At 41.4% G+C, this 57,671-nt stretch carries 50 protein-coding genes (2 of these 50 cut by a window edge); 28 read left to right on the plus strand and 22 right to left on the minus strand.

The window, feature by feature from the left end:
- The 3 genes from KNQ08_RS12465 to KNQ08_RS12475 form a co-directional block, all read right to left on the minus strand.
- Positions 1-326: the 5' portion of a sunset domain-containing protein gene (locus tag KNQ08_RS12465; RefSeq protein WP_214805966.1), read on the minus strand. Its footprint begins 136 nt before the window's first position; only the first 326 of its 462 coding nucleotides appear in the window; the start codon lies at positions 324-326; the stop codon falls past the left edge of the window.
- Positions 327-439: 113 nt separating this feature from the next.
- Entirely contained in the window at positions 440-2,074 is a 1,635-nt protein-coding gene (locus KNQ08_RS12470; protein WP_214805970.1) for a methyl-accepting chemotaxis protein, read from the minus strand.
- An 89-nt stretch (positions 2,075-2,163) separates the two neighbouring features.
- A complete protein-coding gene (locus tag KNQ08_RS12475; protein ID WP_023466867.1) occupies positions 2,164-2,340 on the minus strand; it encodes a hypothetical protein in 177 nt (58 codons plus the stop codon).
- A 145-nt stretch (positions 2,341-2,485) separates the two neighbouring features.
- On the opposite strand from KNQ08_RS12475, the gene KNQ08_RS12480 reads away from it, so the two are divergent.
- Complete coding sequence (locus KNQ08_RS12480; protein ID WP_064300548.1) at positions 2,486-3,577, plus strand: GGDEF domain-containing protein; 1,092 nt, start codon at positions 2,486-2,488, stop codon at positions 3,575-3,577.
- Positions 3,578-3,625: 48 nt separating this feature from the next.
- Here KNQ08_RS12480 and KNQ08_RS12485 read toward each other — a convergent pair whose 3' ends face one another.
- Genes KNQ08_RS12485 through KNQ08_RS12500 form a run of 4 tightly spaced genes read right to left on the minus strand, consistent with a single transcriptional unit; the run spans position 3,626 to position 6,401 of the window.
- Positions 3,626-4,033: an NUDIX hydrolase gene (locus tag KNQ08_RS12485; RefSeq protein WP_064300549.1), complete on the minus strand. Its 408-nt coding sequence runs from the start codon at positions 4,031-4,033 to the stop codon at positions 3,626-3,628.
- Positions 4,030-4,680, minus strand: a complete 651-nt coding sequence (locus KNQ08_RS12490; RefSeq protein ID WP_064300550.1) for a Type 1 glutamine amidotransferase-like domain-containing protein — start codon at positions 4,678-4,680, stop codon at positions 4,030-4,032. The genes KNQ08_RS12485 and KNQ08_RS12490 overlap by 4 nt, the downstream gene beginning before the upstream one ends.
- Before the next feature lie 49 nt (positions 4,681-4,729).
- Positions 4,730-5,728: an ABC transporter permease gene (locus tag KNQ08_RS12495; RefSeq protein ID WP_214805973.1), complete on the minus strand. Its 999-nt coding sequence runs from the start codon at positions 5,726-5,728 to the stop codon at positions 4,730-4,732.
- A complete protein-coding gene (locus KNQ08_RS12500) occupies positions 5,721-6,401 on the minus strand; it encodes an ABC transporter ATP-binding protein (protein ID WP_082874244.1) in 681 nt (226 codons plus the stop codon). The genes KNQ08_RS12495 and KNQ08_RS12500 overlap by 8 nt, the downstream gene beginning before the upstream one ends.
- A 146-nt stretch (positions 6,402-6,547) precedes the next feature.
- Between KNQ08_RS12500 and KNQ08_RS12505 the strand changes: the two genes are divergently transcribed.
- The 3 genes from KNQ08_RS12505 to KNQ08_RS12515 are packed head-to-tail and all read left to right on the plus strand — an operon-like array spanning position 6,548 to position 7,604.
- Positions 6,548-6,991 carry a hypothetical protein gene (locus KNQ08_RS12505; RefSeq protein ID WP_214805976.1) on the plus strand — a complete coding sequence of 148 codons (444 nt, stop codon included), beginning with the start codon at positions 6,548-6,550 and terminating at the stop codon, positions 6,989-6,991.
- On the plus strand, positions 6,988-7,344 hold the full coding sequence (locus KNQ08_RS12510) for a hypothetical protein (RefSeq protein ID WP_214805978.1): 357 nt from the start codon (positions 6,988-6,990) through the stop codon (positions 7,342-7,344). The genes KNQ08_RS12505 and KNQ08_RS12510 overlap by 4 nt, the downstream gene beginning before the upstream one ends.
- Positions 7,341-7,604 carry a hypothetical protein gene (locus tag KNQ08_RS12515; protein WP_214729886.1) on the plus strand — a complete coding sequence of 88 codons (264 nt, stop codon included), beginning with the start codon at positions 7,341-7,343 and terminating at the stop codon, positions 7,602-7,604. Before KNQ08_RS12510 ends, KNQ08_RS12515 begins: the two co-directional genes overlap by 4 nt.
- A 33-nt stretch (positions 7,605-7,637) precedes the next feature.
- On the opposite strand, the gene KNQ08_RS12520 is transcribed toward KNQ08_RS12515, so the two are convergent.
- A complete protein-coding gene (locus KNQ08_RS12520; protein ID WP_069940214.1) occupies positions 7,638-8,027 on the minus strand; it encodes a RidA family protein in 390 nt (129 codons plus the stop codon).
- Between the two features lie 89 nt (positions 8,028-8,116).
- Between KNQ08_RS12520 and KNQ08_RS12525 the strand changes: the two genes are divergently transcribed.
- From KNQ08_RS12525 to KNQ08_RS12535, 3 genes are read left to right on the plus strand one after another with little or no spacing between them, the layout of a single operon-like run.
- A complete protein-coding gene (locus KNQ08_RS12525) occupies positions 8,117-8,440 on the plus strand; it encodes a nucleoside triphosphate pyrophosphohydrolase (protein WP_035399123.1) in 324 nt (107 codons plus the stop codon).
- On the plus strand, positions 8,437-10,770 hold the full coding sequence (locus tag KNQ08_RS12530) for a DEAD/DEAH box helicase family protein (RefSeq protein ID WP_214805981.1): 2,334 nt from the start codon (positions 8,437-8,439) through the stop codon (positions 10,768-10,770). Before KNQ08_RS12525 ends, KNQ08_RS12530 begins: the two co-directional genes overlap by 4 nt.
- A gap of 54 nt (positions 10,771-10,824) precedes the next feature.
- Positions 10,825-11,208 (plus strand): Rieske (2Fe-2S) protein, encoded by a 384-nt coding sequence (locus tag KNQ08_RS12535; protein ID WP_158513329.1) that lies wholly within the window; start codon positions 10,825-10,827, stop codon positions 11,206-11,208.
- A gap of 108 nt (positions 11,209-11,316) precedes the next feature.
- Here the strand turns inward: KNQ08_RS12535 and KNQ08_RS12540 are convergent, their stop codons facing one another.
- The 8 genes from KNQ08_RS12540 to drmA all read right to left on the minus strand — a co-directional run bounded on the left by KNQ08_RS12540 (position 11,317) and on the right by drmA (position 29,310).
- Positions 11,317-14,481 (minus strand): DEAD/DEAH box helicase, encoded by a 3,165-nt coding sequence (locus tag KNQ08_RS12540; protein WP_214805984.1) that lies wholly within the window; start codon positions 14,479-14,481, stop codon positions 11,317-11,319.
- A 57-nt stretch (positions 14,482-14,538) separates the two neighbouring features.
- Positions 14,539-15,216 carry a hypothetical protein gene (locus tag KNQ08_RS12545; protein WP_214805986.1) on the minus strand — a complete coding sequence of 226 codons (678 nt, stop codon included), beginning with the start codon at positions 15,214-15,216 and terminating at the stop codon, positions 14,539-14,541.
- Positions 15,217-15,239: 23 nt separating this feature from the next.
- Complete coding sequence (gene pglZ, locus KNQ08_RS12550) at positions 15,240-17,078, minus strand: BREX-3 system phosphatase PglZ (RefSeq protein ID WP_214805989.1); 1,839 nt, start codon at positions 17,076-17,078, stop codon at positions 15,240-15,242.
- Between the two features lie 27 nt (positions 17,079-17,105).
- The gene (locus KNQ08_RS12555; RefSeq protein WP_214805992.1) at positions 17,106-19,835 is read right to left on the minus strand and encodes a DNA methyltransferase; all 2,730 of its coding nucleotides are present in this window, start codon (positions 19,833-19,835) and stop codon (positions 17,106-17,108) included.
- Positions 19,836-19,848: 13 nt separating this feature from the next.
- Positions 19,849-23,553, minus strand: coding sequence for a DUF6079 family protein (locus tag KNQ08_RS12560; RefSeq protein WP_214805994.1), 3,705 nt, complete (start codon positions 23,551-23,553; stop codon positions 19,849-19,851).
- 23 nt (positions 23,554-23,576) lie between these two features.
- Positions 23,577-24,026, minus strand: coding sequence for a BREX-3 system P-loop-containing protein BrxF (gene brxF, locus KNQ08_RS12565; protein WP_047391739.1), 450 nt, complete (start codon positions 24,024-24,026; stop codon positions 23,577-23,579).
- Between the two features lie 105 nt (positions 24,027-24,131).
- On the minus strand, positions 24,132-25,895 hold the full coding sequence (drmB, locus tag KNQ08_RS12570) for a DUF1998 domain-containing protein (RefSeq protein WP_214805996.1): 1,764 nt from the start codon (positions 25,893-25,895) through the stop codon (positions 24,132-24,134).
- Positions 25,882-29,310, minus strand: coding sequence for a DISARM system helicase DrmA (drmA, locus tag KNQ08_RS12575; RefSeq protein ID WP_214805998.1), 3,429 nt, complete (start codon positions 29,308-29,310; stop codon positions 25,882-25,884). The genes drmB and drmA overlap by 14 nt, the downstream gene beginning before the upstream one ends.
- A 64-nt stretch (positions 29,311-29,374) precedes the next feature.
- Between drmA and KNQ08_RS12580 the strand changes: the two genes are divergently transcribed.
- On the plus strand, positions 29,375-31,708 hold the full coding sequence (locus tag KNQ08_RS12580; RefSeq protein ID WP_214806000.1) for a hypothetical protein: 2,334 nt from the start codon (positions 29,375-29,377) through the stop codon (positions 31,706-31,708).
- A 43-nt stretch (positions 31,709-31,751) separates the two neighbouring features.
- Here the strand turns inward: KNQ08_RS12580 and KNQ08_RS12585 are convergent, their stop codons facing one another.
- Together KNQ08_RS12585 and KNQ08_RS12590 are read right to left on the minus strand one after the other, a co-directional pair.
- The gene (locus tag KNQ08_RS12585) at positions 31,752-32,051 is read right to left on the minus strand and encodes a nucleotide pyrophosphohydrolase (RefSeq protein WP_214806001.1); all 300 of its coding nucleotides are present in this window, start codon (positions 32,049-32,051) and stop codon (positions 31,752-31,754) included.
- The gene (locus KNQ08_RS12590; protein ID WP_214806003.1) at positions 32,048-33,682 is read right to left on the minus strand and encodes a DUF2075 domain-containing protein; all 1,635 of its coding nucleotides are present in this window, start codon (positions 33,680-33,682) and stop codon (positions 32,048-32,050) included. Before KNQ08_RS12590 ends, KNQ08_RS12585 begins: the two co-directional genes overlap by 4 nt.
- A gap of 145 nt (positions 33,683-33,827) precedes the next feature.
- On the opposite strand from KNQ08_RS12590, the gene KNQ08_RS12595 reads away from it, so the two are divergent.
- A complete protein-coding gene (locus tag KNQ08_RS12595; RefSeq protein ID WP_214806004.1) occupies positions 33,828-34,679 on the plus strand; it encodes a P-loop NTPase family protein in 852 nt (283 codons plus the stop codon).
- A gap of 36 nt (positions 34,680-34,715) precedes the next feature.
- On the opposite strand, the gene KNQ08_RS12600 is transcribed toward KNQ08_RS12595, so the two are convergent.
- Positions 34,716-35,186 carry a hypothetical protein gene (locus tag KNQ08_RS12600; protein WP_214806007.1) on the minus strand — a complete coding sequence of 157 codons (471 nt, stop codon included), beginning with the start codon at positions 35,184-35,186 and terminating at the stop codon, positions 34,716-34,718.
- 145 nt (positions 35,187-35,331) lie between these two features.
- On the minus strand, positions 35,332-35,763 hold the full coding sequence (locus KNQ08_RS12605) for a VOC family protein (protein ID WP_214806011.1): 432 nt from the start codon (positions 35,761-35,763) through the stop codon (positions 35,332-35,334).
- Positions 35,764-35,984: 221 nt separating this feature from the next.
- Between KNQ08_RS12605 and KNQ08_RS12610 the strand changes: the two genes are divergently transcribed.
- The 12 genes from KNQ08_RS12610 (at position 35,985) to KNQ08_RS12665 (ending at position 47,222) form a co-directional block, all read left to right on the plus strand.
- On the plus strand, positions 35,985-36,998 hold the full coding sequence (locus tag KNQ08_RS12610) for a LacI family DNA-binding transcriptional regulator (RefSeq protein WP_214806013.1): 1,014 nt from the start codon (positions 35,985-35,987) through the stop codon (positions 36,996-36,998).
- A gap of 204 nt (positions 36,999-37,202) precedes the next feature.
- A complete protein-coding gene (locus KNQ08_RS12615) occupies positions 37,203-38,510 on the plus strand; it encodes an ABC transporter substrate-binding protein (RefSeq protein WP_058703541.1) in 1,308 nt (435 codons plus the stop codon).
- A gap of 60 nt (positions 38,511-38,570) precedes the next feature.
- A complete protein-coding gene (locus tag KNQ08_RS12620; protein WP_023466912.1) occupies positions 38,571-39,467 on the plus strand; it encodes a carbohydrate ABC transporter permease in 897 nt (298 codons plus the stop codon).
- A gap of 3 nt (positions 39,468-39,470) precedes the next feature.
- Positions 39,471-40,394 (plus strand): carbohydrate ABC transporter permease, encoded by a 924-nt coding sequence (locus tag KNQ08_RS12625; RefSeq protein WP_081637442.1) that lies wholly within the window; start codon positions 39,471-39,473, stop codon positions 40,392-40,394.
- A 23-nt stretch (positions 40,395-40,417) separates the two neighbouring features.
- Positions 40,418-41,764, plus strand: a complete 1,347-nt coding sequence (locus KNQ08_RS12630) for a GH1 family beta-glucosidase (RefSeq protein WP_214806016.1) — start codon at positions 40,418-40,420, stop codon at positions 41,762-41,764.
- A 61-nt stretch (positions 41,765-41,825) separates the two neighbouring features.
- Positions 41,826-44,183 carry a carbohydrate binding domain-containing protein gene (locus KNQ08_RS12635; RefSeq protein ID WP_214806018.1) on the plus strand — a complete coding sequence of 786 codons (2,358 nt, stop codon included), beginning with the start codon at positions 41,826-41,828 and terminating at the stop codon, positions 44,181-44,183.
- A gap of 159 nt (positions 44,184-44,342) precedes the next feature.
- A complete protein-coding gene (locus KNQ08_RS12640) occupies positions 44,343-44,816 on the plus strand; it encodes a hypothetical protein (protein ID WP_214806021.1) in 474 nt (157 codons plus the stop codon).
- Between the two features lie 30 nt (positions 44,817-44,846).
- The gene (locus KNQ08_RS12645) at positions 44,847-44,996 is read left to right on the plus strand and encodes a hypothetical protein (RefSeq protein ID WP_156772485.1); all 150 of its coding nucleotides are present in this window, start codon (positions 44,847-44,849) and stop codon (positions 44,994-44,996) included.
- A 124-nt stretch (positions 44,997-45,120) separates the two neighbouring features.
- Positions 45,121-45,624 (plus strand): RNA polymerase sigma factor SigV, encoded by a 504-nt coding sequence (locus KNQ08_RS12650; protein ID WP_047392144.1) that lies wholly within the window; start codon positions 45,121-45,123, stop codon positions 45,622-45,624.
- Complete coding sequence (rsiV, locus tag KNQ08_RS12655) at positions 45,608-46,462, plus strand: anti-sigma-V factor RsiV (protein ID WP_214806023.1); 855 nt, start codon at positions 45,608-45,610, stop codon at positions 46,460-46,462. Before KNQ08_RS12650 ends, rsiV begins: the two co-directional genes overlap by 17 nt.
- Positions 46,463-46,576: 114 nt before the next feature.
- Positions 46,577-46,873, plus strand: a complete 297-nt coding sequence (locus KNQ08_RS12660; RefSeq protein ID WP_133208307.1) for an excalibur calcium-binding domain-containing protein — start codon at positions 46,577-46,579, stop codon at positions 46,871-46,873.
- Positions 46,874-47,042: 169 nt separating this feature from the next.
- Positions 47,043-47,222, plus strand: a complete 180-nt coding sequence (locus KNQ08_RS12665; RefSeq protein WP_133208308.1) for a hypothetical protein — start codon at positions 47,043-47,045, stop codon at positions 47,220-47,222.
- A gap of 77 nt (positions 47,223-47,299) precedes the next feature.
- Here KNQ08_RS12665 and KNQ08_RS12670 read toward each other — a convergent pair whose 3' ends face one another.
- On the minus strand, positions 47,300-47,623 hold the full coding sequence (locus KNQ08_RS12670; RefSeq protein WP_023466923.1) for a thioredoxin family protein: 324 nt from the start codon (positions 47,621-47,623) through the stop codon (positions 47,300-47,302).
- A gap of 299 nt (positions 47,624-47,922) precedes the next feature.
- On the opposite strand from KNQ08_RS12670, the gene KNQ08_RS12675 reads away from it, so the two are divergent.
- A complete protein-coding gene (locus KNQ08_RS12675) occupies positions 47,923-48,792 on the plus strand; it encodes a cation diffusion facilitator family transporter (protein WP_023466924.1) in 870 nt (289 codons plus the stop codon).
- Between the two features lie 45 nt (positions 48,793-48,837).
- Here the strand turns inward: KNQ08_RS12675 and KNQ08_RS12680 are convergent, their stop codons facing one another.
- On the minus strand, positions 48,838-49,179 hold the full coding sequence (locus KNQ08_RS12680) for an ASCH domain-containing protein (RefSeq protein ID WP_214806027.1): 342 nt from the start codon (positions 49,177-49,179) through the stop codon (positions 48,838-48,840).
- Between the two features lie 157 nt (positions 49,180-49,336).
- Here KNQ08_RS12680 and KNQ08_RS12685 point away from each other — a divergent pair, with 157 nt between their 5' ends.
- The 6 genes from KNQ08_RS12685 to KNQ08_RS12710 form a co-directional block, all read left to right on the plus strand.
- The gene (locus KNQ08_RS12685) at positions 49,337-49,822 is read left to right on the plus strand and encodes a MarR family winged helix-turn-helix transcriptional regulator (protein WP_029343299.1); all 486 of its coding nucleotides are present in this window, start codon (positions 49,337-49,339) and stop codon (positions 49,820-49,822) included.
- Positions 49,815-51,539: an ABC transporter ATP-binding protein gene (locus KNQ08_RS12690; RefSeq protein WP_214806030.1), complete on the plus strand. Its 1,725-nt coding sequence runs from the start codon at positions 49,815-49,817 to the stop codon at positions 51,537-51,539. The genes KNQ08_RS12685 and KNQ08_RS12690 overlap by 8 nt, the downstream gene beginning before the upstream one ends.
- Positions 51,536-53,392, plus strand: a complete 1,857-nt coding sequence (locus KNQ08_RS12695; protein ID WP_285800985.1) for an ABC transporter ATP-binding protein — start codon at positions 51,536-51,538, stop codon at positions 53,390-53,392. Before KNQ08_RS12690 ends, KNQ08_RS12695 begins: the two co-directional genes overlap by 4 nt.
- A gap of 215 nt (positions 53,393-53,607) precedes the next feature.
- Positions 53,608-55,404 carry a mechanosensitive ion channel gene (locus tag KNQ08_RS12700; RefSeq protein ID WP_214806032.1) on the plus strand — a complete coding sequence of 599 codons (1,797 nt, stop codon included), beginning with the start codon at positions 53,608-53,610 and terminating at the stop codon, positions 55,402-55,404.
- Between the two features lie 216 nt (positions 55,405-55,620).
- Positions 55,621-57,009 (plus strand): branched-chain amino acid transporter BcaP, encoded by a 1,389-nt coding sequence (bcaP, locus tag KNQ08_RS12705; protein WP_023466930.1) that lies wholly within the window; start codon positions 55,621-55,623, stop codon positions 57,007-57,009.
- A 93-nt stretch (positions 57,010-57,102) separates the two neighbouring features.
- Positions 57,103-57,671 carry the 5' portion of a GNAT family N-acetyltransferase gene (locus KNQ08_RS12710; RefSeq protein ID WP_214806035.1) on the plus strand. 211 nt of this gene lie beyond the right edge of the window, so only the first 569 of its 780 coding nucleotides appear in the window; its start codon is at positions 57,103-57,105; the stop codon falls past the right edge of the window.

A 57,671-nucleotide genomic window follows, 5' to 3' on the forward strand; every position in this document is an offset into this window, starting at 1 on the left:
CGAATATTTAAGCAAGTCTTAGCTTTAGTGTCAGCTTCTGCCTTAGCTTTAGCGTCAGCTTCTGCCTTAGCTTTAGCGTCAGCTTCTGCCTTGGCTTTAGTGTCAGCTTCTGCCTTAGCTTTAGCATCATTTTTTTCTTCAGTGTTATTTTTATGATCATCAGAGTCCAAGTCTTTAGTAGATTGATGACTCTTTGTATTATTGTCTTTATCGTCAGAGTCATCTTCTCCAAAAATAGCGCCACAAGCGCCTAAGAAAATTAAAATAATGAAGATGAGACAACCACAGCCACAACAGCCGCCTTTTTTCTTTTTCTTTTCTTCCATTGATTCATTAACCCCTTAAATATAAAATTACCTACCAAAAAACATTTTATTTCATATTAAATGATAAGTAAATATTGTAATTTAAAGATTAATACTAGGAAAAATGTAAAAAATTAATTTTTTATAGTTTGTTGCAACGAACTGATCCGCGACTCGAGTACAGCACTATGTGTCTTCAATTCTGTTTGCTGAATGACGTGGTGCTGCATCTGTTCCCCGAGCACCTGGCTGTAGGATGAGAGCTCTGACATCAACTGTTGAACCGACTGTAGATGTTCCTGCATGTTCGACTGAACATCTGCGACGATCTGTCGTTGGTGTTCCACGGTACCCAGTGTCGTCTCAATCGTCGTCGCTTCGGTTAGCATCTGTTTTAGATGCTCTGTTGCCGTCTCGAGTTGTTGCGACGTCGAAAGAAAACGTTCCGTCATTTGCGAGAGTGCTTGTTCGACTTGATCGAGCCCCGCCGTCCACATCTGATTGACCTGCCGGATATGGTCCGTACTCGTTCGGATATCGATCGCTAGTTTTTCGACTTCCTTGGCGACGACTGTGAAGCCGCGACCGGCTTCTCCGGCACGGGTTGCCTCAATCAGCGCGTTCAGTGACAAACGGCGTGTCTCTTCAGCAACGCGCTGGATATGCGAAATCGAGGTTTCCATCTGCTGCTGTAGGTGTGAGGTCTGTTGCAAAATCTGCTCTGTCGTCGCGGATTGTTCCTTCAGTAACTGGCTTTCCTCTTGTAAGGTCTCAAGTGTCGTGTGATTCGTCTGAACAGTCTGTTGAAAACGGGTTACGGCATGTTGACTGTTCAGAAGTGTCGTTTGCATTTCGCTTAACGCATCGTGTCCTTGGGCAGTCAAACGTGTTGAAGCGACGATCGTCTGATCCATTTGCGTCGATTGCGCAAGTAAAGAACCGGCGACTTCATCGACGGCTTGGACCGATTGATCCATTGCGGATAAGCGCGAAGAGAAGTGGGGCTGGACGGATTCAAGTTCCTGACTGGCTTGTTGCATCTCCGTCGTTAAGTCATTAATCTGTTGCATCAACTGATTATATTGAAACGTCAGCTGTTGTAACTCAAAGGTCGTCGTCTTGAGCGTTAATGGACGATACGATCGCTTCGCATGCGCTTCTTCAATTTGTAAGGCGAGTTTCGATAACGGTGCCAGTTGGCGTTGAATCCGCCAGCGGATCAAGAGGCTGATGCTGACAAGTGTGATCACACTGACCCAGACGAGTGTCCAAGCTAAATCTCGAGCAGGGGCGATTAATTTATCACGATCGGTTGTCAGCAAGATGACGTCATCGAGTTCTGGAATCGTCATCGCTACTAGAAACTGATCTTGATGCGAAAAGGCATATGTACGCGCATTTTTTAAGTGCTGCAGTAGTTGTTTTCGTTTGGTTGGTTCGAGTGTCAACGGTCGGAACGCCTCACTCGTGTTCAGGCTTTGGAAGCGAACCGTGTAGTCGTCACGTGATAAGTCGGTTCGCTGTTGCTGTTGCAATCGTTTAATGGCACGTGAGCGGTCTGCTGCGTCATCCGGGTACGCCAGAAACGTTGCCCGGACATTCGCATCGAACATCGTTAATTCACGCATCAGCCGTTCCTCGGTTGCTGCGACGGATTGTTGATAGGAAGCGTAGACGCTTAGACCGCTGATCACGATCAGTCCGATGGCGACGATCGGAATCAACCATCCATTTAATTGTTGTGCCAGTAATCGTTTTTTCATAAGCATAAAAAACATCTCCTCCCGTGTACCTATCGGAAGGAGATGAAGCAACATGTATGAAGGTGTTGTACGGCTTGTGTAAAGGTCTTGTGAATCTAATTCACGTAAATTGGTAGGACAGTCGCAAGATGTGTCATAAGTGCTTGTGTCTCTTCTTTTGGTTCAGATGTGACGTAAATGATCAACGCAGCAGCAACGATGACGAAGATGGCGATGACGAGAATGATGAAGAACGGCATCTTACTTTTTCGTTTTTCAGCTTGACGATCCATGAAAGATTCCCCCTTAATGATGTAGACGATAGACATATTTGTTTGATTCCCTCTCTTCTTGTTTGAAAACCTTGGAAAAAGAGGGGAATGTGTAATCTGACGGGAATAGAGTAAACATCTGAAATGGAATGAGGAGGATGTCGTCGTGCTTACGTTGCTCAATTCATTGTTGTTGAACTTTTCCCTATTGATTGCGACATTGCTGTTCGCCTTTTTACCGCTACGACGAATCGAGCGGATCTCACCCAACTCCTCCTTACAAGTCCGACTCGCAATCGGTTGTATCGCGGGTTTGATTGGTGCGCTGTTGATTTTCAACAGTATCTCCTATGACGTCGCAAAGATTGATTTGCGTCTCGTTGCACTTGTTACGGCGTACTTTTACGGAGGGTTAGTCAGCGGTAGCATCACGATGCTGTTCATCATCGGTGCCCGATTTGCGGTGACACCGGCTGGCGAATACGAGGGGCTGATCCTGACGACCTTGATCTGTGTCGCGTTACTCGTGACAGCGACGATTTATCGCCGATTTGCTGCTCAGCGAATGAAGGATTATCTCGTGTTGCTTGGAACAGGTATCGCATACAGCTTACCGGCGCTCTATTTATTGACGAACACGTTCGAGCGGTTTTTAGAGATTGCGCTCGTCTATATCATCGTCATCATGATTGGTGGTTACGTGACCTATCGTTTCTTACAAGAACTCCGGAAACACTTTTTATTCGTGCATACGCAACAAGAACTGGCTTTAACGGATGGGCTGACGCAACTTGGAAATCGCCGGAAGCTAGATGAGACGTTAGCCGAGTACGCTCAGAACGGAACGGTCTTTTCCGTCCTCATTCTTGATCTCGATCATTTTAAATCAATCAATGATACATACGGTCATGAAGGAGGCGACGTCGTCTTACGACAACTCAGCCATCTCTTGCAATCGTATTGTCCGGAACAGGGCGTCGTCGGTCGGTACGGTGGTGAGGAGTTTGTTTTACTATTGCCGGACGTACCACTCCGACAAGCGGAACGACTGGGGGAGCGGATTCGATCTGCCTGTGCTGATCAACACTTCGTTTATAAGGAACATCCAGTGTTTCATGTCACATTATCGCTAGGGGCTGCCTCTTCCGATCAAGCATCAACCGTATTTGAGACCGTCCAGAAAGCGGATTTAGCATTGTATGAAGCTAAACAAACTGGGCGAAATCGTGTTGTCTGTTACCGAGACCCTTTGCTGTAAATAAAAGCTTGCCCCGCTCGACCGATTGGTCAGGCGGGGCAGTTGTGTTTAGTGATGCAGTAACGAAAATACATCATGGCGTTCAAAATCAGCGAGAATATTCGGCGCGATCAACTGACGGATCGTTGTTTCGTCCGCCCAAAGATAAGCGTCGTGTTCCGTTGATAACTGAACGCTCGTCTGGTTTGTCGAGCAGATGTACATCAATAAAATGATTTGCCGATTGGGATGCGTCAGGAAGCTCGAGGCATAGAGTAGACGCTCCGGCGTCACAGTCAATTGTGTCTCTTCTTCAATCTCGCGAACAAGACTGTCGACTGGTAATTCACCGAAGTCGATCTTGCCACCCGGACATTCCCATGTCCCGCCACCGAAGTCAGCAGCAGCCCGGCGGACAATCAGGAGACGTTGCTCGTGAATGATGATGCCTTTGACGGCAGGAACGATCGCCGTCATCTGACGAGACTCCGCGATAATACGACAGGGTCGGTTCCTTCTGTTTCGACGAGGTACTGATCGCGTAGATAGATCCCGCTCTCGTCAGCAAGTCCGAAGGCACGGTCTGTGCTTTCTTCCGTAAAGGATTGCGTGAGATGAGCAGCTTCGCCCCACGTCTCATAATGGACACAGACGACCGCGTCTTTCAGTAAGGCAAGACCAGGTAAGCGAAGGCGTCGATTGTCGCGTTGGTCGATCTCCGGAATCACACACCGTTCGGGCGAAACGAGGGCACCGGCTGAAAAGCCGGCGACCGGAACACCATCTGCGAAACGCGACTGAATGATGTCACCGATCGGTGTAGCGACCAAGTATTGCTGATACAATTCGGTCTCGCCACCGGAGATGATGATGCCCTGACACTGCTGTAGTTGTGCAAGTTGTTCGTCCGTTGGTGCGTCAGACAGTGGCAGATGGACGAACGACGAGATGCCATCTTCCTCTAACGGCTTCGTATAGATTGAGGCGTAGCTCGTCCAGTCCTTACCGGTCCGCGGAACGTATAGAATCGCGACCGGTCCACCATTCGTTAATGTAGCAAATCGTGTTCGTAAGTTCGGTGTAAAAGGAGGACCGCCTCCGAATAAGAATAAATGAGTACGCATGAAGTCATCCCTCCAACCAATGTAATAGAAAAAGTATAGCAGAAATCAATCAATTGGAAATGTGCTGGTAGAATGATTGTCTGCGGAACCATGTATGATGTTGTTTCCATTCTTGAAAGAGAACAAACAGGACGAAGGCTAAAACGAGACCGCGTCCAATCCATGGTAAAACGAGAAGACCGTAGTTCATCGCAGCAAATAGCTGGAGCAAGAAGCGACGCTTACTCGGATCCCGCAGATACGTGATCAGTGGAAGTTGCTGGTGCGTCTGTTTGAATAATCGCAGATGAAGGAACGGACGCTTTCGGTGAGACGGCTTCGGTAAGGCACCGTTCAATTCAAGGACGGTCGCCGATAAACTCGACTGTCGTTTCATCGACAACAGGATATCCTCCGTTAATCCGTCCTCACGCCGTGACCAGTGCCGGACATGAAGGAATCCGAGCAGCACCACACACAGTGCGACGACGAAGAGGACAGGATACGGTTGAAGCCAAAGCAGGAGCAACAGAGTGATGCGTCCTGTTGCCAGGACGAGATGACCGCTCCATTTCCGCAAGAATCGTTGTCCAGATAACCGATATGTCCAAAAGCTAAAGAACGGTTGGAGCAAAGAGAGCACGAGACTAATCAGCAGTACTGTGATACTAGATTGGTCAAACCGGATGCTATGTAACGGAAAACAGAGTAGATGTAATCCGGCAGTCATTAGAAAAATCCGCAAAAAGTGATACCGAACGGAATACCACTTCATTCGAACGATCGCTCCAGGAACCGGTTTGAAGAAGAGGCGATCTGCTGGTTCGAACCAGGCGTAAAAGGCGGGCAGGAATCCATACAGAATCCATCCGAGTAAAATCCAAGCGACCGGAACCGTTTGAACCCAGTCCGCTTGACCGTTTAAGATCTGAACCGTCTCATAGATGATGAACAGACCGACTGGAATGACGAGATACAGCAAAATCGTCCAATCAAAAATTTCTCGAAAGAAGCGACGCTGTTCCGCATGCCGTCGACGGATCCGTTGCTTCAAAAAGGTTTCAATCATGCTCGAGTACCATCGCTTCCATGATGTCGAACAAGCGAGCACCAGGTTGACCAGAGGCTTCACCGATTTGAGCGAGTGTTCCTTGATGTTTGATGCGTCCCTGATCAATCCAGACGAAATCGTCACACAGACGTTCCGCGGAATCAAGGACATGGGTGACGAGCAGAATCGCTACGCCACGCGTTCGTTCTGCTTCGAGTAAATGCAATAACCGAATCGTTGCGACCGCGTCGAGACCAACGAACGGTTCATCGATGATCAAGCAGTCTGCGCGTTGCATCAAGGCACAGACGAGCATCACCTTCTGTTTCATTCCTTTAGAGAAAGAAGATACATAGTCACCCGTGACAGCATGCAGTTCGAACGTCTTTAAGAGTCGTTCCGTATAGGCATGGTCCGTCTCGTGGAGCGAAGCGACCAGCTCAAGGTGCTCGGCGAGCGTCAAATATTCGTAATAGGTCGGCTGTTCCGGAATATAGGCGAGTGAGACCGGTAAATCGATCTCTCCTTCGACCCAAGGTAGCGTACCGAACATCGCTTGAATCGTCGTACTTTTTCCTGCACCGTTTGTACCGATCAAACCGGTGATGGATCCAGGCTGTAAGGCAAACGCAATCTCTTTTAAGACGGGCTGACCGACGTCATAACCGGCTTGTTGAATGGATACATGCATGTGAAACATCTCCTTTCACTACATTTACTGATAGAAGGAGAAAAATGTTTCACAGCAACAGAAATCAGCAGAACCATAGTAAAAAATGTAACAGGTTAAAAATAACAAATGGGCTATAATGGAAATATCAATTTTAGAGGATGATCATGATGCAAACAGTCGAGCGAATTTATTTTCGGGAGTCCGGTATGGGAAGAGGACAGACGTTTTGGTGGGACCGTGCAAGTCGGACGGTTCGTGCGGAAGATGAGGAAGAATTATTAGGTCCATGGTATCCGAAGGGGCGTCTCTATCTAGATGAAGAAGAGCATCCATTATTCAGAAAGCTGACGGAAGAGGACATCTATCTAATCGACATGTGGTCGGATCGGTTCGATGCGGAAGTTTGGCGAAACTATCCGTATCCTGAAGGCATTCTGATTTGTGACGGCACGGATTGGGAAATTCATGTGACGACAGAACACGGCACAGAAAAAGTGTTACGCTCAAACGTTTTTCCAACAGGGTGGGAGATGATTCGGGAACTCCTATACGGTTATTACGATGCCGGGAGTAACCGAAAAGACGAAGAAGGGGAGGGTGAACTATGAAACGAGCACTATTGTATCTGATTCCGTTTGCGTGGCTTGGACCTTACCTTGATTGGAAAGAGGGTTCGATTTTAGGGTACGCCTTATTTTTGTTTGGACTCGGTGCTCTATCGTATTCACTTGCACGTATTGGAAAACCGAAATACATCGTCATCGGCAATCTGGTTACGTTTGGGATTTCGTACGGGATCGCGCTCAGTGTGGGGGAAGGATATGGCGAAGGATACTTCAAACCATTGACAGCCAGTCAACTGGTTCTTGGAGTGAGTGTCTTGAATCTGGTCGTGCAAATACCAATCGTGATGAATGCGATTCAAAACAAAGTGATGAAAAAAGGAGTTAGAGGTACATGACGGATGAGAGCCAACAGTTACTTGATGTAATTCAGAGAATCCTAGAACGACAATCGCCACTCGATCTAATCGATATCTACCAGCGTGTCAGACAAACAGAGCATTTGGATCTATCACGGTTTACATCAGAAGCAGGACTCGAGGCACGCATTCGAAAATTGATTTACCTGCATGCGAGCGAGTGTGAATTGTACCAGGGAGAGCAGGACCTTTTTTACAGTGAGACCGGAAAAGGAACAGGACGCTGGGGACTACGATAAAAAACGCTACGCAACGAGTGCGTAGCGATTAGATCACACGAGTCCTAAAATCTCGACTTCAACTAAAGCACCTTTTGGTAGTTCCTTCACAGCGATACAAGACCGAGCTGGGAAGTGATCGTGTGGTGCGAAGTAATCGGAATAAATCGTATTAAAAGAAGCGAAGTGTTCCATGCTCGTTAAGTAGCATGTCGTCTTGACGACGCGGTCAGGTGTCAGTCCTGCCTCTTTCAGGATGGCATCGACGTTGCGCATGACTTGTTCCGTCTGCTCCGTGATACCACCTGGTACGAGTTCACCCGTTGCCGGATCAATCGGGATTTGACCGGAAGCATAGAGTGTTCCGTTTGCGATGAAGCCTTGCGAGTAAGGACCGATTGCAGCAGGGGCGTTTGTTGTGTCGATCTGTTTGAATGTAGACATGAAAAGAACCTCCTCTTATAAAATACATATGTACGACACCGAGTGATTCGACTCGGATATCCCTCAACCCTTCAAAGGAGTGAATTGATATGCCACTTTATCATAAATTAGTTCGAGACGCGATTCCAAACATCATCGACCAAAACGGGAAAAAAGCGACGTTCCGCACGTTGGACGAAAATGAATTCCTAGTGGAAGCGAAAAAGAAATTGCATGAAGAACTAGCTGAATATGAGGAAGCGACGACAGACATAGATGCTGTCGAGGAGTTAGCTGATTTACTGGAGCTGATCCAAGCGTTAGCGAAGACACATGGCGTGACAGTCGAGGAACTGGAAGCCGTCCGAGCGAAGAAACAGCAACAACGCGGCGGATTCGAAGAACGCCTTTACCTGATTGAGGTCGAGGATTGATCCCGGAAGCGAAGCTGACGACGCATCACTTATATGACTCACTCGTCGAGGCCATTGATTTGGCAGAGGAAGTCTATATCGTCGCAGCGTTTGCTCAGAAGCCAGGCGTTGCATTGCTCGTTCCAGCATTTCGTCGTGCCTTGCAACGAGGAGCCGAGATTCGGTTGTTGATTGGCGACTATCTACACATCACCGATCCAGAAGCATTGGCGCAGTTGCTTGCGCTTGATGGGTTGTCAGTTCGCTTTTATCGGTCAGGCGGACGCTCGTTCCATCCGAAAGCGTATCTGTTTCGAAACGCAGAGACTGGTTTATCAATCGTCGGTTCGTCGAATATTTCGAACAGTGCGCTTCGGTCCGGTATTGAATGGAACGTTCATCTACCACAAGCTGTCGCTCCACAGATTCTTGATGATGCGATTGATGCCTTCATGGATCTTTATCTCAGTGAATCGGCAGAAGAACTGAATCCAGTGGTCTTAGACGCTTACCGTCAAGAGTATGCGGCGCGGCAATATGTCGCGGAACCGGAAATCGAGTATGACGAAGGAACAGTCGTCGTTGCATCAGAAATCCTGCCACACCGGGTGCAGGAAGAAGCACTGCACGCGTTACGGGAAACGATGGAAGAAGGACGGACACGTGCATTGGCAGTGCTTGCGACTGGATTAGGGAAGACCTATCTGAGTGCGTTTTTTGCGGGAGACTTTACACGAGTCCTGTTCCTGGCACATCAAAAAGAACTGTTAATACAGGCCGAGCGTTCGTTTAAAAAAGTCAATCCGGCGTGGCAGACTGGCTTTTATATAGGCAGTGACCGGACTGTCACGGAGACGACGGAGATTGTCTTCGCTTCCGTCCAGACGTTGGCGCAAAAGCGTCACTTGGACCGTTTTGCAACGGATCAGTTTGATCTCATCATTGTTGACGAGTTCCATCATGCGGCAGCGACGAGTTATCGGAAAATCATTGATCATTTCGCACCGCGTTTCTTGCTTGGTCTGACGGCAACACCAGACCGAATGGACGGTGCGGATGTCTATGCGATCTGTCACCATAACGTTGCTTTCCAGATGCATTTTACAGCGGCGATTGCTGAAGGCTTTTTGACGCCGTTTCATTATTACGGTATTCATGACACGATCGACTATTCCCAAATTCAACGAATCGGTCGGACCTATGATGCATCGCAGCTCGAGCATCGGCAACTCGATCGTGAAGTCGCGGATAATGTCTATCATTCGTGGGAGAAGCATCGGCAAACGAAGACGATCGGCTTTTGTTCGTCAATCAAGCAGGCGGAGTATCTGGCGCAAGTATTCCGAGATAAAGGAACAACGGCGTTTGCACTGACCGGGCAGACGACGAATCGCGCGCAATACATGCAATCATTCGAGCAAGGCGAAATCGACGTTCTCTTTACCGTCGATTTATTCAATGAAGGTGTCGATATTCCGAAAGTGGATACACTGCTGTTCTGTCGTCCGACCGAGTCGGTCGCCATCTATACACAACAAATCGGACGTGGCTTACGTTTGGCGCAAGACAAATCGCATTGCGTCATCATTGACTTAATTGGGAATTACCGTAACGTCGAGACGAAACTGAAACTACTTGGGACGATGAAAGAATCGTTCAAGCGAGGGGAGACAGAACCGATTACGCCACCACCCGGCTGTGTGATTGAGTTTGATACGCGGGCACTGAAATTGATTCATCGACTCCGGCAGCCAAGCCAGCGAAAGTTACGACTGATTGAACAATATGAACAAATCAAATACGAACTCGGTCGTCGACCATCATATGTTGAGATTGGAGAGTATGCTGCAGTTCCGCAAGGCTATAAACAAGAATGGGGTTCTTACGTTGGTTTCTTGAAAGAGCATCAGGAGTTATCAGACGAAGAAATCGAAGCGTACGACGCGAATCGTGAATTGATTGAACAGGTCGAAAAGACAATCATGAATCGCAGTTATAAGATGGTCGTCTTGCTAGCGATGCTTGAGCGGGGAGAAGAGCGCTGGATGGAGCCGATTACTGCAGCGGAAGTTGCACCATTCTTTTATGAGTATTTGCATGCTGAGAAGTATCGGGAATTGAAGGATGCGCAAACGGTGGAGTTAAAAGAACCATTTGATGCAGTGAAAGTAGAACGGTTATTAAAGAAGATGCCGTTTCCGAAGATGGGGAGGCCGTTCGAATTTGAGGGAAAACATTTAATTCTAAAAGAAATAACTGAAAGTGACGTATTATACTTAATAATAAAGCAAATAGTGCTGTTTAGAGTTTCGAATTATTTTATGGATAGCCATAAAATAACTGAAGTTTAAAACAATCATAAGGAGTGTTAAACATTGTCAATTCCCACTAAAGAAAAAGTTATTATGGCAATTCAAGATCGTTTCAATTGCACATTATCTTTAATTGAACAAAAACGTATTATGTACAGAGGAAAAACTAGCGAGAGCAAAACGATTATTTTATGTACTCCCGAAACAAAAATTCATGATAAAGAACATGGATGGTTCGATCTGACTACAAAACAGGTTGAGATCTTAGATGAGGCTGAGATTGCAATAATGGCAGTACGTGTAGAGAATGGTAAGGTATATTTTATTGAATTTAAAAATCTTCGTCGTTTGATGACAAAAGATATGATTATTGAATATGGAAGAGATGCTAAATGGAGATTTTATATTTGGGAAGATCATATTCAGTTATTTGGTGTTAAAGAAAAGTTTTATGTCAGTGGAGAATGGATAAAATAATAATTAAACTAATGTGAATGAGATATTTTATTTAGCGACAATGAATAAAAGTAGCAGCAATTATTTTGAGTCTCAAGATAATTGCTGCTACTTTTTTTTAGTTGATGTTTAGATTAAATATTCATTTATTACATTATTGGAATGATCCACTATATAAAGATAAAGAGGAGCATTCAAATTCAATAAACTTAAAGCGTGTTTTTCATTATCAGTAGCTTTTCGTGAAATACGAATATATCTACCATCTCCATTAATATGTTCCGAATAAAAATCAATTACTCCTAGAGGAAGAAAAATTTTTTTTAATGAGCGATTATTTTCATGCTCATAGTCTCTTATTATTTCTTCAAAGTCTATTGAAAACAGGCGAGTAGTATTAATTGAAGAATTAACGTTATTTTCTATTTCAAATTGCCCAATTAACTCTGGATAATCAATTGATAGTTTGCTTTGTCGATCAATTTCTTCTAACTTTTTGATTTTCAATTTATCAATAGATGACAATGAAGATTTCAAGATTTGTAAGTCTTTTGTTTCTTTTGTAGAGAGAGACGAACTCTTTTGTGTGATTAAATCATAAACATAATTAAATTGATCTTCGAATGAGCGAGTAATATATTGTTTTAATTTTAATGCGGAACTTTTTCTCAGTTCTTCATATTCGGAAATATCAATATTTATTTTTGATATGATTTTGTTCAGTATAGTAGGATCTGACTCGTTAGTAGGTGCAGAGTAAGTGATATTTGGACTAGTTAAATCGAAAAACCATTTATTATTTATTTGGACTATATCTCCCTCTGATCGTTTGCATAAAGTTACCGTAGAACGATGTAATAGCTCTTGATTAATATTTTTATAGTTAACACTAAATGACCAAATCATCATTCGTTCTAGATCTTCTGAGATAATAAGATGCTTATGAGGGGGAAGAAATGCAAACTGATCTTCCAAATAATCTAAAGTCCATTTAAAAAGAGAGTGATTTAAGTTTACTTGTTGGACATTCATATTAGTGATTTCATTTGTTGATTTGAAAGTAAAACTTTCTTCGTTTTCCCAATCAATACTAATAGGATACTGATTTTTAAAAGTAGGAGGTACATATTGAATATTATAAATATCGTTACTTTGTTCTAGCATTATATGTTGTGATTCAAGTGAACGAATAATAAAAGATTCAAGAAATGAAGAAGATGTTTTAGCTTCTTCCCCGGAAATTATGGAATCGTTTATTTTGTGTAAATCATAAGATGGCTTGATCGAATTCCACTGTGTAGATTTTAAATGTAATTCCTGATGTTCTACTTCTAGTTTGTTTGAAAAATTCTCAACAAAGGTATCTAGATTCTGTTCTGAAAGAATTACATCTTCCATAATACGAGTTAAAGATAGATCACCTTCTAGTAGCTCTCCTATAAAGTCGTAGACATTTTCTTCTCCTAAATCTTCTTTCATTGTGTCTATCTTTTCAAATAGCTTATTTAAAACGTAACCTTCTCGGGTATTCTGAGAGACTAAATTAAATATAAAAACATCCCTTTTTTGACCGATTCGATGAATTCTTCCCATACGCTGTTCTAATTTATTTGGATTCCAAGGGATATCATAATTTATTAGCTGATTACAGAACTGTAAGTTAATCGACTCACCCCCTGCATCTGTAGCAATCATTATTTGAGCAGTATTTTTAAAAAAATTAATTTGTTTAAACCGCTCAGACATTGTTTGACTTCCTTGTATGGTAGCGATGTTCGAAATATACAACGAGAGCTTTTTCTTTAAAAAATTTAATGTGTCAACGGATTCAGTAAAAATTAATATCTTATTATTTTCATGTGCCAGTCCATTTACTCCAAAAAGTAAGTCTTCTAATGTGTTAAACTTTTTCTCAGAGTAATAACGTCGAATATTTTTTGTTTCTAATAACAACTCATGCACTACACTTAATTCTTTTTCAATTCCAGCTGTATCATAATTTTCAATAGTTCCATCTAATTCATCTTCTGAGTGATTTAATATAAAATTATCTTCACTTTGTGATTGAAATGAGCTAGATAATGTTTTTGTTATTTTTTTTCTTTCACGATCAGTAGAGCTTAACAGTAAACTCAATTTATTGACTCTACGTCCTAAAGACTGCTCTAGCGCATAAAAAGACGAGCTTAGCCTACGTTGTAAAATCATTAGTGCAAATGTAGTCGCATTTTGTTTTTTCGATAGAGCTTTATCGTAATATTCAGCTACATACGCTGTGATTTTTTTATGTAATTCTAATTCTTCTGGACCTAAAGTATATTGTATTGTCTTTGTTATTCGTTTTGCGAAGACACTATTTCCGTATAAATCAATCATATCTTCTTTTAAACGACGAACGATGTAAGGGTTGCTGTCTTCTCTTAACATATTTTCATTTAGTTGATCGTGAAACACATCTGGATTTAGAAGCTTTAAAAGAAGACGATAGTTTTGGGAATCTCCTTTATGTGGAGTGGCTGTAAGCAGCAAAGCATGAGGAGTTTTTCCTAAAATTTTTTCACCAAAAGCATATAGCTTAGTTTTTGAAATACGTTTTTTCCCTGTTTGATAAGCTGCCATTTTGTGTGCCTCATCAATAATTATCAAATCAAAATCTGCTTCTAATATAAGTTGTTGAACATCATCACGTGTACACCAATTAAGTGAGGCGAGACAAAAGGAATGCGTAAGAAATGGATTAATTTTCTCTGTATTTAATGTCGATCTAGAAATCACAGTGAAATCTTCGTCAAACTTTGTAAAAAGTTCTTCTTTCCATTGTGTTAATACTAATGGTGGCGTTAGAATTAGAATTTTTTTTATGTTTTGTCGGTTTCTTAATTCTTTCAATAGCATGCCAGACATAATTGTTTTTCCAGCACCAGGATCATCAGCTAATAAAAAACGGACTGGTGAACTTGATAAAAAATGCTCATATACTGCATCGATTTGATGAGGATAGGGTGTGATCTTATCAAATTTAGAAACAAACCCTTTAGAAGAAAATAGTTCACTTCGTAAGAAGTGATAGTGAAGTAACGATTGAATATCTTGCCATGTATTTAAAGAATGATTATCTATTTTTTTTACAGAGCATAAAACTTCGTTTGAAAAAATTTGTTGGTAGTATCGATTTGTATTTAATCCATTAGCTTGAACAAGTTGATGTGTATCTCCATAAGGTGTGAAATTAATAATACGAACAGGTTCAGGGAAAATCGTATCTTGAATAACAACACCAATTTTAAAGTTCATTGTGACATTGCTCCTTAAAGAAGAGCCTCTTGTAATGTATAAACAAGAGGTTCGAAATTATTTTGTGATGATAACATCTGAGATTGATCGAATTATACGATAAGAATTATGGTTCAATATCGAAAGTGAAACTTCGTAACTGAAAGGAAAAAAAATTGAACTATGTTCTAAAGTGTCCTGTGTAATCGCGTTATGATTGTTTGCATGCATAAGAACTTCGATCATAATAGTGTAGTGAATTGAGAAATCAATAGCATAGTGTTTTACTGAATATATACCAACTTTCGGACGATTAAGTAACTGCCAATAGTATAGAGAAGATAAAATCGATGAGACAGCTATTTCGACTCTACGTCTATCACCATAAAGTTTTTTCATATGAGTCATTACTTGTATTGTTGTAATATGTTCATTCAATCTAAACTGACGTCCTAAAAATTCCACAGTATCACGGAAAAAGGGATAAGCAAGACAACATAACATATAAAAACGAGCCGCCTTATCCTCGGGAGTTAAAGAATTATAATGAATAGACGTATTCTGATATTTTGCTTCAGTAGAAAATATATTCTTTAGCATAGTTTGTATTCTTTTTTGTGTCTCATTAGATAAGTCAGTTTCTGATAACTTATTTAAAAATTTAGCGTTATATTGAAAATCATAACTTTTTTCAACATCAAAGTAGAAATCGACATATTCTGGATGAATGATTTTAATGTAGCCAATTTGCTTCATGATGGTCCTCGCTCTCTACATACTTAATGACGTTTTAATTGAATAAACGGAACAATTACTTCTTCGATATTGATTCCTCCATGTGTGATGAGCTTATCATTTTTTCGAATGAAAGCATCATATCCTTTTGCAATTAGAGGGTAAATACTAGGCAAACCGGTAGACTGCCATAAAATCGTATTTGGATGATTAGCATGCGCATTATGTTGAAGACTACTATGTTCATACATACGAACACGCTGTCCCTTAGAACTTGCTAGAATCCCTTCGTTAATTTTTCCTGACCCGAGTGCTTCAATATGCCCATGATCGGAAGTTATATATATTTCATAATTGGCTTCGTGAAGATCATTTAACAAGTTGACAAGATAATTTTGATTAAGCCAGTGATCAAGTTCGTTATGAATAGAACTTAGTCCTTGAAGTGAGCTATGCATAAAACGATCGATTACATCAATTACCCCTCCATAAATACTAATAAGTGGAGAAGAAAAACCGTTAATATTACTTCTATTGTAATGCTCAAATCCAAGAGAACGTTGATAAGAGATTTCTTCACTTTTATAACCATCATTTATCCAAAAATTTTTCCATAAATTTGCTTCATAATTCGTTGTAAAGATTGATTTACTAAATTCTTTTGGTTCCAAACCAGAGAAGATTGCTTGACGAGAAATAGTAGTAAGTGTCGGGACCCAAGAAAATATAGCATGCTCATCAAATGCCCATTCAGTATTTTTTTCAAGATGGGACTTAATTATTTCCCAGAATGTAAAACTCATTCCGTCCATTACAAGAAGAGCCTTTTTATAATTATTTGAACTAGCGATATAGTGAGGAACTTGATGTGATAGTTTAGGTGACGGAAAGCTAGGCAGAGAACGTAATGATTCAAAAGATGTTACTAACCAACTTTCAAACAAATTATTAGCATTAACAATAGGTCGCGAATCATTTATATGAGTATTAAAAAGTAAACCTGTTGAGCGAATCTTCCCGATTTTAAAAGCTACTTTTTTCCAATCATCTAGTTTGAATTCTTCAAAATTTAGATTTGCTAACTGATTCACAAGATCGTGTTGTATCTGCTTATGTTCTATTAGTAAAGGTCGAATATAGGCTGGAAAGATGCTTGCATGTGTTACATGGATTTTTTTAAGTAATGAATTTATAGATGGTATTTTATACATTTCTAATTGTGAAGCAAAATCTTCTTTTCGTTCATCAAGATTTGAATTTTCATAACTCAAGATGTCTTGCGAAAATTTTTGATTTACATACTCTTCAAAAAGAATTTTAGACTGTAAAGAAGTTGATAGTTGAACTTCTGAATAATATTTTTGTACAAAATTTATATAGCTTTGAGGAATAGCTTGATGCTTAGTATAAAATTCAGCTATTTTTCCAAGAACAGATTGTTCTGTACTTGCCATATTGCGCATGTCAATGTCATAAATTGATTGAAATAGATATAATTCAGTTTCTTTGGAGGATAAAGAGCTTTTAATATTCATTTCTCTTTCAGAACGAATAAGTAATTGATTGAGTTCTTCTGTACTAAATTGTTTTAGCACCTTTTCATTTAGAAAAGGGAAAAGTAGTCTCCAGGAGATGTTAACCTGAAGACTACTTTTTAAAATATCGAAAGGGACTGAATTGAATTCTTTTGTAACGATTAGTAACAGAGGTTTTTTAAACAGATTCAAACGATATTGTTCAAATACATATCTTAATTCCATTGGATCTTCATAAAAAAATAGTTCATATTCTGATAGATGAGTTTGTATCTCTACATTTGATAAAATATGATCATTGTCTTGAACCAAATAGAGAGGATTTGTTTTTAAAAATAATGTTTCCAACCAAGAATTCAACAAAGACACCTTCTTTTACATATCTAATTTGATCTGAGCGTTATCATAGTACATCAATAATTTATCATCTTCTTGAATGATCGTTTCAGGTAAACGATCTCCAACTGTGATAATTGTTTGGAACTCTTTTTCACTCCATGCTTTTTTAAAGCCGGCTCGAATAGCCTCTGTTCGGAAGACTTTTAGTTTTTTCTTAGATGTTGCCATTTCTTCTACATAGAGATTAAATTCACGAAGTAATGCCTTCTCACGTAATTTTTCAAGGTCAGCTTGTTTGTTAGGATCAGGAACATACCAGCGATGGAGCGCTTTTTTTATCACATTTGGATGTGAAGCATCTAAACCACGCAAATCAGGATAATTACGTCGTAAATACGTTAAGATTTGAGAAGGGACGCTAGATTCTTCATCATCAAAACGTAAAAAGTTTTGAGATAAAAGATCGTCTAATTCTGGTAACTGTTCGTATTTAGAAATATGCAATGTTTCCTTTCTAAACGAAGAGTGCAAATCTTGTCTCGATTGTGGTTTTTTCAATAGTTGTTGTCTAATCCATTCGATAGCACTATTTTCATCTGATATGAAAAGTGTAGTCTGCAAATAATCTTTTTGAGTTTTTCTTTTTCTATCATAATTAGAAACTTGTGAGTATAAAAATACCATACCATCTCTAATAGGAAATCTTTGAGTTACTTCTTGTTGAAATTGAGCTGATGAAACTGGCACATTAAATCCTCTTTGAACATAGTATGCAACCATTCTATCAAATAAAATTCTCGGAGTTCGTTCTATGATAACTGTTGGAACATTATTAAAATCACTATAAATCGGAAGCTTTTCTAAATGTTGTTCTATAAAATTCCATGATGTTTGAGGAGAAAGTTGTTCAGTAGTATTATTAATATTTTCTAAATTAGGTTTATATGCAGAAATAACCAAATCTTGTTTTACGGCTATAGTAGATGTAATTGCTTTAAAGCTGTTTTGTTTTTTGTCTAATGCTGAGACATTTGCGATAATAAAACCAGCTTTTTGCAATGATTCTTGTATTGCATTCCATACATTTGATTGTGAGTTACTGAATTCAACTGTAATCCAACGTCCTGGTTTCAACACTCTATAATATTCTTTAAAGCTTTTGGTCATTAAATTAGAATATTGAGATAGGCCTTTATTTTGTGAAACGTTCATTATTGCTTCAGTAGAATTATTTGTAGTTATATTAAGCCAATCTTCCCACAGAGAATTTAATTCTGAATACATTAAGTTAGCTCCGAATGGAGGATCTGTAAATATATAATCAATACTATCATTTGAAATTAGAAGATCTGTTGCTGAATTTACTGATACTATTGATTGATTCTCTAGGGGGAAACTTGCATTTTTTATATCTTTGAGTTTTCTATAAAATTGGCGAATCGGATTATTTTCTTGGGGAGTAGAACAAACATATAAAGTTCCAGCCAAAATTCCTCCTTTGCCATTTGCTCTCCAACGATATAATTTTGAAAGATTCGACGAAGAAGATGTTAATAAAAACATTCCAAGTTGCACAAGATCATTTCTTTTTAGTTCTGATAAATATTCTGATATGAAAATTAAATTTCTACCTGTATAGAAATGGTGTAAGTACTCAAATCCGTTACTCACTTTCGGTTGTTTTGTATTAACACCATCAGAGATTTCCTGTGGTTTTATATTTATATTTTTTATATACTCATTAGATTGTTCGATGATATTTAAGTCATTTTGATCAGGAATCTTATTAAATTTTTTATTGTTATATACGTAATTGATTTGAACAGGAATACTCTTTGCAAGTGTGACTATTTTATTTGAAATAGAATCAAAGGATTTCTCCCAAACTTTGTTAAGTTGTTTTTTTGTTAAAGAAACTTTGCATTGAGGACAAGAAAAATCTTTCACTGAGATATCTTTAATTGGATCGTAAGTTGCGTTCCAGTAATCAAATTCATGTTGACATGAAGGGCAAGTGTATACTTCACTCCAAATAACATAATTTATTTCACCTTTTTCTCCATTTGTGTGTTTAGTAGAGAAAAATGTAGCAAATTTAGTCTCTAAATTGTATATGATTTTTTGAAGAGCATTTATTTTGTTTACATTATTATTTGAATTTAAATAATTATAAGATATAAAAGAAGCAACAGGTGATAGATCTGAGATAATTGCATGTCTATTTCCTATTTTGCTATTCATATCTATTGAGCTAGATTCTGATAAATCATTGCATAGATTTGCCGCTACTGCTGTCATACCTGTACCGCTAAAAGCATCTAACACAACATCGCCTGGAGAGGTGTAATGCATTAAATATTTCATTATAGCTCTATGTGGCACTTTAGTATGATAAGAATGAGCTCTATAAATTGGATGATTTTTTCCTTCACTTACATCTGATGAAAATGGTTCGCATGAATAAGGCTCATCAGGATCTCTTTTATATATAGTTGCTTTTTCCTGATTCCATGTTTCAACAAAATCGTTAATCCATGGGTTAGGACAAGCAGTATAGTAAGGAGGATCTGAAAGTGCAATAATATCCTCGTCTTCTCCGGTGGGGAATCCCTCAATCTTTTTTAACTGAGGTAACTTTTTTCGAAGCTCATTTCTAAAATAGTCTCTTCTTTCTTCATCATTATTGAATGTTAGTCCAAGACAGACAACTTTTTGGTTGTCTGTCTTGGCTTCTGAACTAAAAAATAACTGTTCTTGCTCATCCATGCTAAAAACTCCTTTATTTTTTTAACAACATGCGAATATGCTGTGTAGCTTGATTTCCAACCTTACTTTTTAGTAAGCATTCAAATTGCTCGCGTACTTCTTCGATAGTCATAGGACTTCCATATGCCATCATTTCTTCGAAGTCATTTAAAGAAATTTCTACTTTTTCAATACCAGAAAGAAGCTCACTGATTATTTGCAATAACGTAATATCAACAGGAAATGATAAGTCTTTAGAAGTTATGAAATCTTCTACTTTTTTTCGCTGTAGAGGATTTAATAATTCAATTCCTTGTTGTATTTCTTTAGAGGACAGTGTACTTATTAATTGATCAATCCAGCTTTCATAAATAGATTGAAGCTGCTGTTTACTATGAGCAAGAATATTTTTATTTAGATGGTTGCCTGCATTTAGACGGAATTTACATTCACATAACGGGTTATTTTGTAACTTATCTTCTGATAGATGTAGACAAGATTTAAGTGAATGAAGTTGGGTTTTCCATTTTTCTAATTGCGAAGTTTGAAATAGCGGAATTCGTTGTGCTAAAGACTCTAAAGTATTTAGTCGATTATCAGATAGTAATGATTGTTTTAAACTGTTTTCGGTTAAGTTTAAGCGAGTCTTTGCATGTTGATTCATATAATTTGTAATATAATCTTGTTTCAGCTTTAACAAGCGACTTTCAATTAGCGACGTAGACTGATTTGTTTTCAAGAGCTTTACCAAATCAAGTAAGACCAAATCAACTTCTTGATTCCACGGTGTTAACTCTCCTTCAATTGATTGAGCAACTTGCAAATAATCAACTAGCGGTTTTAAGCGAGTAATTTCTTGAATGACTTGCTGTAATTCGGATAATTTCTTTAAATGTTTCTTTTGATCTAATACTTCTTGTTCCGAAAAACGTAAGTTATTTAGTTTGGCACGTGTATCATATCTTTGTAGTGTTTCAATAAATTCTTTATGCTTTTGCAGTGCCGATTGGTACTCCGTAATGTCTTCACTACTTAAAAGGGTATAGCTAGCAATCTGTAAACCATTTTTTAATATTTGGCTTACTTCAAGAATTACTTTGATATTTTCAAGTGTCGAACTCGTTAATTTACGAATAAAGCGATTTAATGTATCTTCTTCATAATTAGGTAAACCAATATTATATAAGCTAGCAAGTTCTTTAATAACGCCTGTCGGTAAGCCAACTGGTTTTTTTATATAGTTGAAAACAGACTGCTGTCGTATATCTAACTTGAGCCAATCATTAAAGTTCATAGCATTGTATGACTTACCTTCAATAGAAATTTCAAGTCTTCCAGAGTGAAGCATAGCACCAAGCAAAACGACTAATAATTCTAATTCCATTTTAAATTCAGTTGTGTATCGAATATCATCAATACCCTTTATACGTTGTGTAAAAATTAATTCATCGTAGTTAATAACTTGTCCATTATCACGTTGATCTAAAAGTTTTTGTATCCATTGTATATATCCAGAGCGTTCAAGAGTCACTTGTTGTTTATCATCTAAAAGTACTAGTCCAGATAATAAATCTTGTCCCATTTTAGAAGTTTCACCTTTAATCATTAATAAAGCTTTTTTTACGTATTCAGTCAGATTGTCTCGTGTTAATCCAACTTCTATTCGACCGAAAGATGGATAATCAGGATATTTCTTTGAAAACCAGTCTGTTAAAAATGACTCTGCAGCTGTATCAATAATTTTTTTAGCTGTTGGAGCAGAATGGATAAACAGTCCGATATCAGCAATAGTCGCTTTTTTTCCTTGGTACGTAATCTCAAATGTCTGACTAAAGTTATCGATGAGCGTTTTGTTTAAACGACGTCTATATGCATCAATTTTTGTTGTGTACAATTTCTTAGTACTAGAAGAAGCATTGATAGCTAAATCTTGTGCTGCAGCATAAAGGCGTAATAATTGGTCAAATTCAACATCTGATCGGCTATATTCAAAGAAAACTTCATCAGGCTTTTGGTCATCTTTATATGAAACACTACTATATGGACGAAGCATATAAATGTAGAAATCTCGTTCGGGTTGAGCAGTCGAACGTTCATTTGGTGCACCAAAGAAAAGATATCCTTCACGAGAAACATGATTAGCTTCCCAAACAAAATCATATCTCCAAATTTTCACATTGTTTATATACGTATTATCGTCTAATTCAAGTGCATTTTGGAGTAGATCAAAGTAATAACGATCTAGTTTATCGTCTTCAATTGTCTCAGATTGAACTTGAATTAAACTATCAACATCTATATCTTTTTTTAAATCAAGATAATACTGACCGTTGGATTCATTAGAGGAAATGTATTGATAACTAACAGTTTTTTGTACTTCTTTCAATGCAGCTTCTACGCTGGTCTTTAAAAAATCTGAAGGGTCATCTTCTTCTAACAAAAATTCAGCACCTAAAGCAGGTATCAAAAATAAGTCATCACGTAAATTTTCAGGAGTTAGACCTACTTTATCATGTAAATCATCTGTAGTTAGACGATGTACTGCAAGAGCGTTAATAATTTTCAAAGCCATTTGTTGATAGTTCCGTTTTTTTGCTTCAGGAAACGATTGTTCTACCGCTCGATAGAGGGTCTTGTGTTTGCTAATTACTTCACGAATATTTTGATCTGATTTATTTGTAGAGTTTGTTTCAATATACGTCCAATAGCTATCGTAAGATACTAGTCCAGGGTGCATATTTGGTACCACTTGATCGATAATTTGCTTTATTTCAGAACTGATTGTTTGTAACGCCACACGTTTTTCAACGGTATTAACTCCTTCAAAAGCAACTAAATAAGAAGGATGAATTGGGAATAGGTTAACGTAATTTTCTAAGTCTTCATTTAGGCGATGATATAGTTTCGTAAAGCGTTTTAAATGTTCTCTAATATAAGCTTTTTGCTCATCAGTCTTTTTTAAAAGGCGTTCTGAAACTACAAATGCGATATCTTCGCGAACAATACTTACTTGAACAAATCGTTGATGGATTCGTTGCAAGGAGTCAGCTACGTAGTTAAATCGTGGATTTCCATATAACATTTCTTGGATACCAGCCATGAAGCGTAAGCGTGTTTTGGAGCTAGTTTCTCCAATTTCTCGTAAAAATCCTAAGTCGAGCGTAAGTTCTTGTTCTTTTCGTCCCCGCAGATAATCTAATAATTCATCTACTACGAGTAATAAACCATGATCAGGATACGTTTCGTTAAACATCCCCATCATTCTCTCTAAGGATTCTTTGTTGTTTGTAATCTGATCGTCAGATGGAAATTCGAATTGAATTTTCCATTCAGATAGATGTGTTTCGAATGCATTAATCAGTATCGAACGTAATGAAGTTTGAACAGATCCTATTTCAATTCGAATGACTTTAAATTTCCCTTCAATCTCAAGGGATTTTTGAGCAACTTTTTTATTTGTAATAAATTGACTAGCGTTTTTTCTTTCAGCAAGAGTAGAAATAACGCTCATCAAATGAGACTTACCAGTCCCGTAATTACCAACAATAAAAAGTCCTTTATTTTCAATAGGGCGATCAAATTGTAAGTGTTCAATGATCTCATCTGATAGTTGATCTGCCATACGATCTGAAATGACATAAGATTCGAGCATTTGTTTTGCATGATCTTCAACATTAGCATCTGTTAACTTAATAATAGATTCAATTGGTTCAAATTGAAGCAATTCGCGATAGTTCATATCCATACTCCTTTATACAATAATCAAATAATTTCTTCATCAACTAGTGCGTATTTATAATATTCAGGGTGTCCTACCTCACTGTAGATAAGTGTGTTATCTTGATAAACTCCACGCCAAGCAACAACAAGTGTATAGTTTTTACTTAAATTTTTGAGTAGGCTAAGTGGTTGAATTTGAAGACTGGGATCAAATAGAATCTCAATAAAATCTAGACAAATAACTTTTGAATTTGCTTCAATTAATAAATCTTCAAAGACTTGCTGCACAACAAACGGACGCTGCTTTAAACTATAATTAAGTAGTTTTTCAGACAAACTTAATCCTAGATTTATGTAAGGTGTTCCTTCTTGTTGAGCAAAATAAGAAACACTGTTCCCATGAAGATATTCGTTTACATAAATAATTTTGTAATACTGATCTTGAATTTTTGATAAGTTGTTTTGTAAATAATCAATTGTGTGTGGATTCATATAAAACTCCAATTTACTTATTGAATGCAACTTAAAATTGTAGCATGTTTTATTTAGTATGAACAGGATCAAATTAAACAATCAAGTTGATCCTGCTCATACTGGTTATAAGAGTTTAGGAAAAAAAGATAGTGCTTCTTCAGATAATTTTGCATTAATCGTTCGACGATCTAATAAAGTATTATTCCATTCACAAGAGGTTTCGCTTAAAAATAGACAGCAGTGACATGCCGCAGATTTATGTTCTTGTCCACCTTCTAAACACGTAGGATCTGAAGAACAATATTCACATAATTCAATAGCTCGACGAATCATTGCATCCATTTTTTCAGGTTTAGAAAGTTCTATAAGTCCACCAAGGCTACTTTCTGCGTCACCTTCTGCTGTATGAATTAGAATAGAAGCAGCGCCACTTTCAAAATATAATCTTTCTCGAAGAGAGGTTGAAGAATAACCACTTGTTTCAGCAAACGCACGTATTAACGCATGTGCGAAAGTGTGCATGAGAATATGACGGGGTAACAATTCAATTTCGATTTGTTGACGGTTAATTCTCTTGTTATTAAATATCTTAATTTGATCTCCAAAAATTTCATTTACCTGTAAGCGATTTTCCCAAGCATCAATCATCTCACGATTTAATTCAATAAAAATTCCCTCGCCAAAAACTTCTACTCCTGGGTACCAAGTTTTGCTAGATTTAAAAATAGGAATACCATCTGAAGCAGCTTTCTCTACAAAAGAATCACTGTAATCTAATCGATTAAAGCTAGTTAATGCACGGACCTCGCGCATTAAATCTACTCGTGCGATATGACTAATATAGGATGTCCATTGTGATGGAATCTCTACACTAGTGGCTTTACAATCGTGTTCTTGTAGAGGAGCAATCTTTGTATGTTTCCATGCGCTTAACTCGCGTTGACGAATTGAAGAAGAATTAATATCACCAAAATTTCGATTGTTGTCTAAATATGAAATTCCCTTTTGAATTTCCTCATCAGTCAAATCTTGAGAAGACAAGAGCATAGGAAGAAACTGTTGTTTCATTTCAGCATTAAGATTTGACCAGCTCTTTTTAATAAGATCATAATGTTTATCGATTTCTTGATATATGAGCTCTTGACTGGCTGTTTTAAGAGGAAGAGTAATAACGCTTTGAATGTTAGGGATATGAAGTTTAGTTTCGCCGCGTAATGCAACAGTCATTTCCGTAGAACAATCTTCTGCTTTATGATTGAGAATCCAAGGTTTTGTTCCAGAGCACTTTTTACCAGTAATACGCTCTAATTCTCCTTTTTCTTTAATTCTTGCTAACGATGCTCGTTTTGCGTTACAGCTTGTACATTTCACATGCATTGTTTTGTAAGAACTTGACTTCGATCCCTTGTCTGTTGACAATATCAATCGCGGTCTTTCGCAAACTTCTTGATCTTGATGTGCCCATTTTATCCAAGGAAAATCACTAATATGACCTTTGCGGCAGACCGTGATAAAACGCATTGGTGCATACTTAATACCGAGAGGTTCACATTTAGGATTTGAACACAAATGTTTTCTTGGAGAATTCGTCATTGATCCGCAATTCGGACAAAAGCGCCACATTGGGAAGCGAGAAACTTTTGCACGAATGGTATCTGAATGATAATTTAGTAATCGAACACTTTTCCCACCTAAAGCATTCGTAACAGCTTCATGATCCTCTTCTTGTAAACTGTGTTCATGTTTGAATTTCCATTGATCAACAGCACTTGTAATAAAACTTCCTTCTGGTAAATCAACGATAGCTCCTGGACCAAAATGTTGAAGTAATTGAGCAGCTCGAATTGCTCCACGCTGATAAATTGAATTATTCTTACCAACTGTCATAAGGGTTCATCTCCTCTTCGACTCTGATTTCTGGCTCAACACTTCTTAGAGAGGTGAGGGCATTCATTGAATCCATCGTATACGGTGTATTTTCAAATGTAGTTAGTAAATGGTGACTTAAATTTGTTTCTCGGCCATTGATTACTTTTCGTCGATAAGCTAAGTTTCTATCTGTACGTTCTGCGAGTTCTTGCCATTTATCTAAAACATTACTAATTAATTGTCGTATTTCATCCTCGGGTAATTGATACACAGAGTGAGCTCTTGTAACTAATCGATTAATCATCTCTAGATCAACACTATTTATATCAAATAAGCCGGCGCTATTGGCTTTTGATAGTGGAGGTACTGTTGTTGCTTGTCTTAAAATACCGACTAATACACCTGTAATACCTCGTTTTAAAGATCCAGACGAAAAAGGTGTAACACTTGTAGGTTCAACATATTGATAGAAGGACTGATGAAATGACTTAAATTGTTCGAAATGGAACATATCACGTGTTCTTTGTGGATTTAGCAATGTGACGACTAGTCCTGGATATTGTCGTCCAACACGACTAGTAGCTTGAATATATTCAGCTGTAGTTTTAGGCTGTCCATGAACGACCATTAATCCAAGTCGGTTTACATCGACACCTACAGAAATCATATTTGTACATAAAACAGCATCAAGTGTATCTGAGCTACCAATTGGTTGTTCCATACGCGATAGTAATAATGGAATTTCTTGCGCTCTTTTACGACTTGTTAACTCTTCAAAATCTAACAATGGTTCTGTAACATTATTAGATTGTAGGTAAGTTCTAATTTCATCGTAAAACATCGTATTTGTTCCAGCGAGTTCACGAATTGTGTTGAAGTAGCCTACAATTGTCCAATACGGATCAAGGCTTGGACTAATAGGTTGCATTCGTGTTGCTGCAATCAATGCTCCATAAACATTGACAGTATGAATTTTCATACTTACTCCTGGAGAAGAAATGCCCACATAAAGTCGCCCAGCTTTTTGCGTTATAGGAACGGTTTTAGAAAAAAATGAATCGTCCGGTGATTGTACATATACAGGAAATTGATTAGCAGTACGATCATACAAGGCGCGAATTTGTGCATCTGCTCCACTGATTGTTGCTGTAGAAGCAATAATTTTAGGTTTAGTGAGACCAAATCCCATCATTTCTTCAATTACAAATTCGTACAAACCAGTTAATGATCCCAAGGGTCCATTCAATAAATGTAGTTCATCTTGAATGATTAGATCTGCTGGAGGCAACCATGCATCCTCTCGTCTAATTTGATTATCTGGTGTTTCGTCAATAAACTTATTCAACTTTCGATTATAAGAAGTCTTCCTTCCGAACAATTCCCCAATGCGTGGTTGCCAAGTGATTTGTGCAAGTTTATCAACAGTTCCAATTACTAAGGATGGTAAGTGATCGTAAATGGCATCATCAATTGTATGAGCAGGAATTCCAGTTGAAAATTCGCATCTGTTAAGAGAACACTTTATAGTCGATTTGCTACTTGAGGCAAAATAATCTTTTACTTCTAGTTTTGTACCGCACCAAGGACAGTGACTTAATTGCATAGGATTACCAAAGTCCTCGTTTTCAAGAGTTTCATTGTTACTTAGCTTTTCCAGAGCAACTTTAGCTTGCGCGTAATTATTTGGTGTAGAAGAAGACCCAATCCATAATCCTATTGAAAAAGGAACTTCACCTAATTGAATTGTAGATAATTCTGAAATAGTGGATGAGTAGACATCCTTGTTGCGACGAATTGCTTCCATTGCACAAATGAGAAGAGTAGCTCGTTGAAATTGCTGAATTGTTAAAAGTCGTAAAGTATATCGCATCATTACACTCATACCACCGTAACTCATTGGATTATCAACATCATTTGTTAGACGGCGAGCAAACAAAATAAAAGCTGCAAGCCCTAGATAAGCTTCTGTTTTACCTCCACCTGTAGGGAACCAAAGTAAATCTACCGTTTTTCGATCTTTATGTGTTTTGTTAAATGTACTAGGTAGGTTCATTAATAAAAAAGCTAGTTGAAACAAGCGCCAGCTGCTTTTTTGAGGTTCAAAAATATGGTTGTTATTTTCGCGATGTGCAGAAGCATTAATTCCTTGTTCTCTTTGCACATGCATAGCTAAGTTAGCTAATCGAAAAGCAATCCACGCATTGTTGTTCTCTTCTAACAATTGAATGCCTTCTCGAATTCTTTCTGCTGTATGATTAGCTTTTTCTAATTGAGTTAGTAAAATTTCTTGTTCCTTTTGATTGAGTGTGGCTTTTAAATTAGCTTGTGCATCAATCCAGTTTATATATTCACTTGGTAGTCGGTACAATTGTTGAATGACTTCTTTTTTTTTGTTACTGGCAATATCTAGCATGTTGTATGAGATATCATCTAAACTCTTATGTTCGACAATGGGAACTTCTTCTTTAGGTAACCAAGATGTTTTAAACGAAAATAATTCAGTTGTTTCAGTCCAATCAACACTAATCTGATGTCCAATAATCGGCACTGTACGATGGCGATATAAAAAATTGATTAAATGATCAGTACTTGGTGTTGAACGTGGAATGATATTTTCCTTTTCAATTTCAAAAGCCAATTTAGGTTGGAAAATGATTTCGCTTTGTCGTGGGAAGCGTTGTGTATCCTCTAAGCTCAATGTATGAACGAGATAAATACTAACATCATATCCAGATTTTCCTCGACGAACGTACCATTTAATACACAATGGATAATCCTTATTCAAAATAAGTTCACCGTTACTTTTAAGATTTATTAAAACGTTAGTTTTTTGTGGAGATCTTTTATAATGTATATGTACTTTTTCGTGATCCTTTTCGTGAGGAATTTCTATCTGCTCATACATAGCCCAACTAACACAACAATTAATCTCCTTTAATTCCTTTACGATAATACTAATACCTAACGAGGAATTTCGAAATTTATCTTGTGTAGTTATAATTTCTTCGATTGCTTCTCCTTCTAAAGTGACGCCTTCAATTTCGTTAAGAGGCTGTCCCGTTTCGTCTTCATGAATAACATTTGAAGAAGAGCCGTATGGAAACAAACGACCAGTTAAATAGTATGAACTTGGTGCTACTCTTAGCGTTTCCTCGCTTCCTTCTGACGGACCTATTAAGCGGTTTTCTAATTCTTTAACTAATTCTTCTCTATGATTAGATGAAAAAGAAACATTTTCTTTTTTTTCAGAGGATAGCTTCAATGTGATTATATTATTATTGATTTGAATATTATCTTGTAGCTGGACTACTTTATTTAAAAGACGAAGATCAATAAATTCATCTTCAAGTAAAGTAAGCACTTCATCTACATGAGCTTGATTGTTTTCTTTATTGGATAAAAAAATTGTAATTCGTTGGATAATATCATTCATAATAGTGCTCCTTTCTTCTATAATTTAATTGTAAAACATTTCTATATAAGGAGCGAGGATAAACATGAATTCTTCAGGAGTCATCTCTTCTAATATTAGCTATATTCAACTTGCTTTTAACTCATTGCATACAAATGTCTTAACTTTTGATCGAATGATCGAATATTTAATGATGATCTGGGATTCGGGAAGAGGCTGTTCAAAGAAGGATGCAGAATATCAAGTGAATGTAGCATTAAATGCAAAAAATCCATCTATTGTATTAGAAGATGGACTAATTAAAAGATGGAATAATCAATTAACAAAATTTGATGATATAGAGAGAAACTTACGAAAAAATCGTGAACCTATACTATTAACTCCAGAACTTCAAAAAAAAATAGCTTCTGTCTATCGTGACTCAAGATTCATTGTACTAAACGGTAAAATTGGAAATAAAGACGCTCAATATATTATCTTAAGTGAATGGCAACTACTTAACGATTTAGTTCATCGCTACATGTTTAATAATAAATTGATAGATATTCCAATTTTCGATGTGATTAAACTAGTAAAATCGCATTACGGAATAAATGAATCCAACGTACTATTCTTTCCGAAAGTTGATTCGCGTTTTAAAGTAACCTACCGTAGAATCAAATTGAACGATTATGAAAATCCTCCTTTAGAATATAATGTAGCGGCTTCAGAAGAAATCTTAAATGAAATAAAAAATCATCAAGGTGTAATTATTGAATACTTAAAACGTAATAGAGAGACACACATTAAGATCCGAGAAATTATTCAAAAATATTTTAAAAAACAACCTTATGAAAATATATTTTCGGCATATTATGAAGGTTTATGTCGTGTTTTAAAAGAAGAACCCAACATCGTTATTGCTAATAATACATTCATGTTTGATGACTCGTCTCCTGAAGTCGAAGATTTTAATAATCATAAGCAGCAGGGAAAAGATACAACAAAAGGTTTGTCATTTAAGAAAGAGAATGAAAAAGAAAGTACAGATGTAAACGAAGAGCTTTCAGTAAGAAAACGCGTTAAAAACAGGTCATTTACGATTCGTTTGTCTACTTTAGAACGGAAAAAATCGTTGTTTCATGTTCCGCCACAATTGCTAGATTATTTCATTGATCAAACGCTAAAAGTTAGAGTAAACGAAACGTCTTTGATTTTAAAAGTAAACAATAAAAATCAAGCAGGTAGCAATAGCTTTGGAGACTTACTCTTTGATTATCGAGTTAAGCCGGGACAAAAATTAATTTTTAATGGGCTAAAAAAAGGTGAAGCTAATCTTTTAATTGAGCCATATACTTTAGAAGATAAGTTAGAAGCTGAACGTTTAGATAAAATTAAAGATATTTCATATGGAAATGACCATATAAGTGCGCGTTCGTTACTAGTAAATTATTTATCAAAGTCTGAAAAAGGATGTACGATTGCAGAGCTTGTTGAAATGACACAAAAAGAATATCCTTTTTCACCTAAGACAATTAAAACAATTTTATATAAATATCCTTATTTTATTCAAAATGAAAGTGTATGGACTTTTTCGATTGAACATTGGAATTCCAAATATGAAGAAGATAAAGTATATGACATTAATGAAGAACTTTCTTATTTATGGAGTGAGTTAGTTCCGAATATATACGATAGAAATGAATACCCAGCACCTCATTTTTTCCCTTATACAGTTAAGAATGCACGAGTGGTAATATGGGGAGGGAATTTTCCGTTAAATAAAAATCAAGAGATCAATTTTTTGGATGATGGCGTACTAGTTCCTTCAGATTACTATCAACAGAAATTTAATGGAATTGAATTTACTAGTAATACAGCCGCTATTTATGAAAAAGGGAGAGCTGAGTCAAGCACTAGATTAAATTTTGATCAAAAAGTAAAACGTTTCTTTTTACTATCAGGAATTTATACGACTGTATTTTCTATTCCTACATTTCCTGCATTACGTCTACCTAATCGCTTAAAAGGGTCAACGCTCACTAAATTGATATTATCTGGACGTCATAAAGATAGTGAGAGACTTGTTCCACTACTACTTGAGCAATATCGGATGGTGTTACGATTTTTAAATCAATCAGATCATCATGTGACAATATTAAACTTTGATGAAACTGAGTATCTATATTTTTTATATGCGATATTAGGGTTTTCAAAACCAATTGAGAGAAAATTATTAGTTGAACTATTAGAAGAACGCCAAATGCCAATTCGAGAAGAAAAGAAAATTATTTGGCGATTGGATCAATTTGAAAAGCCTTTTTTTAATATTGGTAGTATTGGATTTGAACGTAGTTATCAAATTGCGGGAGAATTATTTAAGCGATATGACGGGGAAGAATGGAAGACGGTAAAAATGGATAACTTAACACTCTTATAAAAGACAATGAAGTTCCTAATGTAATTGGGAACTTCATTGTCTTTTATATAGTATATTTTTGACCATTTTTCTTTATTTTATCAAGTACAATTTTTTCGACACTTATGTTCAACTCACTACATAACGTTAGCGCATAAATTAATACATCAGCAATCTCTTCTTTAATATTCTCTTTGTTCTCTTCCCAAGCTTCTTCACTTGTCTTCCACTGAAAAGCCTCTAGTAATTCAGATGCTTCGATCGATAAAGAAATCGCTAAATCTTTAGCATTATGGTATTGTCTCCAATTCCGCTCATCCCGAAAGTCATCGATTTTTTTTATTAAAGATTCAATTTCATTCATGAGTCATTCTCCTTTAGTTGTAATAGACGTTTTCGCAATTGCAGATTCGTAGCATAAAGATAAAGTCCTTTTACGCCTCGCTTCATCAAAACGTTTAATGAATTTAAAATAATATCTTCTTTGGCTTGTTCATTTTCTGTTTTACTTAAGTCCTGGCGCGAAACAAAGGCGCCTTTATCCTTATACTGTGTAGGATCAATGATTAGCTGCTGAGTCTCTTCGTCATATTGAATGGAAGGACCAAGCACAACACCTACGTAATTTAAATCAAATCCTTGAATTGTATAGATTGATCCAATTTCATTTATCGTTTCGGGTTGTTCTGCCCACGTTATATTTGAATAACTACGATTCCAGGGAAGGTTGATGCCATCCTCGTCTACGTAATAGTCAGCACCATCTTTTTTATGAAGATAATCAAAGGTTGATACCATTCTTGAAAGCCCATATTTTTGATCTTTTTGAAAAATTGCTTTTTTGAATGCTTCGGGATCTTCGAAGATTTGAAAGTCATAGTTAGAGTCTGATGGTAACGGTAAGATTTCTCGTTCTACAAAACGATTGATCCAATGTAATGTTTTTTGACTAGCTTGCATCCGAAATTGTTTAGATAATCGTAACGTTTTCGTTGCGAAGGGACCGACGATTTCCTGAAGAGTAGTACGTCCCCAGTGGCTCTTGATTTTTAATACTTGTTTAGGATCAAAAATTAGAATGGTGACTTTACTACGTGTGATGATTTCGTTCAGCTGATTTTTTTGATGAAAGTTGTTATACGTATCTTCTTTTGTTAAGAGTAGGTGTGCTTCATCAATTAGTACAATGTCTACCATCATATTTTGATTACTTAATGTGTTTATGAATGGTGTAGGTTTTTGGAATTGTTTCTTCTTTAAATTCGGTAAGCTTCCTGCGATCGATTTATACGTTTTTAGCATTTCACTATGATTGACGAGTAAATAATTGTCTGTCTGATAAAGAGCAGAACTAGTATCTTTCGACAAGTCCTGGATTGTATTGAATAAAGAGCTAAGTAAAACACTTTTTCCTGTCCCGGCATCTCCTTCTACAATAAATACATGATGTCCTGGTTGTGTAATGTTTATTTTGCAGTATTCTAGGATTTCTTGTTTTACTTCGAGTTGTTGCTCGGACAATTCACGATAAGGAGAGAGCTTATAAACATCTTTATTACGTAGGTTTTCAAGTGTTCCTTTAGCAATGCTCTCTTCGAGCAATCGTTGCCAAATATTTTCGAAGACCGTTTCATTGAAAAAGAACTTTTGATAATAATTATGAGTATATCGAGAGGCTGTTTGACTGACGTTCTGTAATTTGTAGTGACCATCAGCAATCAGAAAATTGATTAAATTAGACTCTATGTTATAAGTGGCCGATTGGTTAAACTGCTCGTGTCCAATTAAAATCGTTTGATCAAGTTGTTTACGTCGAGAATCTTTTAAATGGGATTTTAATCTTTGATTTTTTTGAACCGTTTGCCCTACATATGCTTGTTCTTTAGTTGAATTGTACAATAGGTAAACGATTGGATAATCGTCTATAAAATCCGACTGCGTATTGATTACGTCACTATAAGTAAATTTGCGTTTCTTGAAATAAAGATTTTTCACTATATGAGATCCTCTCAAGTTAATAATAAGTGATTTGACTCACATGTAATATAATGTAATTTACATAACTGAATAATACTATAAATTGTAATGTATATAGTGTATGAATTTTTAATATGCTATTTAGTCAGGAGGAGAAGGACTAATGACAAGATTATTTATAGTTGAAGGGCTCCCGGGCTCAGGCAAAACAACAACAGCTGAAGCATTAACTCGTTTACTACAAGAGCAACAAATCAACACGCGTCTTCATATTGAAGGAGACCTCAATCATCCTACGGATTATGAGAGTGTCGCTTACTTAACGCTTTGTGAATGGACGAATTTTCAAAGTAAGTACACTTCACTCGATGTCTTACGATTTGCTGAGGTGTTCAATGACTACGTGCTGATATCATATCGTCAATGGCAGTCAAAACAGGATATTCCTGAAGCAGCACTTGTATTTCTGCAAGCACGTGATATCTATGAACTACCGTTCGAGTTATATCAGTCATTGATCTTTAAAAAGTGGGAAGCGTTCGTCGCTCAAGCGTTAACGACAGATACAACATATGTTTTTGAGTGCTGTTTCTTACAAAACCCATTAACGATGGGGCTCATCAAATACGATCTACCGGAAGAGACGTTACGAGCGTATATTAATCGCTTAGAGACGATCATCGCGCCATTGCAACCAGTTCTCGTCTATGTTGATCAACCGGATGTAGAACGAAGCTTCCGAAAAGCATTAAACGAGCGTCCTACAGAATGGGCAGATGGATTCGTATCCTATTACACCGAGCAAGCATATGGTGCGAATCGCTCTTTATCAGGAGTAGAAGGAACTATTACGATCTTACAGGCGCGACAAGCATTGGAGCATCAGTTGTTAATATTGCTTCCATTTAGAGTAAAGGTATTCAGAAATGAAGATTTTTCAGTAGAGGCAAGACAGGTCTGGTTAAAGCAGTTGATTCAGTCAACTGTACGTTCGACTTCTTTAAGCGAGAGCTAAGTAAAAGGCGATTCCAAGTTACGGAATCGCCTTTTATCATTGCGACAAGCTCTCTATTTTTTCAAGTAAATCATCCTCGTATTTTCGGTCAGAAATAACCTCGACGAGCTGATGAAAAGATAGAGCTGCTTGTTTAAAAGTTTGAATGAAATCTAGTGTATTATAGACAGCTTCTTCTTGATCAATGGTTAATGAAAATCGATTGTTATTTACTTTTTTCAAACACACTTCAATAGGTGTGTTCGGATAATAAAATGTAGCAGAGTCATCTTCTAGAAAGTTTTTCAAAGCGTCTGCATAGTACTGCCATAGTGGTGCAAGTTCGTCTGAGTGATCGGCTCCTTGTATGATTCCATTCTGGGTAAAAGAAATCGTACCGTCTAGATTTAAAAAGCCATCTTCTAACCAATCCTCTTTTTGCTGAATGTATACTTGAATGCGATCTTGTTCTGTGATGTTCACATGATTCTGTTCATTCTCTAAATAGATAAAGGTTTGGATATCCATAAAGTACGCTCCTTAATTCATTAGAAGTATCCTCTTCATTTTAATCCATAAAAAATTTATTGTAGAAATTTGAATGGATAGAAAGAGTGGGCGGTATGTTACTCATGGAAAAGGCGACTTTTGTAATAAAAGTCGCCTGAAAATATTAAGTGGTAGGCACTTCACTCACTACATGATTGACTTGCCACTGCACACCAAACGTATCTTCGACGATTCCGTAGGCTTCACTCCAAAATGTCTTTTGGATCGGCATGATGACGGTGCCGTCTTTTGCGAGTTGATCAAATGTCTTCTGTAACACATCCACGTCAGATAAGTGGAGCGCCAAGGTAACGTTCTGACCGATCGTGACCGGATCATGCGGCATTGCGTCTGAGAACATTAAGCGGGTACCATGAACGATCAGTTCAGCATGTAGAACAAGTGACTGCATCTCTTCTGGATAGGGCTGACCATCAGGACCGGGACCTGGTCCGAACTCCATGATGTCCGGTAGTTCTTGACCGAAAACCTGTGCATAGAACGTGATTGCCTCGCGCGTGTTGCCGTTGAAGACAAGATACGGATTGATTGGCATGGGAAAGCTCCTCTCTAAAAAAGGCGAAGTGTGTTTTTTTAAGTATACCAAACATTTGTTCGTATTAAAAGAAAAATCGATTTCTTTTTGTATTGAATCCAGTATAAATGATAACGTTTTCAATTTATCTGATTTTTCATAAAAAAATAGGTTGCAACTTCCAGAGAGACTTCGTATACTAAATTTATCGAAAGCGCTTTCGGTGAAATGGAGTGAGTAGCATGGGAACAATTTATGATTTAGCGAAGATGACCGGTTTTTCGATTACAACGGTCTCAAAAGCCTTAAATAATTATTCGGATGTCAGCGAAAAGACGAAAGCAAAAATCGTCCAAGCAGCAGCCGAGATGGGATACTTACCGAACGCGCACGCCCAGTCGCTCTCGACGAAACGTTCGTGGACGATCGGTGTCATGTTCTCGGAAGCACATGGCGTCGGAATGATGCATCCGTTCTTCAACGCGATCATTGAGAGTTTCCGAAAAGCAACAGAACAACAAGGGTATGACCTCATCTTCGCATCGCGGAACTTACGCAATCGCGATATGAGTTACCTCGAGCATTTCCGACACCGGGCAGTCGACGGCATCGTCGTCATCTGCTCCGATCAGATGGACCAGCACGTCCAAGAGTTGATTCAAAGTACGATTCCAATCGTCGTCGTCGACATGGATAGTGCCGATTGTAGTGTCGTCTACTCGGATAACATTACCGGGGGCACACTTGCCATCAATCATTTGCACGAACTCGGTCATCGTCTGATCGCCCACATTGCGGGGGATACGTCGACAGATGCCGGAAGAGCGCGGATTGAAGGCTATCAGCAAGCAATGGAACAACTTGATTTGCCGATTCCAGACGGCTATCTCGTCAATGGCGGATTCTTTTCCGGAGAAGAAGGCAAGCGGGCAATGAACGAGTTGCTAGCACTACCTGATCGACCGACAGCCGTCTTTGTTGCTGGGGATGAAATGGCAATCGGTGCGATTGAGGCGATTCATGAAGCCGGGTTACGGATTCCGGAAGACATCTCAGTCGTTGGGTACGATGATATCTACATGTCGCAGTACATCACACCGAAGCTGACGACGGTCCGACAAGATACGGAAACGATCGGTCAGCATGCAGCATCCGTCTTGATTGAACAGATCGTCAACAAAAAACGGGTCACGACACGCGATGTCATTCCGGTCAATTTGATGGTTCGTCAATCGACAGGTCCAGTACCTGAATAACACAATCGTTGTTTCGGAATCGCTCTCGCTCGTTGTCAGTGAGGAAAAGCGAGAGCGATTTCGAAATCATTTTTTATCACTTTTTCCGAAAGGGCTTTCGGGAATTTTCTTTAAAGCCTTTTCGAAAGCGCTTTCGATATTTTTGGATAACAAATTGAAACCGCTTACCTATAAGCGGAATACTTAACAAAAGGATGAGATGAGATGAAGAAGCAATTAGTTAGCGTGTTAACAGTCGGTGCGTTAACAGCAAGTGTCCTTGCTGGATGTTCAGGTAGCAGCGAAGAAAAGACGAGCGGCGGGAAAGACGTCTTAAAAATCTGGTCGTTCACGGATGAATTAAAAGAACCCATCAAAAAGTTCGAAGAGAAAAACGGAGTCAAAGTCGAATTGACGATCGTGCCGATTGCCGATTACCCGACGAAATTAAAACCAGCTCTTGAAAGTGGCGTCGGAGCACCGGATATCTTCACAGGGGAGATCGCGTTCCTCAAACAATGGGTTGATGCAGGCTACTGGGCGAACCTCTCTGAAAAACCGTTTAACGCAGACGAAGTCAAAGATGACTATATCCCGTACGTCTATGACATGGGGAAAGATAAGGACGGTAACGTGCGTGCGCTGTCATGGCAAACGACACCAGGTGGCGTCTACTACAAACGCAGCATCGCGAAAAAAGTCCTCGGCACAGATGATCCAAAAGAAATCGGCGGCATGATGGACTCGATGGACGGCGTCTTCGAAGTCGCTGAAAAAATGAAGAGCAAAGGCTACAAGATGTTCCCGGATGAAGGATCAATCCGTTGGTTCGCACAAGGAAACGACCCACAACCTTGGGTCAACGATAAGCAAGAGCTCGTCTTGACGCAAGACAAGAAAGATTACATGGATTACGCAAAAGAGCTTCGGACGAAACAATACACAGCACTTGCACCAGAATGGTCACCATCATGGTTCGCAGGCATGGATAAACCGGTCAAAGTCAAAGAAAACGGTAAAGAGACTGAAACAGAAGTCTTCTCTTACGTCCTCCCGACATGGGGTCTTCACAGTGTCCTCAAAGAAAACGCGAAAAAATCAGCGGGTGACTGGGCGGTCACAAGCGGACCGAGCCCATACTTCTGGGGCGGTACATGGTTAGGTGTCTACAAAGATTCGAAGAAACAAAAGCTTGCGTATGATTTCGTCAAGATGATGACGCAAGACGAAGCGTTCTTAACAGATTGGGCAAAAGAAACAGGTGACGTATTAGCGTACAAACCAGTTACTGAAAAAATCAAGACAGACTTCAAAGATGAGTTCCTCGGCGGACAGAACAACTATGAGTTCTTCCTTGATCAAGCAGATAAGATCACACCAGGGATTGTCACGAAATATGACCAACAGCTCGATACATTGTACGGTGCATCGGTCATGGAATACGTCCAAGGTAAAAAATCAAAAGACGAAGCACTTGCTGAGTTCTACAAAAAAGTCAAAAACGCGTATCCGGACGTAAAAGTACCGGAATAAGGAGAGTAGGTGGGGCGATCCTCGCCTCACCTCTTCTTGTTTAAGAAAGGGGTTTGACCTGTGAAAAAACTCGATCGCCATGGGTATCTGTTCATCGCACCGTTTTGGATCGTCTTCTTGATCTTCAGCATCTATCCGGTTGCCTTGACTTTCTATTACAGCTTCACGAACTACACAGGCGCTGAAGGCGAACAACTCGTCGGACTCGCGAACTATACGCGGTTACTCGGGGATACGTACTTCATCGAAGCGTTCTTTAACACCCTGAAGATTTGGGGTCTTAACTTCATCCTTCAGATCGGTGGCGCCTTATTACTCGCCTTATTGTTCTCGGATCTCCAATTGAAATTAAAAGGGCTTGCCTTCTTCCGGGCGACGTTCTACTTACCGAACTTGATCACGATCAGCTCGGTCGCCTTATTGTTCGGCATCTTGCTCGACTGGCAGCATGGTTCACTGAACATGATGTTGATGAAAATCGGAATCATCTCGGAGCCGATCAACTGGTTGACGCAACCGGTGACGGCACAAATTTCCGTCTCGCTCATCCTGACATGGATGTGGCTCGGTCACTCGTTCATCGTCGTCATGGCGGGCGTATCCGGGATCTCGAAGGACTACTTCGAAGCAGCCTTGATTGATGGGGCAACACGTTGGCAGATCTTCTCACGCATCACGTTGCCACTCTTAAAACCGATTTTGCTCTACATCATGATCACGTCGTTGATTGGTGGTCTGCAATTGTTCGACCTCCCGATGTTGATTACGGATGGTGTCGGTGCGCCAGATGGTGCCTTGAACACGATGGTGCTCTATCTCTATAACCAAGCTTTCAAATACAACAACTATGGCTACGCCGCTGCTGTCGCATACGGACTGTTTGCCATCACGCTCGTCTTTTCAATCATCGTCTTCAAAGGGATGTTCCGAAAAGAACGTTCACCGAAAGGAGCCTGACCGATGGAACGAAATGCAGAAGCACGTCGGATCGTGCCACAAACGGAGGAACAACCGGAGCGTTCCGAACGCCCGCTCAAGTTGACGCCACCACCGAAACAAAAGAAAGCCTGGTTCGGTAAAAGTGTCATCTATATTGGTCTCGTCGTCTTAACGATCGCCTGTATCATCCCGTTTCTCATGATGATCATCAACGCGACGCGCTCGAACGAAGAAGTCTTATCCGGATTCTCGTTGATTCCGGGGAACTCGCTCGCCGAGAACTATGCGGCGCTCAGTTCATACGTCAACATCTGGTCCGGTTTCAAGAACAGCTTGATCATCGCCGTCCTCGTCACCGTCTTATCAGGGTATTTCTCGGCGTTGACAGCATTCGGATTCGCTTTCTATCAGTTCAAAGGAAAGAATGCGATGTTCGTCTTCATGCTCGTCATGATGATGGTTCCGGGTCAACTCGGATTGATCGGTTTCTACGAATTAAGTAAAAATCTCGGGTTGCTCGATAGTTATATCCCCTTGATCGTTCCGGCGATTGCAAGTCCGTTCACGGTCTTCTTCGTCCGACAGTATGTCCAGACGGTCTTGCATCCGAGTCTGATCGAGGCAGCACGGATGGACGGAGCGAGTGAGTTCCGGATCTTCCATACGATAGCTTTGCCGATGATGATGCCGGCGATCGCGACGATGTCGATCTTTACATTCATCGGTTCATGGAACAACTACATCATGCCGCTCGTCTTGCTCTTCTCTCCAGAGAAGTATACGTTACCGGTCTTGATGGGCTTCTTGAAAGGGTCACAAGTCGCAGAGAACTTAGGCTCGCTCTATCTCGGGATCGCGATTTCTGTCGTACCGATCATGATCGCCTTCTTGTTCCTCTCGAAATATATCGTCAGCAGTATCTCGGCAGGTGCCGTTAAAGAATAAGTAGCTTAAAGGAGATTACACATATGAAATTTGCACCGAACTTCGTATTCGGAACGGCGACGTCGTCGTATCAGATCGAAGGCGCCCACAACGAAGGCGGACGTACGCCTTCGATCTGGGATGCCTTCTGTGATGAGGATGGAAAAGTCTTCGAACAACATAACGGTGATATCGCTTGTGACCATTACCACCGTTATGAAGAGGATATCCAGCACATCAAACGTCTCGGCGTCGACACGTACCGCTTCTCGATTGCTTGGCCACGGATCTTCCCACAAAAAGGGGTCTACAATCCGGAAGGCATGGCGTTCTATAAGAAACTCGCGACACGTCTGCGGGCAGAAGGCATCAAGCCAGCCGTGACGCTGTACCACTGGGACTTACCACTTTGGGCACATGAAGAAGGCGGCTGGGTCAACCGAGCATCGGTCGACTGGTTCCTCGACTTCGCCCGTGCTTGTTTCACGGAACTCGACGGGATCGTCGACTCGTGGATCACACACAATGAACCATGGTGTGCCGGGTTCCTCAGCTACCATCTCGGACAACATGCACCAGGTCATACGGACATGAACGAAGCCGTTCGTGCCGTGCACCACTTGTTGTTATCGCACGGAAAAGCAGTCGAACTGTTGAAGGGTGAATTCAAATCGGTCACACCGATCGGTATCACGTTGAACTTGGCACCGAAGTATGCGAAGACGGATTCCATCAACGATCAGCTGGCGATGAACAATGCAGACGGATATGCGAATCGGTGGTTCCTCGATCCAGTCTTCAAAGGTCAGTATCCAGTCGACATGATGAACCTGTTCTCGAAATACGTCCATTCGTACGCGTTCATCGAGGAAGGCGACATGGAGACGATCTCTGTCCCGTGTGACTTCTTTGGGATTAACTTCTACAGCCGCAACCTCGTCGAGTTCAGTGCTGCGAACGATTTCCTGCAGAAGGATGCGTACTCGGATTATGACAAAACAGGCATGGGCTGGGATATCGCACCGAGCGAATTCAAGGACTTGATTCGTCGTTTGCGTGCCGAGTATACGGACTTACCAATCTACATCACGGAAAACGGTGCGGCATTCGACGATGAATTAGTCGATGGTCGCGTCGCTGACCAGAACCGGATTGATTACGTCGCACAGCATCTCCAAGCTGTGTCTGACTTAAACGAAGAAGGGATGAATATCCAAGGCTATTATCTTTGGTCACTGCTCGACAACTTCGAGTGGAGCTTCGGCTATGATAAGCGTTTCGGGATTCTCTACGTCGATTTCGAGACACAGGAACGGATTTGGAAAGACAGCGCCCACTGGTATGCGGGCGTCATCGAGCAACATAAGGCAACGATTCCGCAAGAAGCGTGACAAAGGAGGCAAGGTCGAACATTCGTCCTTGCCTCTTTTTGACTAAGAGGAGGAAACAGACATGAAGACATGGGTAGCACTGGCGGTCGGGACCGGTTTATTGCTGAGCGGTCAAGCGGTCGACGCAAAGGCAGACAAAAAAGAGACGAAGTGGAAGCTCGTCTGGTCGGATGAGTTTCAGGCGAAACAACTCGACCGGACGAAATGGACCTATGATACGGGGAACTGGATCAAGGATGCGAACGGACAACCGGTCTCACCAGGTTGGGGCAACAATGAAAAACAATACTACACGACGAAGCAGGACAACTCGTTTATTCGTGATGGGAAACTCGTCATCAAGGCGAAGCAGGAAAAGACGACGGATGATCTCGGTACATACGATTACACGTCAGCGAAGCTAAAAACGAAAGGATTATTCAATAAGACGTACGGTCGTTATGAGATCAAAGCGAAGCTGCCGACCGGAAAGGGGCTTTGGCCTGCGTTCTGGATGTTACCGGAGCAAGATAAATACGGGGCGTGGGCAGCGTCCGGTGAGATTGACGTCATGGAAGCTTGGGGCAGTCAACCGGACAAGGTCGCTGGAACGATTCACTACGGAGAAAACTGGCCGAACAATAAGTATACGGGGAAAGACTATCACTTCCCAGACGGACAACGGATCGATCAATGGCATACGTACGCGGTCGAATGGGAGCCGGGTGAACTCCGCTGGTACGTTGACGGCAATCTCTATCAAACACAAAACGATTGGTACAGCAAAGGCTTGAACGCGGCAACAAACTATAGTTATCCGGCACCATTCGACCAAAACTTCTATCTCGTCATGAACCTCGCGGTCGGCGGTTGGTTCGATGGAGAAGTCGATGCGACGACGAAGTTCCCAGCCGAGATGGAAGTCGATTATGTTCGCGTCTATGATTTGAAAAATCGAGCGTACCGTGAACCGGTCGAACCGACCTACGAAAACGTGATGTTACCGGACGGAGCCAAGCAACCGATCGATGGTAACCTCGTCTACGATGCAGCATTTGAACAACCGGTCACGATGATCACCGGGAATCAGTCGTTTGATCCGCTGTACTGGAACTACGTCACGCTCCCGGACTTCGGTGGCAAAGGAAGTCTTGCGATCATTGAAAAAGAGGGGCGACGGATGGCGGACGTCACGATTGATCAGCCTGGTTCACAGACGTATTCTCACCAACTGATTCAAAACGTATCCCTTGCGCAAGGTGGACGTTACCAAGTTAGCTTTGACGCGAGCAGCACAGCAGACCGAAAGATGATGGTCAAAGTTGGCGGTGGAGCAGAGCGTGGTTACACGAAATATTCCAATGAACAGTCGATTGCTCTGACACCAAGCATCAAACGGCATACGTTCACGTTTGATATGGCAGCAGAGACGGATCTCGCGGCACGTCTTGAGTTCAACCTCGGACTTGAGAAAGCCAACGTTCAGATCGGGAACGTCCGTGTCGAGCAGATTCCACGCGGTGTCATCGATGAAGATGCAACAAAACCGGCACTCCCGGACGGGAACCTCGTCTATAACGGGACGTTCGATCAAGGGGCGATGGATCGTTTGACGTATTGGCATTTCGACGGTAGCAAACGGACGACGGGATCTGTTGATCCCGAGTCACGTCATTTCCGTTATGAAGGACATGGACAAAAAACGACGGCGCGCTTAACACAAAAGGGACTTCAACTGGAAGCCGGGCATGCGTATCAACTGCGGTTCACGGCAGGTGCGAAAAAAGCGAAGTCACTTCAGGTGAAAATCACTGGGGCACAGGATCAATGGAAACAGACGACTGTACCGTTGACGAAACAAGCAACGACTGTCGACATTCCGTTCACAGCTACACAAACGGCAGACGACAATCAGCTTGTGTTTGACTTCAGTGGACAAGCTGGGAAAATCTCGCTCGATGATGTGGAGTTGATCGATGTCACACCGGTTCCGGTTGATCCGTCACCACTGAAGAACGGTTCGTTCGCAAACGGATTAACGTCGTGGTCGTCATACGTCCACTATGATGCGCAAGCCGCTATCGAAGCTGTCAATGAAGCAGCACGCATCCAAATCGGAGCGGAAGGACAAGAACCATGGAGTGTCTTGCTCGAGCAAGGAAACTTGTCACTCGCGAAAGGCAAAACATATGAATTGAGTTTCACGGCATCGTCGACCGTGCCACGTCCGATCGAAGTAACGATCGAAAATGCTTCGTATACGCGTTACTTCAGTCAAGTCGAGCCAATCACGGCAACACCGAAAACGTATAGCTATACCTTTACGATGGGACAAGCCGATACGGGTGCGTTGAAGTTCTTGATGGGACGTGCAGAAGGTTCACCGTTCGCCGCCCATGACGTGACGATTGATGATGTGAATCTTAAAGTGAAGGAATGACTAAGGCAAGGTAATGGACGCGTCCATTACCTTGTTGTTGTGTCATCAGCTTAAACAAAAAAGCCGAACTATTTTTCGTGATGAAAAAGGAATAAAACCCATCATATGGAATATACAACGTAGAAGTGACATCTATTCGTTTTCAGAGGAGGAAACGTCATGCGTCAAAGATACATACCGTATCGGCTCATCTTCATCGTAGGTTTACTTGGCATGATCGGTATCAATGGATGGTCCGCCATGCTCCATCCGGACGGCACGATTAACGGATGGCAAAGCATCGCCTCCGTCGTCTGGCTCGTTATTCTAGTCGGGTCGCTATTCTATATGAAGGAAGACAAGGCGCTTCGCCTCGTGGTCTGGTATATCCGGATTGGTCTCGTTGCGGCGTTATTCATTTATGGTGTTTCGTTACTCGAAGGCGCATTTTCTGAAACGATTTGGTTTGATGCATTGGCGAGTGTTCAGTTCGTGTTCTATTTTCTCTTCGTTGTCCCATTGTTTGGATTAAATGCCTGGACGGATGTATTGTTTGGTGAGTTTTCGTTATACATGAGTGTCCTGTACGGTATCGCCTTGATTACGCTCTACGTAAAGGTCTGGAATGATACATCGCGGCATTTGCATTATTAAGTAGAAAAGGTGAATGGTATGTTGAGTCCCGTGAATGAGCGCGAAGAACGGACCGGGAAACGCGAACGCCGAAAACAACGGAAAATCGATGTGGGATGCGTCACGATTGTCGGCATTCCATTACTTTTCATCGTTCCGTTTCTGTTGATCATCCTTATCTTAATGAAGTCTGCTCCATGAAAAGGTGACCTGGTGTCACCTTTTTTTGTTGTGTCGTCAACTTTTTTCTCGACTCGCCCGTCTTAATGATGTATACACAGAACGATATCGAAAAAAGGAGCCGCGGCCTATGACCTCTCGTCAAATGAGAAAACGGGAAAAAGCATTCGTCCGTTTTTTAAAGCAATACAAACCGAATCTCTACTGGTTAGCCTACAGTTATATGAAAAATGAACAGGATAGCCTGGATGTCATTCAGGACAGCATCCAAAAAGCGTTACAGTCGCTCGATCGACTCGAGGATGAGGAACGGATGAAAGCCTGGTTCTATCAAATTTTGACACGAACAGCGATTGATGCAATCCGGAAGCGTCAGCATAGTATCAGTTACGACACGGATCGACTGATCGAACTCGTCGCGACAAAAGAAGATACATACCCGGATTCCGATTTACGACAGGCGCTCGAGGAGCTACCGGTCATGTACCGGGAAGTCGTCATCTTACACTATTTCGAGGACTTGATCTTAAAAGACGTCGCGACGATTTTAGAGCTGAATTTAAGTACGACCAAGTCCCGGCTGTATAAAGGGTTGACCTTACTGAAAATGAAATTGAATGGAGATGATTTAGATGTCGAACAAACTTGATGATCTGAAACAGGCATACCAACAACCACCGGTTCCAAAAGAACTCGATGAAATGATTGCCCGAGTCGAGCACCGGACGCGTCCTTCGCGGACGAAGCGATCCGTGTTGATTACAGCTGCCGCCATCACGTTATTCGTTGGCGGATTAAATAGCAGTACATCATTTGCGGACGCGATGGCGAAGGTGCCGGTCTTTGGTCAACTGACTGAGATCGTGACGATCGACTGGAAAGAGACGAAGACACAACAGTCGGCTGATATCAAAGCCCCTCAAGTGACGTTACCGGACAAAGCACTCGAGCAACAACTAAACGAAAAGTATATTGCGGAAGGACAAGCACTCTACGAAAAGTTCAAACAGGAGACGAACGGACAGGAAGGGGTATTTGCCGTCGATAGCCGCTATGACGTTAAGACGGATACGGACGACTTGTTGTCGATTGGGCGAACCGTCACCGAAACACGGGCAAGTGCATCGGAAAGCGCCCAGTACGATACAATCGACAAAAAACAACAGCTGGTCCTGACGTTACCATCCTTGTTCAAGGATGACGGATATATCACGACGATCAGTGAGTATCTAAAAGAAGAGATGCGTCGCCAAATGAAAGCCGATGAAGGGAAGGTCTACTTCGTCGAAGGAACACCGGATGTACCAGAGGACGAACAGTTCAAGCACATTTCAGCGAAGCAAAACTTCTATATTACGGCAGATCACAAATTAGTTTTGTCGTTTGATGAGTACAGCATCGCTCCAGGATATATGGGCATCGTTGAGTTTAAGATCCCGACGTCGATCTTAAAAGATGACCTCGTCAGTTCGACCTATATTCGTTGATTGTCAGATTTTAAAAAACATTGACGTAAAAATGAAAAAAGGAAACAATTTCTAAAAATGACCTCTTATAATCAAAAGACGAATCGTTGTTTTTTGAAAAAAGGAGGAATCCCTATGAAAAAATGGAGTCGGCTCGTACTCGCGGGTGTCGTCAGTCTCGCCTTGATCCATGTTCCGGTAGCCAGTGAAGCGGCAACGAAAGCAAAAGCCTTTTCCAGTTGTGCAGAAATGCAAAAGACGTATAAAGGCGGTGTCGCGAAAAAAGCGGGTCTAAAAAATCGGACCGGGTATGACAAGAATGGCAAACCGATTTACAAAGCAACAAAGTACAAGGCATACGTGAGTCTTGCGACGTATAACTTAAACACGAAAAGAGACCGGGATAAAGACGGCATCGCGTGTGAACGTTAAATAAGCAAAAGTAGTCTTTCTCGAGCGGGAGAAAGACTACTTTTTTGTAGATGTTGTTTTTTGTAGATGTTGGTTGTTCCTTTCAATTATGTAATCCTTAGAAAGTATTATGTATGGTAGTGTTGTAGCGATGAAAGACGACAAAGACGTATTGAGTAGGAGGACTACGATGCGAAAACGAGATTATCTGATTTTCTTTATTCTTTTTTTCATTCTGAATCTCATTAATTTCTTAGGAACTCTAGGTATGCAGGATATTTTAGCGATTGTGGTCGTCGCTCTGATCGAAGCAGCGATAGCTGGGACGATTACGAATCTGTTCACCCGTATCTTTTTTAAGAAAAGTTGAGACGGATTGAAGTAGCATCCCAAATCAGATCGATACATAAAAAATAACCTGACGCCGCAGCGTCAGGTTATTTTTGCTTAGTTGAAGTTTTGCTTTAAGAAGGCTGTAACTTCTTCTGGTGTTTTAGCATTTGCACTGTGCAAGTGCGCCAGTTTTTCATTGTTTTTGAAGACGAGCAAGCTTGGGATTCCCATGACATCATGGTTCGATGCGATTTCAGGGAACTCATCCTTGTCGATCGTGTGGATTGGTAAGTGGTCGAATTGTGACTCGACGTCCGGCATGAAGTAATCCATCCGTTTGCAGTCTGGGCACCAGTCTGCTTCGAACTTAATGATGACCGGTGCATCACTTGAAATCAATTCCTTGAATGTTTCTTCACTCTTAATGAATTCTGCCATTGTGAGAACTCCTCCTCTTGGTGTTGTATCTTTAGTCTACCGATTCCCTTCAGAACTTGCACGAATTATGTTTGTTAAAGAGTCTGACAAGTCAAAAAAGTTGGTTGCTCTTTAAGGTAATGTTGCTGATTTTCTTCAAAAACGCCACATGGCTCTATTGAACCTGTTTTGGTGTAGGGAAACATTATTGCGCTTTTGTTAATTACCTAGTTCGAAACAAAATGATTTCTCTAGACCCACTCGATTTCTGACTGGTACGATGAGGTTTGCTAATCGCAGAGAAAGTGGGGGCGACGAGAATGGAACAACAAAAATACGATAATCTAAAACGCGGCGAACGCGGTGCGATGATCAGTATCGCAGCTTATATCTTGTTATCATCTTTAAAATTAATCATTGGGTATACAGCAGATTCTGCCGCACTCCGGGCGGACGGTTTGAACAACGCGACGGACATCATCGCGTCGATCGCTGTCTTGATCGGCTTACGGATTTCGCAACGTCCGGCAGATGACGATCACAAGTACGGACACTGGAAAAGTGAGACGATTGCCTCGCTCGTAGCTTCCTTCATCATGATGGCAGTCGGTCTTCAAGTCTTGATCGATACAATCTCGACGTTGTTCGAAGGCAAACAGGAGTCACCGGATATCCTCGCAGCATACGTCGGAATCGGTTCAGCTCTCGTGATGTACTTCGTCTACCGCTACAATAAGAAGTTATCCGAGGAGATTGAAAGCAAAGCCGTCATGGCAGCAGCGAAAGATAATTTATCCGATGCGTGGGTCAGTGTCGGGACGACAATCGGAATCGTCGGATCACAGTTCGGCATGCCATGGCTCGATGTCGTGACCGCGATCATCGTCGGCTTCTTGATCTGTAAGACAGCATGGGACATCTTTACGGAAGCGTCACACGAACTGACGGATGGCTTCGATGAGAAGAAGCTGAAGATGTACGAAGATGTCATTTTCGATCTCGAAGGTGTCAAAGGGATTAAGTCAATCAAAGGACGTAATTACGGCAACAATGAAGTCGTTGATGTCGTCATCCTCGTCAACTCAACTTTGAACATCCACCAAGCACACGATATTGCGACACGTGTTGAAGATACACTGACGGAAGAATACGGTGTCTATGATATTCATGTACACGTCGAACCCGAATGAATTCAAAAACGTCTTTTCTACTGTAAGCGTAGAAAAGACGTTTTTTTATGGTTCTAATGTGATCATCAGAGCCAGTGCCCCGTACTGTTGCTCGGCTTCTTTTGAATAGATCGAGTAAGTTGACGTTACGAGTTCGTCGAGCGACCAACCGACACAGTCGATAGCTTCGTTTGGAATGTGTTCATAAAGCGCTCGGAAATCAGGAAAGACTTGTCGTTTTGTTACACGAACAAGTAGTGTCTCGCTCGTTTCCGTATGCGTGAACCGAATCTGATCACCGACTTTTACCTGTTGTCGTTTTAAATCATTTAGTCGAATCTCGACGGTCTTTCGTCCTTGTTCAATCGAACGAAACGGTTCTTCAAATAATCCCATTTCATGTCTCATCTATGCTCACTCCTTGTGTTCCTTGAGCATAGCAAAAACTATGTGATTTTTCACATTGCCTTTTCGTTGACAATCAAAAATAATCGGCGTAATTTAATTCATATAAGTAATTGTTCCTTTTGGAACGATTTGAAATGGAACAAGGAGGCGAAACAAGATGGATCAAACGGAAACGACCCGTTCGACTGCGATGATGCAGTCGTTTTGGAATGTCCAGCGCCATCTGGTCCGAGCAGCGCATCAGACGGCACAAGAAAACGGACTCAGTTTACCGCAATTTCATAGCTTGATGACAATTGCACCGCGTGGACCGATCTCGCAAAAAGAGCTCGCTGCACATACGCACTTACCGAAAAGTACCCTCAGTCAGTCGATTGAAGGTCTCGTCCAATCGGGCTGGGTCATTCGGGAGACGAATCCCGACAATCGACGGGAAGTCGTCTTAAAGCTTAGTGATCAAGGGCAGCAATTCGTCACTGACATCAAGGAACAAGAGAAGGGGATGCAACGTCAACTGGAGCAAGTGCTTGCGACGATTGACCCGGACGTATTCGAACAGATGCTTGAAACACACGCAGTGATTGCTGAGGGAATCGGTCAGATTTTACGTCCAGATCTGAAAGGAGGATGTTCGGATGATTAAGTTACTCAAACGGTTGACGGTCTATAAATGGGCGGTCCTTGCTGTGCTCGTCTTGGTTTTTGCGCAGTCGATGTCCGATTTGTATTTACCGACACTGATGGCGGACATCATCGATAAAGGCGTCGTTACCGGCGATACCGCGTATATCTGGAAAATTGGTGCCGTCATGCTCGGGATAACCGGTGTCGGGGCGTTAGCTGCCGTTGCCGCCAGTTATTATTCATCGAAGGCGTCGATGGGACTCGGACGGGATATCCGTCGCCAAGTCTTCAACCATGTTGAACGGTTCTCCCTGCAAGAGTTCGACCAAGTCGGAACGGCGTCATTGATCACACGGACGACGAACGACATCACGCAAGTCCAACAAGTCGTCATCATGATGTTACGGATGGTCGTCAGTGCGCCGATCATGTTCATCGGTGGATTGATCATGGCTGTCTCAAAAGATGCCAAACTATCGCTCGTCATCGTCGCGGCGATGCCGGTCCTTGTGATTTCAATCCTGTTGATCCTGTGGAAAGGGGTTCCGTTGTTTGGGAAAGTCCAAAAACGACTCGACCGTCTGAACCTCGTCCTGCGGGAGAACTTGACGGGGATCCGTGTCATCCGTGCCTTTAACCGGGAACGTGATGAACAAGTACGATTGACAAAAGCGAACGCAGATTTGACAGAAGTCTCGATCAAGGTCAATAAAATCATGGCGTTCTTGATGCCAGTGATGATGCTCGTCATGAACTTGACGGTCGTCGGTGTCATTTGGTTCGGGGGCATTCGGATCGATAATGGCGGCATGCAAATCGGGGATTTGATGGCATTCATCCAGTACGTCATGCAAATCATGTTCGCGCTCGTCATGGCGTCGGTCATGTTCGTCATGATTCCGCGAGCAGCTGTCTCGGCGAAACGGATCAATGAAGTTCTCGAGATGACACCAACGATGACAGATGAGGGGACACAAACCGCTGACCGTGAAAAAGGAACGCTCGTCTTTGATCGTGTCACGTTCCGTTACCCAGGTGCTGAGACACCTGTCTTATCCGACATCAGCTTTGCGGCACGACCAGGTGAAGTGACGGCTGTGATCGGCGGAACGGGTTCCGGTAAATCAACTCTCGTCAATTTGATTCCTCGTTTTTATGACGTGACGGAAGGGAGCATCCGGGTCAACGGTGTCGATAGCCAGGATGTACCGCAAGAGGAACTGCGGTCGAAAATCGGCTTCGTTCCCCAAAAGGCGCTACTGTTCACGGGTACGATCGCTGAAAACATTCGTTTCGGGAAAGAGGACGCGACAGACGAGGAAGTCGCGCATGCGGCGCAAATCGCACAAGCGACCGATTTCATCGAACGGATGCCGGACGGTTACGAAGCACGGATCGAACAAGGTGGATCGAACGTCTCCGGTGGGCAAAAACAACGGTTGTCGATTGCGCGAGCACTCGTTCGTCGACCAGATTTATATGTCTTTGATGACAGTTTTTCGGCGCTCGACTTTAAAACTGATGCGGCACTTCGGAAAGCCTTACGGGAAGAAACACGCGAGGCAACCGTCTTGATCGTCGCTCAGCGTGTCAGCACCGTCATCGATGCCGATCAAATCATCGTCCTGGATGAAGGGAAAGTCGCTGGAATCGGAACGCATGATGAATTGTTTGCTGACAATGCCGTTTATCAGGAAATCGTTAAGTCACAACTATCAGAGGAGGAAATCGCATGAGTGAGAAAAAACGACCTGCCGGCGGTCCTCCGCCTGGTGGTCCCGGTGGCGGAAATATGATGATGCTCGGAGAAAAACCAAAGGATTTCAAAGCAACGTTCCGTCGTCTGCTTCGGTATCTGCGTCCGCGTCGAACGGCACTCGTTGGTGTTTTCCTCGCAGCCATCCTCAGTACGGTCTTCATGATTGCCGGTCCGAAAATCATGGGGACGGCAATCACGGAATTGTTTGAAGGGGCATATGCGAAGTTCCAAGGTGTACCGGGAGCAGCAATCGATTTCACGAAAATCGGACAGATCCTGCTCTGGCTCGCTGGACTGTATATCATCAGTAGTCTGTTTAATTACTTGCAACAGTATTTGATGTCAGGTATCGCTCAAAAAACAGTCTACGATTTACGCGAAGACGTCAATCATAAACTCGAACGCCTGCCGTTGAAATACTACGATGGTCGTCCGAACGGGGAGACACTCAGCCGCGTGACGAACGATATCGATACGATCGGCAGTACGTTACAACAAAGTGTGACATCGTTCATCACCTCAATCGTAACAATCGTCGGGATTCTGATCATGATGTTGACGATCAGTCCGCTGTTAACACTGATTTCGCTCGTTTCGTTGCCGGTTTCGATCTTTGCGATCCGACCGATTTTGAAACGTTCTCAAAAGTATTTTGCTGACCAACAACGGACACTTGGCCAATTGAACGGACACGTCGAAGAGATGTATACCGGACACTCAGTCGTCAAGGCGTTCGGACATGAACGCAAAGCGGTCGAGCAGTTTGATGCCGTCAATGAAGAGTTATATGAAGCAGGACGTAAAGCACAGTTCATCTCCGGGATCATCATGCCGATGATGATGTTCATCGGAAATATCAGTTACGTCCTGATCAGTATCGTCGGCGGGATTCTCGTCACGCAACGGGCGATCTCGATCGGGGATATCCAAGCGTTCATCACCTATACACGCCAGTTCACGCAACCGATCACACAGACGGCGAACATCGCGAACATCGTTCAATCGACGGTCGCAGCAGCAGAACGTGTCTTTGAATTACTAGACGAAGAAGAAGAAATCAAGGAAGTGACGACACATCGTCTCGCGCAGGCTGAAGGAGCGGTCGCGTTCGAACACGTTGATTTTGGTTACGGAACCGATCTCTTGATCAAGGATATGAACATCGATGTCGCACCGGGACAAACGGTCGCGATCGTTGGACCAACGGGTGCCGGTAAGACGACGATGATCAATCTATTGATGCGCTTTTATGAGTTGAACGGGGGGACGATCCGGATTGACGGCATCGATACCCGCGAGATGTCACGCGAAGACTTACGGACGACTTTCGGGATGGTCTTACAAGATACGTGGCTTTTCAACGGTACGATCCGAGATAATCTTGCTTACGGTAAGAGTGGAGCGACCGAGGAGGAAATCATCGCTGCAGCCAAAACGGCACACGCTGATCACTTCATCCGGACGTTGCCGGACGGGTATGATACGGTCTTGAACGAGGAAGCCTCGAACATCTCGCAAGGTCAAAAACAGTTGTTGACAATCGCGCGGGCCGTTCTTGCCGATCCGCCGATCATGATTCTCGATGAAGCGACCTCTAGTGTAGATACACGGACGGAAGTCTTCATCCAGCAAGCGATGCGTCGCTTGATGGAAGGGCGGACGAGCTTCGTCATTGCCCATCGTCTGTCGACGATCAAGGATGCCGATCTGATTCTCGTCATGAATCAAGGAAGTGTCATCGAACAGGGCACACATGAAGAATTACTCGAGGCAGACGGGTTTTATGCAGATCTGTACAACAGTCAGTTCTCTGAAAAAGAAGTCGTTTGATATAAGGCAGTGTCGTCAATTAGACGATACTGCTTTTTTCCGAAATGATTGTTGTAGCAGTGTATCCTCACATATAGCAAACATCCCATTTTTTGTATTGAAAACAAAAAACGCCACATTCTGGTACGGACACGGGTTTAATAAATCCTTTAGCTGGGGAAATTAAAGAAGTGTCAGAAATATATAATTTTATTTAGGTGAAGGAGTGTGGCAGGATGAATAACATTTGGAACGGAACGTCGTTGAACTTGAACGGCATTCTCGGATCACTCGGCAACTTGCTTGGAGCGATCATCATTTTCTTGATTGGATGGCTCATTGCCAAGCTGATCGCGAACGGAGTTCAAAAAGCGTTAGAGAAGTCTGGGGTCGTCAACAAGTTGTCACCTCAAAAAGAGGGTACGCCACCAAAGAAGAAAAAGTGGACACCTGAAAAAATCATCGGAACCGTCGTCTTTTGGGTGCTCATGGTCTTCGTTCTTATCTTGGTCTTCAACATCCTTGATCTGAACATCATTGCTGGACCACTTGCGGATACGATGAGTACATTACTCGCGGCAATCCCGAATATCTTGAAAGCAGCCCTCATTCTTCTCTTGGCGTACGTCATTGCGGTCGTTCTCCGCATGATCATCGTCAAAGCAGGAACGAAGTTGATGGCGAACGACAAAGTGCGTTCGAACAAGATGCTTCAAGGTCAGACGGATCTTTCAACTTATCCAAAAGTAGCAGGGGAGATCGTCTTCTACCTCGTCTTGCTTCTGTTCCTACCGGGTGTACTCGGTGCGTTGAACATTGAGAGTGTCTCACAACCGTTCAGCCAATTGTTATCGTCATTCCTTGGATTCATTCCACGCTTGATTGCTGCGGCAGCCATCTTCTTCGTCGGCTTCCTCGTAGCGAAAATCGTCCGCGATATCGTGACGAATTTCCTTCATGCTGTTGGAACGGATAAATTTGCAGCTCGCTTCAACCTTGGATCAACGGATCAAAAAGATGCGAAATCACTTTCGTCGATTCTCGGAACAGTCGTCTTCATCTTGATTCTGATTCCAATCACGATTTCAGCACTTGATCAATTAAACATTAAAGGAATCACAGGACCAGCGATCAACATGTTGAACGATGTCCTTGGTATGATTCCGAACATCATCGTTGGTGTCGTTCTAATTCTTGTCGGTCTTTACGTCGGACGTTTCATCAAGAAATTCGTTACGGATCTCTTATCACGTCTTGGATTCAACAACCTGACACGTCACTTGAAGATCGGTTCATGGGATGCGAACCAAGCTTCTACATCACCAGCTTCAATCGTAGGTGCACTCGTTGAGATCGTCATCGTCGTTCTCTTCGTCGTCGAAGCATTCAACTTGATTGGTCTTGACTTCATGGTCGACCTCGGTCGTGCCGTCCTTGCGTTCTTACCGAGCGTCTTGACAGCGATCATCATTCTCGCAATCGGGATCATCGTCAGCAACCTCGTCAAACGTACGATGGACAGCTTGTTCGGCAACTCTGAACTAAAAGTCCTCTCAAGCGTTGCGAAGTATGCGATTCTTGCACTTGCTGTCTTCATGGCACTTGATCAATTGGGTGTTGCTGATACGATTGTCAACTCGGCCTTCATCTTGATCCTTGGAGCACTTGCGCTTGCTTTCGGTCTTGCCTTTGGTCTTGGTGGACGTGATAATGCATCGCGTTACCTCGATCGTCTGCAAAAGAAAGCAGAGAACACGGAAGTCGACACATCGAACCTTCCAAGTAAGTCAGCATCGACTTCTTCATCACCGAGCTTGAAAGATGCAGCAAAAGGTGCAGCTTCACAAGCAGCAGATGATGTCACACCAGATCGTGCACCACGTTCAGCGCGCTCTTCTTCAACGGATGAGACGACACATGGTACACCAAAAGGTGCATTGCCAGAAAACGATTTAGCACAGCAAGATGATTACCCGATCGATCCAGATGATCATAAAGGTCCTAACCTCGATCATCCAAACGATCGTCCGTAATACGAGTACATCCTTTCCTCTCATTTTGAGGAAAGGGTGTTTTTGCGTTGACGCATCAAAGCGTTGTCGCATTTTCACAAAAGTGGTTTGACCACTTTGTGAAAAAATACAGAAAAAAAGACTTATCGAACCTGACATCGTTTGTTATGATAAGAAAGTCAATTACCTCAATGATTTGAATATTCAGAAAAAAGAGAAAAGTTCGGAGGATGAAACATGAGTTTGCTTCGCAAGAAAGATGTCAGTGTGATGATGGACATGAAACAACATTCCAAACTGGCACGTCACTTATCAGGGTTTGACCTTATTTTACTTGGAATCGGTGCCATCATCGGTACCGGGATTTTCGTTCTGACAGGAACGGGCGCTCTTTATGCAGGACCTGCTTTACCGATCTCATTTATTATTTCCGCTATCGTCTGTGCGCTCGCAGCCCTTTGTTATGCTGAATTCTCGTCGATGATTCCCGTCTCAGGTAGTGTATATACGTATACATACGCAACGATTGGGGAAGTCGTGGCTTGGATCATCGGCTGGTGTCTCATTTTAGAATACGGACTCGCTTCGAGTGCCGTTGCGACCGGCTGGTCAGGGTACTTCCAGTCACTGTTAGCAGGCTTTGGTCTCCATTTACCGACAGCTTTAACAGCTGCTCCAGGTGCTGTACCAGGAAGCGAAACGTTCTTTAACTTACCAGCGTTCTTGATTCTGATGGTCATCACGCTCTTGCTTTCGCTTGGGATTAAAGAGACAAAACGCGTCAACAACATCATGGTACTCGTCAAAGTTGCCGTCGTCGTCTTGTTCATCGTCGTCGGGATCTGGTATATCGAACCAGGCAACTACAAGCCGTTTGCGCCGTTCGGTATGAGCGGTGTCCTGCAAGCATCAGCGATTGCCTTCTTCGCTTATCTTGGATTTGATGCCGTCACATCGGCAGCAGAAGAAGTCAAAAACCCGGGACGTAACTTACCGATTGGGATTCTAGGATCGCTTGCGATCGTTACCGTTTTGTACGTCGTGGTCTCTGCTATCATGGTCGGAATCGTTCCATTCAAACAGTTTGAAGGTGTTGATAGCCCAGTATCCCTTGCCTTAAAAGTGGCTGGCCAAGACTGGGTCGCTGGATTCGTTGACTTAGGAGCCATCGTTGGTATGACGACGGTCATCCTCGTCATGACATTTGGTCTCGTCCGTCTCTTGTTCGCGATGAGCCGTGACGGATTATTACCGAAAGTCTTCTCAGACGTCAATGAAAAGTCACACACACCAGTTAAAGCGACTTGGATTCTCGGAACGACTGCTGGTTTAATCGCTGGATTCGTGCCGCTTGGTACACTTGCTGAATTGATCAACATCGGAACACTGGCAGCCTTCTCGCTCATCTCGATCGCGGTCATCGTCCTACGCCGGACGCGTCCCGATTTGAAGCGCGCCTTTAAGGTTCCGTTCGTCCCAGTCTTACCGATTTTGTCAGTCCTTGCTTGTATCATGCTCATGTTCAACTTACAACCATTCACGTGGATTGCCTTCTTTGTCTGGACAGCCATTGGATTACTGTTGTACTTCGGATATGGACGCAAGCGTTCGAAACTCCATCAATGAATCGACTAACACCCTTGGCGACAAGGGTGTTTTTGTATGCAGGAAATGAGGCGAACGAAAGCGAAACAGCTCAGTGGAAAAGGAGGTTTTTCGATGATTCATATTCAACGCGCACCTGGCGTAAAAACGGCGTACAAAGCGATGCAGGATGGATTCCAAGATTATTTGATTCCACTGCACTTATCGGAAGCAGAATTCCAAGAGCGCATCATCGAACGAGACGGGAACCAATTGGAGCATTCATTCGTTGCCTATCATGGAGAAATACCGGTCGGTCTCTGGCTGAACGGTTGGAAGGAGATCGAGGGTCAACGCATCATGCGGTGTGGGGGACTGGGGATTTCACCACAATATCGTCGTCTTGGGATCGCGAAAGCCTTGTATCAAGCACAACTGAGCCATGCTAAAGAAATCGGAATGGATGGTCTGATGCTTGAAGTCATTCAAGGGAACGACCCAGCGATTCGCTTGTATGAATCGCTTCACTATACGATTGTTGGAGAAATCGGATATTTTCATTTAACGGATGAACGTCAAGAAGCCGCTCTGCCGACGCTCGAAGAAGTGGAGTTTTTAAAACAATACCATGGACAAGGGGAATACATCTGGCAGCAAGATCCTCATGTCATGCAGCAATTACAAACGGATTATTACCAATTAGA

This window comes from Exiguobacterium sp. s46 (assembly GCF_018618875.1).
GTDB lineage: Bacteria > Bacillota > Bacilli > Exiguobacteriales > Exiguobacteriaceae > Exiguobacterium_A > Exiguobacterium_A abrahamii.

Bases quoted from the DNA above. Each gene is read 5' to 3' on its own strand.
- KNQ08_RS12470 (WP_214805970.1), bottom strand. From the start codon at position 2,074: ATGCTTATGAAAAAACGATTACTGGCACAACAATTAAATGGATGGTTG.
- KNQ08_RS12475 (WP_023466867.1), bottom strand. From the start codon at position 2,340: ATGGATCGTCAAGCTGAAAAACGAAAAAGTAAGATGCCGTTCTTCATC.
- KNQ08_RS12485 (WP_064300549.1), bottom strand. From the start codon at position 4,033: ATGACGGCGATCGTTCCTGCCGTCAAAGGCATCATCATTCACGAGCAA.
- KNQ08_RS12490 (WP_064300550.1), bottom strand. From the start codon at position 4,680: ATGCGTACTCATTTATTCTTATTCGGAGGCGGTCCTCCTTTTACACCG.
- KNQ08_RS12495 (WP_214805973.1), bottom strand. From the start codon at position 5,728: ATGATTGAAACCTTTTTGAAGCAACGGATCCGTCGACGGCATGCGGAA.
- KNQ08_RS12500 (WP_082874244.1), bottom strand. From the start codon at position 6,401: ATGCATGTATCCATTCAACAAGCCGGTTATGACGTCGGTCAGCCCGTC.
- KNQ08_RS12505 (WP_214805976.1), top strand. From the start codon at position 6,548: ATGATGCAAACAGTCGAGCGAATTTATTTTCGGGAGTCCGGTATGGGA.
- KNQ08_RS12510 (WP_214805978.1), top strand. From the start codon at position 6,988: ATGAAACGAGCACTATTGTATCTGATTCCGTTTGCGTGGCTTGGACCT.
- KNQ08_RS12515 (WP_214729886.1), top strand. From the start codon at position 7,341: ATGACGGATGAGAGCCAACAGTTACTTGATGTAATTCAGAGAATCCTA.
- KNQ08_RS12520 (WP_069940214.1), bottom strand. From the start codon at position 8,027: ATGTCTACATTCAAACAGATCGACACAACAAACGCCCCTGCTGCAATC.
- KNQ08_RS12525 (WP_035399123.1), top strand. From the start codon at position 8,117: ATGCCACTTTATCATAAATTAGTTCGAGACGCGATTCCAAACATCATC.
- KNQ08_RS12535 (WP_158513329.1), top strand. From the start codon at position 10,825: ATGGCAATTCAAGATCGTTTCAATTGCACATTATCTTTAATTGAACAA.
- KNQ08_RS12540 (WP_214805984.1), bottom strand. From the start codon at position 14,481: ATGAACTTTAAAATTGGTGTTGTTATTCAAGATACGATTTTCCCTGAA.
- KNQ08_RS12545 (WP_214805986.1), bottom strand. From the start codon at position 15,216: ATGAAGCAAATTGGCTACATTAAAATCATTCATCCAGAATATGTCGAT.
- KNQ08_RS12555 (WP_214805992.1), bottom strand. From the start codon at position 19,835: ATGGATGAGCAAGAACAGTTATTTTTTAGTTCAGAAGCCAAGACAGAC.
- KNQ08_RS12560 (WP_214805994.1), bottom strand. From the start codon at position 23,553: ATGAACTATCGCGAATTGCTTCAATTTGAACCAATTGAATCTATTATT.
- brxF (WP_047391739.1), bottom strand. From the start codon at position 24,026: ATGAATCCACACACAATTGATTATTTACAAAACAACTTATCAAAAATT.
- drmB (WP_214805996.1), bottom strand. From the start codon at position 25,895: ATGACAGTTGGTAAGAATAATTCAATTTATCAGCGTGGAGCAATTCGA.
- drmA (WP_214805998.1), bottom strand. From the start codon at position 29,310: ATGAATGATATTATCCAACGAATTACAATTTTTTTATCCAATAAAGAA.
- KNQ08_RS12580 (WP_214806000.1), top strand. From the start codon at position 29,375: ATGAATTCTTCAGGAGTCATCTCTTCTAATATTAGCTATATTCAACTT.
- KNQ08_RS12585 (WP_214806001.1), bottom strand. From the start codon at position 32,051: ATGAATGAAATTGAATCTTTAATAAAAAAAATCGATGACTTTCGGGAT.
- KNQ08_RS12595 (WP_214806004.1), top strand. From the start codon at position 33,828: ATGACAAGATTATTTATAGTTGAAGGGCTCCCGGGCTCAGGCAAAACA.
- KNQ08_RS12600 (WP_214806007.1), bottom strand. From the start codon at position 35,186: ATGGATATCCAAACCTTTATCTATTTAGAGAATGAACAGAATCATGTG.
- KNQ08_RS12605 (WP_214806011.1), bottom strand. From the start codon at position 35,763: ATGCCAATCAATCCGTATCTTGTCTTCAACGGCAACACGCGCGAGGCA.
- KNQ08_RS12610 (WP_214806013.1), top strand. From the start codon at position 35,985: ATGGGAACAATTTATGATTTAGCGAAGATGACCGGTTTTTCGATTACA.
- KNQ08_RS12615 (WP_058703541.1), top strand. From the start codon at position 37,203: ATGAAGAAGCAATTAGTTAGCGTGTTAACAGTCGGTGCGTTAACAGCA.
- KNQ08_RS12625 (WP_081637442.1), top strand. From the start codon at position 39,471: ATGGAACGAAATGCAGAAGCACGTCGGATCGTGCCACAAACGGAGGAA.
- KNQ08_RS12630 (WP_214806016.1), top strand. From the start codon at position 40,418: ATGAAATTTGCACCGAACTTCGTATTCGGAACGGCGACGTCGTCGTAT.
- KNQ08_RS12635 (WP_214806018.1), top strand. From the start codon at position 41,826: ATGAAGACATGGGTAGCACTGGCGGTCGGGACCGGTTTATTGCTGAGC.
- KNQ08_RS12640 (WP_214806021.1), top strand. From the start codon at position 44,343: ATGCGTCAAAGATACATACCGTATCGGCTCATCTTCATCGTAGGTTTA.
- KNQ08_RS12650 (WP_047392144.1), top strand. From the start codon at position 45,121: ATGAGAAAACGGGAAAAAGCATTCGTCCGTTTTTTAAAGCAATACAAA.
- rsiV (WP_214806023.1), top strand. From the start codon at position 45,608: ATGTCGAACAAACTTGATGATCTGAAACAGGCATACCAACAACCACCG.
- KNQ08_RS12660 (WP_133208307.1), top strand. From the start codon at position 46,577: ATGAAAAAATGGAGTCGGCTCGTACTCGCGGGTGTCGTCAGTCTCGCC.
- KNQ08_RS12665 (WP_133208308.1), top strand. From the start codon at position 47,043: ATGCGAAAACGAGATTATCTGATTTTCTTTATTCTTTTTTTCATTCTG.
- KNQ08_RS12670 (WP_023466923.1), bottom strand. From the start codon at position 47,623: ATGGCAGAATTCATTAAGAGTGAAGAAACATTCAAGGAATTGATTTCA.
- KNQ08_RS12675 (WP_023466924.1), top strand. From the start codon at position 47,923: ATGGAACAACAAAAATACGATAATCTAAAACGCGGCGAACGCGGTGCG.
- KNQ08_RS12680 (WP_214806027.1), bottom strand. From the start codon at position 49,179: ATGAGACATGAAATGGGATTATTTGAAGAACCGTTTCGTTCGATTGAA.
- KNQ08_RS12685 (WP_029343299.1), top strand. From the start codon at position 49,337: ATGGATCAAACGGAAACGACCCGTTCGACTGCGATGATGCAGTCGTTT.
- KNQ08_RS12690 (WP_214806030.1), top strand. From the start codon at position 49,815: ATGATTAAGTTACTCAAACGGTTGACGGTCTATAAATGGGCGGTCCTT.
- KNQ08_RS12695 (WP_285800985.1), top strand. From the start codon at position 51,536: ATGAGTGAGAAAAAACGACCTGCCGGCGGTCCTCCGCCTGGTGGTCCC.
- KNQ08_RS12700 (WP_214806032.1), top strand. From the start codon at position 53,608: ATGAATAACATTTGGAACGGAACGTCGTTGAACTTGAACGGCATTCTC.
- bcaP (WP_023466930.1), top strand. From the start codon at position 55,621: ATGAGTTTGCTTCGCAAGAAAGATGTCAGTGTGATGATGGACATGAAA.